Here is a 57,671-nt window from a genome sequence, read left to right as displayed (position 1 = left end):
GCGGGCCTTTAGTTAAGAAACATTGGAAATTTCCATGATAATTCAAACGTTAAATAAAATTCCCTTCTGGCAGAAAGTGCTGGCAGGTTTTGCGCTGGGGATCCTGGCCGGCGTAGCCCTGGGTGAATCGGCCACCCTGTTCAAGCCCCTTGGCGATCTCTTTATTGCCGCCATTAAGATGCTGGTTGCGCCGCTGGTACTGTGCGCCATTGTGGTCAGCATCACCTCCCTTGGCAGCTCATCCAACCTTAAACGCCTGAGTTTCAAAACCCTGGCGCTGTTTATGCTGACCGGCACCCTCGCCTCGCTGATCGGTCTGGCGGTCGGCAGCAGCTTTGATATGGGTGGCAGCATGCAGCTGGCCAGTTCAGAAGTGCGCGAGCGGGTTGTACCCGGCTTTGCCCAAGTGCTGCTGGATATGATCCCGGTGAACCCATTTGCCTCGCTGACCAACGGCAAAGTACTGCAAATCATTGTATTTGCGGCCTTGGTGGGTATTGCCATCAACGCAGTGGGCGAGAAAGCCGAGCCACTGAAAAAGGTATTTGATGCCGGTGCCGAGGTGATGTTCCAGCTGACCCGTATGGTGCTGAAACTCACTCCAATCGGTGTATTTGGCCTGATGGCCTGGGTCGTGGGCGAATATGGCCTCTCAACCCTGCTGCCGCTGGGTAAATTCATTATCGCCATCTACGTGGCAGCGCTTATCCACATAGTGTTTGTGTACGGCGGCCTGGTGAAGTTTGCTGCCCGCTTAAGCCCGCTGCAGTTTTTCCGTAAGGCCATGCCAGCGCAGCTGGTTGCCTTCAGCACGGCGTCAAGCTTCGGCACCCTGCCGGTCACCACCAAGTGCGCCGAGTCCATGGGCGTATCCAAGCGCTACAGCGCCTTTGTGCTGCCGATGGGCGCCACCATGAATATGGACGGCTGCGGCGGTATTTATCCGGCGATTGCGGCAATTTTCATTGCGCAGATTTACGGTATTCCGCTGGATATGACCGACTACATGCTGATTGCCGTGACAGCGACTGTGGCCTCGGTGGGGACTGCTGGCGTTCCCGGCAGCGCCATGGTGATGCTGACCGTGACTTTGGGGGTGATTGGTCTGCCCCTGGAAGGCATCGCCTTTATCGCCGCCATCGACCGGGTGATTGATATGATACGTACCTGCACCAACGTCACCGGCGATATGATGACCGCCGTGGTGGTGGGTAACTCGGAAGGCGAACTCGACCGCGAGCGCTTTTATAAAGCAGAAGAAGACAAAATCGTCGCCGATAATGCCTGAGCCCATTCACACAGCTATGCCTGAGTGCACGCCCGGCAATAAACGGGGTTGTTAACATCAAAGGCCATTCCTTCCGGGATGGCCTTTTTGTTTACCTTGGTTGGCAAAGCACCTACACTGACCCTAGTGTTATCAATAATAACAAGCCCTTGCCATGACCAAGCTTTTTCTGTTTCCGATTATTCTGTGCCTGCTTTGGACGGCGTTTTTGCGCTTTAATGGCATCCCACTGACCAAGGGCAAGACGGGTTATATCTACATCATTGCCATCAGCAGCACCTTAATCGTTCTGATGGCATTGCTGCTTTGGCTGACCCGGGTTCAATGAGACCCGACAAAGCAGCCCACAGCTAAAATAAAAAAAGCGCCCAACGGCGCTTTTTTCGATATCAGCAGACTAACCCAGCACAGCCAGCAGAATACCGGCCGCCACCGCGCTGCCAAGCACCCCGGCCACATTGGGCCCCATGGCATGCATCAGCAGGTAATTATGCGGATTGGCTTCAAGCCCCACCTTGTTCGCCACCCGCGCAGCCATTGGCACGGCAGACACCCCGGCAGCGCCAATCAGTGGATTCACCTTGCCGCCACTGAGTTTGCACAAAAGCTTGGCCATCAGCACCCCAGCCGCAGTGCCAATGGAAAACGCCACGGCGCCAAGCACCAGAATGCCCAGAGTCTCGACCCGCAGGAACTGCTCGGCCGACAGTTTGGAGCCCACCGCCAGCCCGAGGAAGATGGTGACTATGTTAATCAGCTCGTTCTGAGCGGTGTTGGACAGACGGTCAACCACGCCGGATTCACGCATCAGGTTGCCAAGGCAGAACATGCCCACCAAAGGCGTTGCCGCAGGCAAAAACAGGATTGTCAGCCCCAGCACCATCAGCGGAAACAGCACCTTTTCCATCTTGCTCACTTCCCGCAGCTGCTCCATCTTGATGGCACGCTCTTCCTTGGTGGTGAGCGCCCGCATGATGGGCGGCTGGATAATGGGCACCAGCGCCATGTAGGAGTAAGCGGCCACCGCAATGGCACCCAACAGCTCTGGGGCCAGTTTGGTAGAGAGGAAGATGGCCGTTGGTCCATCGGCGCCGCCAATAATGGCAATGGCCGCAGCATCCTTCATGGAAAACTCAAAGCCGGGCACCAGGTTGAGCCCAATCGCCCCCAGCAGGGTGGCAAAAATGCCGAACTGAGCCGCCGCCCCCAGCAGCAGGGTCTTGGGGTTGGCAATAAGGGCGCCAAAGTCAGTCAGCGCCCCGACGCCGAGGAAAATCAGCAGCGGGAAGATGCCGGTTTCCAGCCCCACGTGGTAGAGGTAATAGAGTAAGCCCCCTTCGTCGGTAAATCCGGCGTTGGGGATATTGGCAAGCACAGCGCCAAAACCAATCGGCAGCAGCAGTAAGGGCTCAAATCCCTTGCCAATGGCGAGATACAGCAGCACCAGCCCTACCGCCATCATCAGCAGTTGCCCCAGTGTAAAGTGGGCAATACCTGTTTCGGCCCAAAAAGCCATCAATCCTTCCATGATGCCTCCTTAGGCCAACGACAACAGCTGAGCGCCAACGGCAACCGAGTCGCCTTCTTTCACCCACAGACGGGCAATAACCCCATCGGCCTGGGCGCGGATTTCGGTTTCCATCTTCATGGCTTCGAGAATGATCACCACATCCCCAGCCTTCACAGTATCGCCAGGCGACACGTGAATTTTGAAGATATTCCCAGACAGGGGCGCGCTCATTTCCAGTTTGATTTCGTGGCTTACAGGCGCAGCCGCTGCGACGGCTGGGGTAACTGCTGCGCTGGACTGACTTGCTCCCTGTGGCTGGATTTGACTGATTTCACCGCCAGCGGCAACTTCAACCACATAGGTTTGACCATCCACCTTCACCGTATAGGTTTCCGGCCCAGAGGCTGCCCTGGCAGGGGCAGAGACGGCCTGAGCCACTGCCACTGGAGCGGGTTCAAAGGCATCGGCATTGCCACGGTTTTTCAGGAACTGCAGCCCAATCTGCGGAAACAGCGCATAGGTGAGCACGTCATCGTCGAGATCTTCACTGAGCTTAATGCTGTCGGCAGCAGCCTTTTGCGCCAGTTCGGAGCGAAGCCGCTCCATCTCTGGGGTCAGCAAATCGGCGGGACGACAGGTAACGGGCTCGGCACCTTTAAGCACCCGCTGCTGCAGCTCGGCGTTCACCGGCGCCGGGGTGGCACCGTACTCGCCCTTAAGCACCCCCTCGGTTTCCTTGGTGAGCGACTTGTAGCGCTCGCCGGTGAGCACGTTGATCACCGCCTGGGTACCCACAATCTGAGAGGTCGGTGTCACCAACGGCAGGAAGCCCAGGTCTTCTCGCACTCTGGGGATTTCATCGAGCACCAAATCGAGTTTATCGCTGGCGCCCTGCTCTTTTAGCTGGCTCTCCATATTGGTGAGCATGCCACCAGGCACCTGGGCGCGCAGAATACGGGAATCAATGCCCTGCAGCGCACCTTCGAATTTGGCGTACTTTTTACGCACCTCGCGGAAATAGGCGGCAATCTCTTCCAGCAGCGCCATATCCAATCCGGTTGAGCGCTCAGTGTCTTCCACCATGGCAACCAGGGTCTCGGTGGCGCTGTGGCCGTAGGTCTGGCTCATGGAAGAAATCGCGGTATCCAGCACATCAATACCGGCCTCAATCGCCTTTTGATAGGTGGCGGTCGAAAGCCCGGTGGTGGCGTGGCTGTGCATGGCCACCATCAGCCCGGTTTGCGACTTAAGCCTGCTCACCAGCTCGAAGGCTTCCATGGGGCGCAGCAGACCGGCCATGTCTTTGATACAGAGCGAATCGCAGCCCAGATCTTCGAGGCGCTTGGCCATATCCACCCAGGTGTCCAGGTTATGTACCGGGCTGGTAGTGTAGGAGATGGTGCCCTGGGCATGGGCACCCACCTGCTTCACGGCGCGCACCGCCTCTTGCAGGTTACGCACATCGTTCATGGCATCGAATACCCGAAACACGTCCATGCCGTTGTCGTGGGCGCGCTCTACGAATCTGTGCACCAGATCGTCGGCATAGTGGCGATAACCCAGCAGATTCTGCCCGCGCAGCAACATCTGCATCGGGGTGTTGGGCATGGCTTGCTTGAGCAGTCGCAGCCGCTCCCAGGGGTCCTCCCCCAAATAGCGGATACAGGCATCGAACGTCGCGCCGCCCCAGGTCTCCAGTGACCAATAGCCCACCTGATCCAATTTGGCAGCGATGGGCAACATGTCTTCAATTCGTAAACGGGTAGCTAGCAGGGATTGGTGCGCATCGCGCAGCACCACATCGGTAAGGGCCAAGGCTTTGGTCATGAACGTCCCTCCTGGGCTCGATATTGTTGTACGGCAGAGGTGATGGCAGCCACCAGACGCGGATCCAGCCCTTGGGGCTTGGATGAAATACTGGGCGCCTCTGGCCTGTTGGCTGTGTCAGTGGCTTTGGGTGCATAACGATTGGCAATCAACTTAAGCCCAAGGATCAAAATCCCCAGAAACAAGTACACCAGCACCATGCCCAGCACCATGATCCACAGGGCCTCGCCCATTTGATCCATAACTGATGTCATGACTTCCCCTCAAAGGTTTGTTGGCTCTTCTCGCATAAAAATGCGCACATTTACATATTTCATTCAGCGTTATCGACGCCAAAATGTAACAGGCGGCAAAAATAGCACCCCGAAAGATAACCTTTTATTAACGATGAAGGCAACGCCTTGTAAATTGGTCTTACCAATATTTATTGATTAAGCAGGATGACTTTGAGCAATTCTCAAAAATATAGCCGTGAAATCACATAAAGGAGAATTTGATAGCGATGAATTCGCAAAAGCAATATTGGCAACGGCTAAGGCAGACACAGCGTTTATTGACCGGGACAATCGGCCTGCTTAAATCAAAGTGCGGGGGATTTATGCAATACGGGATGCAGCAAGTTGCTGAAAAAGAAAAAGCCCCTGAATTATCAGGGGCTTTCAATATGGCGCGCATGGAAGGAGTCGAACCTCCGACCGCCTGGTTCGTAGCCAGGTACTCTATCCAGCTGAGCTACATGCGCAAATTTTGTGACTCTTAAGGGCTAGCTTAAAGAGTATAGTAAAGAATGGCGGAGAAGGAGGGATTCGAACCCTCGATGGGATATAAAGCCCATACTCCCTTAGCAGGGGAGCGCCTTCGGCCACTCGGCCACCTCTCCGCGAATTTGGCGCGCATGGAAGGAGTCGAACCTCCGACCGCCTGGTTCGTAGCCAGGTACTCTATCCAGCTGAGCTACATGCGCATTGAATTCGTTCAATCTTTAAAGACTTTTGGCGCGCATGGAAGGAGTCGAACCTCCGACCGCCTGGTTCGTAGCCAGGTACTCTATCCAGCTGAGCTACATGCGCGTTTCAAAAAGTCTGTCGCAGTAATCGGTTTGCCTGAAATGGCGCGCATGGAAGGAGTCGAACCTCCGACCGCCTGGTTCGTAGCCAGGTACTCTATCCAGCTGAGCTACATGCGCGTTGAAAAATCAGGTAAACAGAAGAAAGAAGTGGCGCGCATGGAAGGAGTCGAACCTCCGACCGCCTGGTTCGTAGCCAGGTACTCTATCCAGCTGAGCTACATGCGCGAATTGTTTTCTTTACTGCTAAAAACGAAGAAAGTTGGCGCGCATGGAAGGAGTCGAACCTCCGACCGCCTGGTTCGTAGCCAGGTACTCTATCCAGCTGAGCTACATGCGCACACTTTAATCGCTTAGAAAAATGGCGGAGAAGGAGGGATTCGAACCCTCGATGGGATATAAAGCCCATACTCCCTTAGCAGGGGAGCGCCTTCGGCCACTCGGCCACCTCTCCGTCTTTTCTTGGCGCACATATTACTGTTTGAAGAAAATAAGTCAAACCCTTTTTCCCAAAGCAGATCTGATTGCCCTGTTTTTAATCACATGCCTGAAAGCCAAGCACAATCAGCATTTGCGCGCCGTCACAAGTTGCCATTCTTAAGTCGCAGCCAATAAAAAAGCCAGCTCTTGGCTGACTCTTCTATTGTCCGTCCCGGACGCCCCTCAAGGAGCATGAAAACCGGCTTAGTAGTTGCCACCCTCAGGTGAGCCCGTTTTCTCAGATTGAATACGCTGGTAGATCTCTTCGCGGTGAACAGACACTTCTTTAGGTGCATTCACACCAATGCGCACCTGATTTCCCTTTACACCCAGCACTGTCACCGTGACTTCGTCACCGATCATCAGTGTTTCGCCAACACGACGTGTCAAAATCAGCATTCGCTTGCTCCTTTAGTCCCATTCCATACGCCAGGACTGACGCCTGGACATTGCTCTATTATAAAGTCAGCTTAGTACAAATTATAGTATTGAATACCAAAACTCTTGGATATTCATACTTTATTGAGGCCAAATGCCCTGTGCAAACTTCTTACGGCTTGCTGAAGGTGCGCCTCATCGATCATCACCGACAGTTTGATTTCCGACATGGATGTCAACTTAACACGGATGTTCTCGGCTTCCAAAAGCTCGTTAACCCGCATCGCCACTTCAGCCATGGCTGGCTTGCCGGTACTGATAAGTGACACCTTGGCTAAACTGGGCTCAAAATGCACCTCGCCCAACGCATGAACCACGGCCAACTTATCAACTTCGGCCAATACTGACTCGATAGCCCCCTGGCTTAAGGTAAAGGCCAATGCCCTGTCGGCGCGGGCCTGCACCACCAGATCGGTATCTATGCCAGCGGCGCAAAGCGCCTGAAACAGCGCGACTTCCGCCTGAGGGTTTTCCAGCACCCCAGCTACAGAGACTAGCCCCTGAGCGCGCGACACTGCAATACCTACAATGCCGGATACCGTGTGATCCGGCTCATCAAACCGGATTAAAGTACCACTGCCGGGCTCAAAACTCGACAATACCCTCAGCACCACCCCATGACGACGGGCACAGGCCACGCTGTCAGGGTGCAGCACCTTGGCGCCCTGACGCGCCATTTCATACATGGCTTCAAAGCTGATGCTGTCGAGCTTCTGGGCATTGGGGTCGATGTTGGGGTCTGTGGTAAACACGCCGCACACATCGGTAAAGATTTGGCACTCGGCCGCGTTGAGTGCAGCAGCAACAGCAACGGCAGTGGTATCTGAGCCGCCGCGTCCAAGGGTAGTCACCTCACCTGCGGCGTCCACCCCCTGAAATCCGGCTATCACGGGCACAACGCCGTCATCCAGCAGCTGAGTCAGCAGCTCAGTATCAACAGATTCAATACTGGCACGGCCGAATTGACTGTTGGTACGCACCTTTACCTGACTGCCAAGCAAAGAGCGGGCGTTAACGCCACGCCGATGCAGCGCCATCGCCATCAGGGCAATGCTTACCTGCTCGCCGGCGGTAACCAGCATGTCCAGCTCCCGTGCGGGCGCTACTGTGTCAACGTTGGCCGCCATGGCGTAAAGGCGGTTGGTTTCCCCTGCCATGGCTGAGAGCACCAGAACCTGACGCTCACCACTGAAATGGGCCCGGGCAATGGCATCGGCCACTGCATCAATGCGCTCGAAGGAACCCACAGAGGTTCCTCCGAACTTTTTCACATAAATGTTTGTCACAAAAAGCCTGCTACTGCTCAGCCCCCGATGGGATTAAAGGCGTTCGGTCAGCCAAGGCAACACAGATGCCAGCGCGCCATCGAGCTTGGCAGGCTCGCTGCCACCGGCCTGGGCCATGTCAGGACGTCCGCCGCCCTTACCGCCCACCTGAGCGGCCACCATGGCGACCAGCTCTCCAGCCTTGACCTTACCGGTCAGATCCTGAGTCACACCGGCAATCAGATTCACCTTATCGCCAGCGCCAATGGCCAGCACCACAACGCCGGACTTAAGCTTCTGCTTAAGCTCGTCCTGCAAACCTCGCAGAGCGCCGGCTTCGACGCCTTCGAGACGCTTAACCAGTACCTTAACACCATTGATTTCCTGGGCGTCACCGGCAAGGTCGGCACTGGCAGCAGCTGCCAGCTTGTCTTTGAGCTGGGCGTTTTCTTTCTCAAGCTGACGGGCTTTGTCGAGCTGGGCCTTGAGCTTGGCAACGACGGAAGCAACATCGCCTTTAAGCAGTGCGGCGGCTTCTTCGAGTTCTGACTGCTGCTCAGCAACATAGGCCATGGCAGCGGCGCCGGTCACGGCTTCGATACGGCGGATACCTGCAGCGATCCCCCCTTCAGAGGTGATCTTAAACAGACCAATATCACCGGTACGGCCAACGTGGGTACCACCACAAAGCTCGATAGAAAAGTCGCCCATGGTCACAACGCGCACCTTGGAGTCGTACTTCTCACCAAAGAGCGCCATGGCACCTTTAGCCTTGGCTTCTTCGATATCCATCTCGGCGAAATTCAGCTCGTGGTTACGACGAATCTGGGTATTCACCAGATCTTCAACCGCTTTGAGCTCTTCACGCTTAACGCCTTCGAAGTGGGAGAAGTCGAAACGCAGACGCTCTGGGTCAACCAAAGAGCCTTTCTGGGTTACGTGGGTACCCAGCACCTGACGCAGCGCAGCGTGCAGCAGGTGAGTCACAGAGTGGTTAAGTTCGGTGCGGTGACGCAGCTTTTTATCCACCATGGCTTTGAGGCTATCGCCAACCTTGATACTGCCAAGCGCCAGCTGGCCCTTATGACCAATGCCCTGACCAAACTTCTGAGTATCAACAACCGTGAATTCAACACCCTCAGCCAGCAGTTGACCTTTGTCACCAACCTGACCACCGGACTCAGCGTAGAATGGGGTGTTATCGAGCACCACAACCAGATCGGCACCGGCTTGGGCAGCTTCGACAGATTCGCCATCACGGTACAGGGCAACGACTTTGCTCTCAGTGGCAAGCTCGGTGTAACCACAAAAATCGGTGGCAGTATCGATTTTCAGTGCGGCGTTATAGTCGGCGCTGAACTGACCTGCGGCCTGAGCGCGGCTGCGCTGCTCGGCCATGGCGGCATTAAAGCCTTCTTCGTCTACCTTGAGGTTACGCTCACGGCAAACGTCGGCAGTCAAATCCACCGGGAAGCCGTAGGTGTCATAGAGTTTAAATACGGTATCGCCATCCAGAGTGTCGCCTTTCAGCTCAGCCAATGCGGCATCGAGCATACCCAGACCACGCTCGAGGGTACGGGCAAACTGCTCTTCTTCAGCCTTGAGGGCCTTTTCCACGATGGCCTGAGTGGCAGCCAGATCTTTGGCGGCATCGCCCATGGCATCAATCAGGGTTGGTACCAACTTGTAGAAGAAGGTGTCAGTGGCGCCCAGCTTGTTTCCGTGGCGCACAGCACGACGGATGATACGGCGCAGCACATAGCCACGGCCTTCGTTGGATGGCATCACGCCATCGGCAACCAGGAAGGCACAGGAGCGAATGTGGTCGGCAATAACGCGAAGGGATTTGTTTTCCAAATCAGTCACACCGATGATTTCGGCAGTCTTGGCAATCAGCTTCTGGAAAATATCGATTTCGTAGTTTGAGTGCACGCCCTGCATGATGGCAGAGATACGCTCGATACCCATACCTGTATCCACGGCAGGCTTTGGCAGCGGGTCCAGGGTACCGTCGGACTGACGGTTGTACTGCATGAATACGATGTTCCAGATCTCGATAAAACGGTCGCCATCTTCTTCAGGGCTGCCAGGACGGCCACCCCAAATGTGCGCGCCGTGATCGTAGAAGATTTCAGTACAGGGGCCACAAGGACCGGTATCGCCCATCTGCCAGAAGTTGTCTGATGCGAATGGCGCGCCCTTGTTATCACCGATACGGATGATGTTTTCGGCAGGAACACCAATTTGCTTGTTCCAAATATCGAATGCTTCGTCATCGGTGTGGTACACGGTAACGCACAGCTTCTCTTTCGGCAGTTTCAGGGTACCGGTGAGGAATTCCCAGGCGAAGCGGATGGCGTCTTCTTTGAAGTAATCACCAAAGCTGAAGTTGCCCAGCATTTCGAAGAAGGTGTGGTGACGGGCGGTGTAACCCACGTTGTCCAGGTCGTTATGCTTACCACCGGCGCGAACGCAGCGCTGTGCGGTCGCGGCGCGAACGTAGCTGCGCTTTTCCATGCCAAGGAAACAGTCTTTGAACTGGTTCATACCGGCGTTGGTGAACAGCAGTGTTGGATCATTACCGGGAACCAGAGAGCTGCTGTCTACTACCTGGTGACCCTGCTGCCTGAAATACTCGAGAAAAGCACTGCGAAGCGCGGCTGTGGTTTGATACATGAAAACGTCCTGAGTTGGATAAGCCTGATACGACAAGCCGCAGCCACTTCCACGGGCTGCCGACAAAAATTTGGGGCTCATTATAACCTCAAGAGTTTCGAATAAGATAGCGCACAGGCCGCGAAATCCGGGTCAATCGGGGTAGGAGTTTGGGGTCTCAATCACTCGGGAAACAAAGTCAGCGGGCAAGGCTGACTAAAATAAAAAAGACCGCCTCGGGTGCGGTCTTTAATCCATATCGTAAGGGTCAAAATCCAACGCGTGGGATATTTCATCGAAACTGAATCCCTGCCCCGCAAGGTAGCGGATGCGTTTCGCCCTGTCTTTGGCATCGACAGGTTTGGTGGCACCAAACTTTTTCAGCGCCTTTGCCCTGGCTTGGGCATACCAATCCACATCACAGCCTTCGAGGTTGGTTTGGATAACCTCTTTATCCAATCCCTTGGCTATCATGGCCTGACGCGCTCGGGCAGCGCCATGGCCTTTCAGTACTGACGAGCGGACAACTGATGCACCATAGCGACTGTCATTCAGGTAGCCTTTGGCTTCACACTCATCCAGTACTCGCTCAATCTCGAGGGCCTCATGCCCCTTGGCGAGCAGTTTAAGCTTGAGTTCGTTACGGCTGTGATCACGCCTGGCAAGGGATGCCAGTGCGTGATTCATCAGTTCCTGACTCAGAACACTTCTCCGGTTTCGAAGTCGATGTTTTCATCGCCTTCGGCGCTGGTCGCTTCAGCAGAGCTGGTGTGAGACAGCAGCAGATCGCGCAGTGACTTTTCAATCTCGGCAGCGATTTCACCGTTTTCGGCCAGGAACTTGGTCGCGTTGGCACGGCCCTGACCAATCTTGTCGCCCTTGTAGCTGTACCAGGCACCGGATTTCTCAATCAGTTTGTGCAGTACACCCAGGTCAACCAGCTCACCGGTACGGTTAATGCCCTGGCCGTAAAGGATCTGGAAGTCAGCCTGACGGAAAGGTGCAGCAATCTTGTTCTTAACCACTTTCACGCGGGTTTCGTTACCCACCACTTCGTCGCCTTCTTTAATGGCACCGGTACGGCGGATATCCAAACGCACGGATGCGTAGAATTTCAGGGCGTTACCACCGGTAGTGGTTTCTGGGTTACCGAACATCACACCAATCTTCATACGGATTTGGTTGATGAAAATCAGCAGGGTGTTGGACTGCTTGAGGTTACCGGCAAGCTTACGCATCGCCTGACTCATCATACGGGCCGCAAGGCCTACGTGAGAGTCACCGATTTCACCTTCGATTTCCGCTTTAGGAACCAGTGCAGCAACCGAGTCGACGATGATAACGTCTACGGCGCCACTGCGGGTCAGCGCATCACAGATTTCCAGCGCCTGTTCACCCGTGTCTGGCTGAGAACACAGCAGGTTGTCGATATCTACGCCGAGCTTACGGGCATATACAGGGTCGAGGGCGTGTTCAGCATCGATAAAGGCGCACACTTTGCCTGCACGCTGAGCCGCAGCAATCACTTCCAGAGTCAGGGTAGTTTTACCTGATGATTCAGGACCATAGATTTCTACAATACGGCCCATTGGCAGACCGCCGGCACCCAACGCCACGTCCAGAGACAGCGAGCCGGTGGAGATGGTTTCCACATCCATGGAGCGGTCTTCACCCAGCTTCATGATGGAGCCTTTACCAAACTGCTTTTCAATTTGGCCAAGAACGGCGGCAAGTGCTTTCTCTTTATTTGGATCGATTTTCATTGTTCCCTCTCACACACAGCTGGCGCTGTGAAGACGCAACGGTTAATGCGGTTCAGGCAAAAGCCCTGTGTATTTGTACATATTGAAAGCTAGTATACTGTACAATCATACAGTATCAACCCCTGGATGAAATAATTTTCAGCGGCGCAGAAATCCACTGTTTCATCACCTTGAATTGAAAAGGATCACTTTAGCGAAAAACTTGGTAGACTGGGCGCCCATAGGCTTTACCCGCGGCTTGACCAGACAAGCCCCATCGCAATAACAGAGTGGCAATGAACAGCACAGACCTGCTTGATCTCGAAAAACACACCCCAATGATGCGTCAGTATCTGACCATGAAGGCAGCGCACCCCGACATGCTGCTGTTTTATCGTATGGGCGACTTTTATGAACTCTTTTACGATGATGCCAAGCGTGCCTCGGAAATGCTGGCCATTTCACTGACTGCCCGCGGCAAGAGCGGCGGCGATCCTATCCCCATGGCGGGTATCCCCTATCATGCGGTGGAAGGCTATCTGGCCAAGTTGGTGCAATTGGGTCAGTCGGTTGCCATTTGTGAGCAAATAGGCGACCCGGCCACCTCAAAAGGCCCGGTAGAACGTAAAGTGGTACGCGTCGTCACGCCGGGTACGCTTACCGATGAAGCGCTGCTGCAGGAGCGCCAGGATAATCTGCTGGCTGCGGTTTACCAGGGCAAGGTGGGTTATGGTTTTGCCACTCTGGATGTGGCATCCGGCCGCTTTGTCATTGCTGAATTACCAAGCCGTGAAGCGCTTGAGGCCGAGCTTCAGCGCACCTGTCCGGCAGAGCTTTTATACAGCGAAGACTTTGCCGATATGGCGCTGATTAATCATATCAAGGGCAAGCGCCGCCGCCCCGAGTGGGAGTTTGACTACGATACCTGCATCAAGCTGCTGCTTGAGCAGTTTGGTACCCGCGATCTGCGTGGCTTTGGCATTACCGACGCCCGCCTGTCGCTGCAGGCCGCAGGCTGTCTGATGCAATACGTTAAAGACACTCAGCGCACCGCCCTGCCCCATATCAATTCCATCGCGCGCTTCAATCAGGGCGATAGCATCATTCTGGATGCGGCCACCCGCCGCAATCTGGAACTGACCATCAGCCTGTCGGGCTCGCGGGAAAACACCCTTGCCAGCGTGCTGGATAACACAGTCACCGCCATGGGCAGTCGGATGCTGCAGCGCTGGATCCACCAGCCACTGCGCTGCCACGATACCATTCGTGGTCGCCAGCAGGCAGTGCAGGAATTGCTGGAAACCGGACTCTACGACGATCTTCGTGCAGAACTTAAAGCCCTTGGCGATATCGAGCGTATTCTGGCGCGTCTGGCGCTGCGAAGCGCCCGCCCGCGGGACTTCGCCCGGTTAAGAGATGCCCTCGGAATTTTGCCGCTTATCCGCGAGCGCGTGCAGCGCTGTGAGTCGCGCCATCTGAAGTCACTCAATATTCTTCTGGGTGACTTCCCCGAGGAATATGAACTGCTTAGCCGCGCAATTGTGGATAATCCGCCGGTACTTATCCGTGATGGCGGCGTCATTCGCGAAGGCTACCACAGTGAACTGGATGAGTGGCGCAAACTCAGCGATGGCGGCATCGACTATCTGGAGCAGATGGAGCTGCGTGAAAAAGAGCGAACCGGCATCGCCACGCTCAAGGTTGGCTTCAACCGGGTTCACGGCTACTACATCGAAGTCAGCCGAGCGCAATCAGCCCTGGTGCCTCTTGCTTATCAGCGTCGCCAGACGTTGAAAAACACCGAGCGCTACATCACTCCTGAGCTTAAAGAGTACGAAGAGAAGGTGCTCTCCAGCCAGGGCAAGGCACTGGCGCTTGAAAAGCAGCTGTGGGAAGAGCTGTTTGATTTGATATTGCCCAAGCTTCAGGAATTGCAGGACTTTGCCCGCGCCGCCTCTGAGCTCGATGTGCTGGCAAACTTTGCCGATAGAGCCGATATCTTCAACTATCACTGCCCGGAACTCAGCGACACCACCGGGATCCTGATTGAAGCAGGTCGTCACCCCGTGGTTGAGCGGGTCAGCCAAAGCCCCTTCATCCCGAACCCAGTAGAGTTGTCCAGCCAGCGCCGTATGTTGATTGTGACCGGCCCCAACATGGGCGGTAAATCCACTTATATGCGTCAGGTCGCGCTCATTACCCTGATGGCGCATATCGGCAGTTTTGTACCTGCGGAACGTGCACTGATTGGTCCGGTGGACAGAATTTTCACCCGCATTGGTGCCAGTGATGACCTGGCGTCCGGGCGCTCGACCTTTATGGTGGAGATGACGGAAACTGCCAACATCCTGCACAACGCCACGGCAAACAGCCTGGTGTTGATGGATGAGATTGGCCGCGGTACCTCCACCTATGATGGGATGTCACTGGCTTGGTCAGCGGCGGAATACCTGGCACAGAAACTTGGCGCCATGACCTTGTTCGCGACCCACTATTTTGAGCTGACCCAGCTGCCAGAATTGCTGCCCGGGGTGCACAACGTGCATCTGGATGCCATTGAGCATGAAGATACCATCGCCTTTATGCACGCCGTTCAGGAGGGCGCTGCCAGCAAGAGTTATGGTCTGCAGGTGGCGGCACTTGCCGGGGTTCCGGCAAATGTCATCAAGGCCGCTAAACATAAGCTGCATCAACTGGAAAGCCGCGACCATCAGTCAGGCAACCCAGCGCAGCAAAGCTTGCCACTGTCAGCCGCCCTGCCTGAGCCTTCTGCTGTGGAAGCAAGGCTCGAGCGAATTGTTGCCGACGACTTGACCCCAAGGGCCGCACTTGAGCTGATTTATGAACTGAAGCGCTTGATGTAAGTGGCGAGTGTAAATAGCAGCGCTAATTAAGACACATTAAAAAACGCCTCGTTTCTATTGAAAACAGAGGCGTTTTTTTATGGCGTGAATAGGGAACGTCAGTTTCTGAACAAAGCCTCTACTGACAGCCCCTGGGCACTCAAAATATCCCGCAGGCGTTTCAGGGCTTCTACCTGAATTTGCCGCACCCGTTCACGGGTCAGGCCAATTTCAGCGCCTACGTCTTCCAGGGTTGAGGGCTCATAGCCAAGTAATCCAAAACGGCGTGCCAGCACTTCGCGCTGCTTGGTGTTGAGCTCATTGAGCCAGTTCACTACTGAGTTGGAGATGTCTTCATCCTGAACCTTATAGTCAGGGCCTACTGAGTCATCATCCGGCAATACATCCAGCAGCGCCTTGTCGTTGTCACCGCCAAGGGGAATGTCGACCGAAGTAATTTTCTCGTTCAGTTTCAACATCCGACTGACTTCGACGCTGGGCAAATCCAGTTTGGCGGCAATTTCTTCCGCTGTGGGTTCGTGATCCAGCTTGTGCGCCAGCTCCCTTGCGGTGCGCAGATACACATTGAGCTCTTTTACCACGTGAATCGGCAGACGTATGGTACGGGTCTGATTCATGATGGCGCGCTCAATGGTCTGACGGATCCACCAGGTCGCATAGGTAGAGAAACGGAAGCCCCGTTCAGGGTCAAACTTTTCGACGGCCCGGATCAGGCCAAGGTTACCTTCTTCGATAAGATCAAGCAGAGCCAAACCGCGATTGTTGTAGCGACGCGCTATTTTCACTACCAAACGGAGGTTGCTTTCAATCATACGATTGCGAGATTTCTCGCAGCCGCGAAGTGCTTTGCGGGAGTAATAGACTTCTTCTTCCGCAGTGAGCAGTGGGGAAAAGCCTATCTCGCTCAGATAGAGCTGAGTGGCATCGAGATTGCGTTGTAAATCGTCCTGAACCTGTTGTTCCAGTTCCAGGTCTTGAACCAGATTGACTTCTTCACCTTCCGCATTGGCATCGAATCCTGGCTCCTTTCCGGAAAAATCTACAAGCTCTTCGGCAACAAGGGTATTGTTTTTCAAGCTCATAATATACTCTCCCAAACCCGAATATGTTAATGAATCTAATACACTTTTTTATCCTCCAAATGCCACAATTGGCTGCCGTAAAGTTACTGCTTCGGCAAATATTTCAGTGGGTTAACCGACACACCGTGCAAACGGATCTCGAAGTGGAGCATCACGTGCTGAGCATCGGTATTTCCCATTTTCGCAACTGTCTGTCCAGCACTGACCTGTTGCTTCTCTTTCACCAGGATCTTATCGAGATGAGCGTAAGCACTGAGAAAATCTTCACTGTGCTTGATAATCACGAGATTGCCATATCCACGAAGCGCGTTACCGGCGTAAACCACTCTGCCTTCTGCCGCGGCTCTGATGGGGTCGCCCCGTCGCCCTGCAATTTTAATCCCTTTACTTCCCTGCTCTCTGGCAGAAAAGGTTCCAACCAAGCGACCCTTGGCAGGCCATAACCAGCGACTGACTTCTTCAGGCAAACCTTCAGGTGTCGTAGCATTACGGTTAGCTTTTTGTTGTGAACTTGTTACAGCGTAATCAGCTTTATTTTTCGGATCAAGTGTTTTTTTTGACGCCCCTGTAGCAGCATTGCTACCAGAAGATGCTACCGTAACAGATTGTTTATTATTGATTTTGCCATTTGACACCGCTGTCGTAGGTTGATTTTTGACACCGCTTTTAGCGGTTGAACCTTTTGTAACAGAGGTTTTAGAGGTGAGCTTGAGGACCTGCCCAGGAAAGATGGTATACGGTTTATTTAGTTGATTAATCTTGGCAATTTCCTGGAAGTCACGTCCCGCCCCCCAGGCGATCGAGTACAGGGTGTCACCTTTTTTGACCCGATAAGTGGAACTGGTCAGACTTCCTTTGGGATAGGCAGGTTTTTTTTTGGATGTCGCACTTTCGACTGGCGCAGGTTGGTGAGATTGCAGGCTGCAACCTCCAAACAGTAACAAACATAGGCACATCAGTGTCAGTCTGGCCATGGCGAGCTGCTCTTTTCCTTGATTAAGCCAACACGCCATTAACCAGTGGCACAAACTTCACGGCTTCAATGATTTCCGAGCTGAAGTCCTGTCCCTGGCGGCGTATCGCCATCAGCTGCTGGGAGTCATCCCCAACCGGGATAACCAATAAGCCACCTTCGGCCAACTGCTCAAGCAGCGCGCTGGGTACCGAAGACGCGGCCGCTGTGACCATGATGGCATCGAAGGGGCCACGGTTGGGCCAACCCTGCCAACCATCACCGTATTTAAAAGACACATTGTGCAAATCGAGCCGCTTGAGCCGTTGCCGGGCCTGAATTTGCAGCGCCTTGATGCGCTCTATGGTGCAAAGCTCAGGTACCAGCTGCGCCAAAATGGCGGCCTGATAACCCGAGCCTGTGCCCACTTCCAACATCCGCTGCGGCCTGGCCTGCATCACAAGCTCGGTCATGCGGGCCACAATATAGGGCTGAGAAATGGTTTGCCCCTGACCTATTGGCAAGGCGGTGTTTTCATAGGCCTTATGCGCCAATGCCGCGTCGAGAAACAATTCTCTTGGGGTATTGGCAATGGCCTGCAATACGGCTGAGTCGCGGATCCCCGCTTCATACAGCTTTTTTGCCAGATTCATGGCCACCGTCGAGCCGGTCGGGTTCATATCTTTTCTATCCAGTTTGCCAGTGCGTTAAGTTGACTGTGAGCGGTTAAATCCACGGTTAATGGCGTGATGGACACATAGCCGTCGGCCACGGCGCCAAAGTCAGTGCCTTCGCTGGCATCAAGCTCTTCACCCGGCGGCCCGAGCCAGAAGATTTCACGTCCGGCCGGATCGGCGGTCCGTACCACGCCTTCGGCCCTGTGACGCGCTCCCAGGCGAGTAACCTTGATGCCCTTGATTTGCTCAAGGGGCAAATCGGGTACATTCACATTGAGTATTTGATCAGCAGGCAAAGGGTGTGCCTTGAGCCCCTGCACAATGCGCAGCGCTATTTGCGCAGCGGCATCATAGTGCTGCGGGTTTCGGGCAGACAAAGACACCGCAATCGCCGGCAGCCCCTGAAACCGCCCTTCCATGGCCGCAGCCACAGTGCCGGAATAGAGGGTGTCATCCCCCATATTGGCCCCGGCATTAATCCCCGAGACCACAAGCTGCGGCTCTTCGGTGCAAATCTCCCGAATGGCAATGTGCACACAATCCGATGGCGTACCGTTAACCGCGATATAGCCGTTGTCTAACCTATTAATTCTCAATGGATTAGTCAAGGTTAACGAGTTGCTGGCGGCGGAGCAGTTGCGATCCGGTGCCACTACATCCACATGGGCAATGGCCTTTAAGGCCTCGGCGAGCGCCTTGATGCCCGGGGCATGCACCCCGTCATCGTTACTCACCAACAGGCGCATTAGCGGCCTCCTGTGCCTGACGTTCGGCCACCGCGCGGCGCCACTCCAGCTCTTTCACGTCGCTGTACTCACAAAGCTCTCGCAGCACACTGGTAGCAAAGGCGCCAGCCGGCAAGCAGAAATCCAGAGTCAGGGTATCGCCGTCCAGTTTAAAGCTCAGCTGTTCAGGGCGCAGCAGCAGCGCGCGGCGCTCCTGGGTCAGGCCTTCTTTTTCAAGGCCGTTGCGCTCAAGCTCGTAAGCCGCGAGCACCGACGCTTCAAACTCGGCGGCGTCGCCCTTGGCGAGCATCTCACCGCGGCCCCACAGGGGCGCCGACAGTTGAATATCTTTCTCAGCCAGACGGCCTTTGAGCGTCTCATCCCAAGTTTCGGCCACAAAGAAGCTGCGGCTGCCAGAAAGCATCACACAGTCCCCCTCAAGCAACCCCAAACCGGAAGCATCTTGCCTTGCCAAACGGGCGCTGACCACCTGATTAAAGAGCTCAGAGCGCACCGCCGACAGATACAGGCTGCGCTTATTTCTGTCTTTCACCTTGCGGCCTTCAAACATCTGTCGCGCCTTAACCAGATTGCCACCATCATGGCCGAAACGCTGCTCACCGAAATAGTTGGGCACGCCGCCAGAGCGCACCTGCTCGAGGCGGGTAACCAGTTCCTGTGGGTCGGAAACGTTGCGCAGCACCAAAGTAAAACGATTGCCTGAAAGTGCGCCTGTGCGCAGCTTTTTGCCATGGCGGGCAAACGACAACACCTGCATCTGCTCATTGCTCATTGCGGCCCAGTCCGGGGTATCCTTGCCGGGAATGCGCACCCCAAACCACTGCTCGGTAATGGCATTTTTGTCTTTTTGACCGGCAAAGGTCACTTCCTTGGGATGCACCTTGGCAAATTTGGAAATCATCTCCGCCACCTGCGCCGTGTTCAGGCCATCTTTGCGGATATGCAGCAAGTGATGCTCGCCTTCACCATCGGGCAGGAATGGCAGGATTTCTTTCACCTGAAAGTCGCTGTTGTGGGTGCGGATATCGGCGCTTACAGCCGGCTTGCCGTAAAGAAAAGTCAGCTCAGTCATTTCACATTCTCCATCAACACCACAGCTTCCACGGCGATGCCTTCTTTGCGACCGGTGAAGCCAAGCTTCTCGGTGGTGGTCGCTTTTACGTTGATATTATCAAGCTCAGTTTGCAGATCGTCCGCCAGTACCGCGCGCATGGCCTCAATGTGAGGCAGCATTTTCGGCGCCTGGGCGATGATGGTCACATCCAGGTTGCCAATAGCAAAGCCGCGCTCCCGGGCAAGCTTAAAGCAGTGGCGTAACAGCCCCCGGCTGTCGGCGCCTTCATAGGCGGCGTCGGTGTCGGGAAAGTGCTTGCCTATGTCACCGAGCGCCATGGCGCCCAGGATGGCATCACTGATGGCATGCAGCACGACATCACCATCGGAGTGGGCAATAAGCCCGGTCTCATAAGGCACTTCAACGCCGCAGAGAATGAGTGGACGGTCGGCGCCAAACTTGTGCACATCAAAACCGTGGCCAATCCTGATTTTCATCGAAATTCCTTAATTGTGTTGCTGCTGGGCCTGCAGAAAAAGCCCTGCCAGCTGTAAATCGTCCGGATGGGTGACCTTGATATTGTCGGCCCGGCCACTGACAAGCCCCGGATGCACTCCGGCCCATTCCATCGCCGACGCTTCGTCGGTTACGGCAACGCTGGCGTCCAGCGCTTGCTTAAGATTCAGTTTAAGGCTCGCGGCGGGAAACAGCTGCGGCGTTAGTGCATGCCACAGGGCTTCACGGCACACGGTGGTCTCTATGCTGCCATCCTTTGCCGCCCGCTTCATGGTGTCCCGTACCGGCATGGCAAGTATCGCCCCCTGAGGGAAACGTTGCCGACTTTCAAGCAATGCATCTATGTCGCCATGGGTTAAACAGGGTCTGGCCGCATCGTGCACCAGTGCCCAGGCATTGCTGTTATCCGGCAAGGCAGACAGAGCGGCCAATACCGAGTCGGCGCGCTCTTTGCCGCCCAAAACCCGGGTGAGCTTGGGGTGGCGCGCCTCCGCTAAACTGTCAAACCAGCTGTCGTCTGCCGCCACTGCAACTATGACTTTATCAATCGCGGGGTGAGACAGCAGCCTTGCCAGGGTGTGGGCTAAAATCGGTTTATCCAGCAATGGCAGATACTGCTTGGGAATAGTGGCGCCCATGCGGCTGCCAATACCGGCGGCGGGCACTATGGCCACGATATTTCCACCGGAGGGTATTTGGGAATTCATTGACTGTCCTGTGGCTGTTCCTGCGCTTGGGTGCCGCGACCATCGCTGCCCACAACCCGGAAGAAGGTTTCGCCTTTCTCAATCAACCCCAATTCGTTGCGGGCGCGTTCTTCCAGCGCCTCGGTGCCGCTTTTCAGATCCAGAATTTCCTCTTTAAGCACATCGTTGCGCTCCTGCAGTTCAGCATTGGTTTGCTGACGCATCTGGATTTTATCTTTGAGACTGAAGTATTCGGTCAGGCTATTATCGCCAAACCATAGCCGGTACTGGAGCAGCACCAGCAAGGCAAAGAGAACCAGAACGAATCGCTTCATGGATGAATTGAGGTGATTGGGTGAATTTGGGGAGATATTACAACAAAAAAGGCCACCTTGGGGGTGGCCTTTTGCGCATTCAATCAAATTTTATCAGGCGATTAGCCCTTGGCGTTGATTTCGGTCAGACCGCGGTATGGCGCTTTCTCACCCAGTTGCTCTTCGATACGCAGCAGCTGGTTGTACTTGGCAACACGGTCAGAGCGGCACAGTGAACCTGTCTTGATTTGACCGGCAGCAGTACCTACGGCCAGATCGGCAATGGTCGCATCTTCGGTTTCACCGGAACGGTGAGAGATAACGGCGGTGTAACCGGCTTCTTTGGCCATGCGGATAGCAGCCAGAGTTTCGGTCAGAGAACCAATCTGGTTGAACTTGATCAGGATTGAGTTGGCAATGCCCTGCTCAATACCGCGGCTCAGGATCTTGGTATTGGTTACGAACAGGTCGTCACCTACCAGCTGTACCTTGTCGCCGAGGATTTGGGTCTGGTATGCCCAACCTTCCCAATCAGACTCGTCCAGACCGTCTTCGATAGATACGATTGGGTACTGCTCGGTCAGTGACTTAAGGAAGTCAGAGAAACCGTTTGAGCTGAATACTTTGCCTTCGCCAGACAGGTCATACTGACCATCTTTGTAGAACTCAGAGGCGGCGCAGTCCAGTGCCAGAGTCACGTCGGTGCCGAGCTTATAACCGGCAGCTTCAACGGCTTCTTTGATAACAGCCAGAGCGTCGGCGTTGGAAGCCAGGTTTGGCGCAAAACCACCTTCATCACCCACGGCAGTGTTCAGACCTTTGGCCTTCAGCACTTTCTTCAGGTTGTGGAAGATTTCGGCGCCCATACGCAGGGCTTCACGGAAGCTCTTGGCGCTCACTGGCTGAACCATGAACTCCTGGATATCCACGTTGTTGTCAGCGTGCTCACCACCGTTAAGGATGTTCATCATAGGCACAGGCATGCTGTACTGACCTGGGGTGCCGTTCAGCTCAGCGATGTGAGCGTACAGTGGGATACCTTTCGCAGCGGCAGCGGCTTTGGCAGCGGCCAGAGACACAGCCAGAATGGCGTTGGCGCCCAGCTTGTCTTTGTTCTCGGTACCGTCCAGAGCAATCATGATGCCGTCCAGCTCGGCCTGAGCGGTGGCGTCTTTACCGAGCAGGGCTTCACGGATAGGACCATTTACGTTGTCAACGGCCTTCAGAACACCTTTACCCAGGTAACGGGCTTTGTCGCCGTCACGCAGTTCCAGCGCTTCGCGGCTACCGGTAGAAGCACCGGATGGCGCAGCCGCCATACCAACAAAGCCACCTTCCAGGTGTACTTCGGCTTCCACAGTTGGGTTGCCGCGTGAATCCATGATTTCACGACCGATCACTTTGATAATCTTAGCCATAATGTCCTCGATTTAGTCTTGAATTAAAGGTTAAGTTGAAAAGAAAAAACCCATACCCATCTCAGCGCTACATTGAGCTCATGTACCAAATTGAATGCACCCTGATATGGGTATCTGATTTTTTCTGTTTGTCCATCGCACACAGGCAGGATTTACCCGTGCTTATTTTTGCGCCAACCCCAGAGTAAAAAGCCGGCGCTGCCATCACAGCGCCGGCTTGTATTTATCAGCTCAGGTTGCGTTTTTGATGCGCTCTGGCTGCTGCCACAAAACCTTCGAACAGCGGATGGCCGTCACGGGGTGTGGAAGTAAACTCTGGGTGGAACTGACCAGCCACAAACCAAGGGTGGTTCGGCAGCTCAATCATTTCAACCAGCTTGCGGTCAGAAGACAGGCCACTGAATACCAGGCCGGCTTTCTCAAGCTGTTTCACGTAGTTGTTGTTCACTTCAAAACGGTGACGATGACGCTCGATACAGCTTTCTGAGCCATAAGCCTCGGCAGCCTTGGTACCGGCCTTGAGGTGACACAGCTGAGCACCAAGGCGCATGGTGCCGCCCAGATCGGACGCTTCGTCGCGCTGCTCAATATTACCTTCTTCGTCGATCCATTCTGTGATCAGACCCACAACCGGATGCGGAGTTTGCTTGTTGAACTCGGTTGAGTGCGCGTTTTCAAGGCCAGCCACGTTACGGGCGAACTCGATAAGCGCCACCTGCATACCCAGACAAATACCGAAGTAAGGCAGGTCGTTTTCACGGGCATACTTGGCGGCCAGGATTTTACCTTCCACGCCACGCTCGCCGAAGCCGCCAGGCACCAGAATACCATCCAGGCCAGCCAGGGCTTCTTCGCCTTTGGCTTCTACACTTTGAGAGTCAACGTACTTGATGTTAACAGTCACGCGATTCTTCAGACCCGCGTGCTTGAGCGCCTCGTTCACGGACTTGTAAGCGTCAGGCAGCTCGATGTACTTACCCACCATACCAATGGTGATTTCACCGTTGGGGTTGGCTTCCTGATAAATCACGTTCTCCCACTCAGACAGATCGGCTTCTTTGCATTCCAGGTGGAAACGCTTGCAAACCAGGTCATCCAGGCCCTGAGAGGTCAGCAGTGCCGGGATCTTGTAGATGGAGTCAACGTCTTTCAGAGAGATAACGGCGCGCTCTTCCACGTTACAGAACAGGGAGATCTTGGCACGCTCGTTGGCAGGAATGGCGCGGTCACCGCGGCAAACCAGAATATCCGGCGCAATACCGATAGAACGCAGTTCTTTTACCGAGTGCTGAGTTGGCTTGGTTTTCACTTCACCGGCCGCACCGAGGAATGGCACCAGAGTCAGGTGCATGAACATGGAACGGTCACGGCCCAGTTCAACGCCCAGCTGACGGATAGACTCGAGGAACGGCAGGGATTCGATATCACCCACGGTACCGCCAATCTCAACGATGGCCACGTCATGGCCTTCGCCGCCTTCCAGCACCTTGGCCTTGATGGCGTTGGTGATGTGTGGAATCACCTGAATGGTGGCGCCCAGATAGTCACCACGGCGCTCTTTACGCAGAACCTCTTCGTAAATACGACCGGTGGTGAAGTTGTTACGGCGGTTCATCTTGGTACGGATGAAACGCTCATAGTGACCCAGGTCCAGATCCGTCTCTGCGCCGTCCTCAGTCACAAACACTTCACCGTGTTGTGTCGGGCTCATGGTACCTGGGTCAACGTTGATGTAAGGATCCAGCTTCATGATGGTCACGTTGAGGCCCCGTGCCTCAAGAATGGCTGCCAATGATGCTGCTGCAATGCCTTTGCCCAGCGACGAAACCACGCCGCCAGTCACGAAGATATACCTTGTCGTCATGCTGAACCTGAGAAAATATGAGTGTGAAAATATGTGCTTGTAAGAAAGCACCAGGACGGGGCGACAGTATATCAAAGCCCTGTGCTTTCGACAAACCTCAACGGGGAGATTTTTCCTGCTCTTTTACCTGATCCCAGAAGCCATCAAGCTCGGCGAGGGAATAATCAGTCAATTGTCTGCCTCCCTGGGATGCCAGCGCCTCCACGCCGCGAAAACGGCGTTCAAACTTTTGATTGGCCTGGCGCAGCGCCTGCTCGGGCTCGACGCCCAGATGGCGCGCCATGTTCACCACAGCAAACAAGAGGTCGCCCATCTCGCTGGCAACCCGCTCCGGGTCAGGATTATCCACCTGCACTTCGGCCAGTACTTCGGCAATTTCTTCTTCCACCTTGGCCACCACCGGCGGCAACTCGCCCCAGTCAAAGCCCACCCGGGCAACCCGTTTCTGGATTTTGGCGGCGCGGCTTAGGGCCGGCAGGCCTACCGGCACATCATCGAGCACCGAGTGCTTGTCTTTAGCTTTGCGTTCAGCGGCCTTAATAGCTTCCCAGTTATCTTTCACTTCTTTACTGGAGTTCACTTCTATATCGCCAAACACATGGGGATGGCGGGAGGTGAGCTTGGCACAGATGCGCCGGACGACTTCATCGAAGTCAAACAGCCCCTGCTCTTTACCAAGCTGGCAGTAGAACACCACCTGAAACAAAAGGTCCCCCAGCTCATCCGGCAACTCATCAAGATCCATCCGCTCAATGGTGTCGGCCACTTCGTAGGCCTCTTCCAGAGTAAAAGGCACTATGGTTTCGAACCGCTGCGCCTTGTCCCAGGGGCAGCCATGCTCCGGGTCGCGCAATTTGGCCATAATGGCCAGCAGCGGATTGATGTCGGCATTGAATTCTGAGCCCATTTGCTTTCCCTTCTACATATGCATTCTGCGCAGCTATGGTTTTAAAACACGTTAAAAACAAAGGCTGCGACGCAGCCCTTGTTTGAAAGGTTTAATATTCACCTACTTACAGGCGTCAAATCACAGGCATTAGAGGCGGCGAGCCTCTATCACCCCATCGACCTGACCTAACTTCGACAGCACCCTGGAGAGGCCATCAACGTTATAAAGCTCAAGCTCAAGCTCAATGGCCGCGGTCTGGTTTTTGATATCCGATGAGCTGCTCATGGCAAGCACATTGGATTTCTCCGCCGCCAGCACCGAGGTTAAATCCCGCAGCAAACCGGTTCTGTCATGGGCCAGCACCCGCAGACGGATTTTGTAACCGCCGGAGTAATTCTCGCCCCAGACCACATCCACCACCCGCTCGGGATGAGCGCGCATCAGCTCTTTCACCTGCTCGCAGTCGGCGCGGTGCACCGAAATACCTCGGCCCTTGGTGATAAAGCCAAAGATTTCATCACCGGGCACAGGGCGGCAGCACTGGGCGATATGGCTTAGAAGGTTACCCACGCCATTCACTTCAATCTGATCCCGGGTCTTGGCAATCGGCTTGTGCTGGCCTTTTTTAACCAGCTCATCCACCGCCTCTTCATCGGAAATCTCGTGCACCCGCATCCGACTCTGGATGTGATTCACCACCTGATTAAGACGCACATCGCCACCACCAATGGCCGCCAGCAGGTCGTCCATATTGGTCATGTTAAAGCGCTCAATGGCGCTGCCAACATCTTTCAGGGTCAGTCCAACACGGCTGAGCTCGGCTTCCAGCATCTCGCGGCCAGCGGCCAGGTTTTTGTCCCTGTCCTGCTGCTTGAACCAATGCTGGATTTTGCTGCGGGCGCGGGAGGTCTTGATGTAACCCAGGTTGGGATTGAGCCAATCACGCTTGGGATTGGGGTGCTTGGAGGTGATGATTTCAATCCGCTCACCGGTTTCCACCTGATAAGTGAAAGGCACGATGCGGCCATCCACCTTGGCGCCAATACACTTGTGGCCCACCTGAGAGTGAATGTAATAGGCAAAGTCGAGCACGGTACTGCCGGCGGGCAAGTCCACCACCTCGCCTGACGGGGTAAACACATACACCCGGTCCTCGAACACCTGGCTGCGAATTTCTTCCACCAGGTTGCCGCTTTCCACCACGTCTTCCTGCCACTGCAGAATTTTACGCAGCCAGTTAATTTTCTCTTCGTAGCCGCTTTGTTTGCCTGCATGGCCCTCTTTGTATTTCCAGTGGGCCGCCACGCCAAGCTCGGCGTCCTGATGCATATCTTCGGTACGAATTTGAATTTCAACGGTTTTACCCTCAGGCCCCACCACCACTGTGTGAATGGACTGGTAACCGTTGGGCTTGGGATTGGCGACATAGTCGTCAAACTCCCGCGGAATATGATGGTAAAGAGTGTGCACCACACCCAGGGCGCCGTAGCAGTCCTGCAAACGGTCGGTAACGATTCGCACGGCGCGCACATCAAACAGCTCATCAAACTTGAGGTGCTTGCCCTTCATCTTGCGCCAGATGGAGTAGATGTGTTTGGGGCGGCCGTATACCTTGGCGCGAATATGCTCTTCGTCGAGCTTGGCCTGCAGGTCGTTTACAAACTGCTCTATGTAGGTTTCGCGATCGATGCGCTTACCATCAAGCTGTTTGGCAATTTCTTTATAGGTTTCAGGATGCAGATAGCGGAAGGAAATGTCCTCAAGCTCCCACTTGAGCTGACCTATGCCCAAACGGTTTGCCAGCGGCGCATAAATATCGGCGATTTCACGGGCCAGCAGCACCCGGGTTTCTTCATCGGCGTTTTTCACCGCCCGCAGCAAACACACCCGCTCGGCAAGCTTGATGACCACGGCGCGCACATCTTCCACCATGGCCAGCAGCATCTTGCGGATGTTGTCGATTTGCACTTCGGCGGAGCGCGACTGCTCACCGAGTTTGAGGCTGCCGATGGCGTTCATGGTTACCACGCTGGCAACCAGATTCCCCAGCTTGTCACCGAACTTTTCGATGAGTTTTTCCTGTGGCAGCAGCCCGGCTTCCTGCACCGAAAACAGCACCGCCGCCTGCAGGGTTTCGAGATCCATGTTCAGCGGCGCCAGGATTTCAATCATCTCCCGGGCACGGAACATCAGCGCCTGATGGGCTTTCACATCCTTGACCGGTATGGCTTGCACGCTGCGCAGCAGCTCAAGCAGGACCTCGGCGTCCTGTGGTTCCTCCACATAGCGGGCAACCCAGTCTTCGAGGTTGAAATCGACATCGGTGAAGTGTGCTTCGCGGACTGACACCATAGGTTTAAGGATCCCTCTTCACTGCTATTTTCACAGCGGCTAAAACAGCTAAAGCCTTTATCTTCAGGATTGCTGCGAACTTGTCAAACCATAGCAGGCCAATTGGCCATTAAATTTGCTACATCACGCAAAATCTACCGATTATTTTACAAGTTCGAAAAGTGCCATGCCTTCACTGTGGTGAGTCTGGGGGAACATATCCACCAGCCCCAAACGACTCAAACGATAACCAGCCTCTTTCAGCAGCGCGGCATCCCGGCCCAGGCTGGCTGGATTACAGGAGACATAAAGCACGCTGGCAGGCTTCATCTTTTTAAGCCACTTTAAGCTTTCGTAGGCGCCGGCGCGGGCAGGGTCAAGCAGCAGCTTGTCGATTTTGCCAAGCCAGGGCTCGGCGGCTAAATCGGCGCTCAAGTCGGCGCAGTAAAACGCCACATTTTCCAGGCCATTTTTAGCGGCATTGCTGCGGGCACGTTCCACCATTTCGGCAACGCCTTCCACCCCAATCACGTCGGCGCCGCGCTTTGCCAGCGGCAAACTGAAATTGCCCACACCGCAAAAGAGGTCCAGTACCCGCTCACCGGGCTGAATATCAAGCCAGTCAATGGCCTGAGTGACCATGGCCTGATTCACCTCGCCATTGACCTGGATAAAGTTACCGGGAGCGAACTCAAGCTCAATATCATCGCTCAGCTGATACGCCGGCAGCGCGCTGTCTGTGGACATGAATTCAAGCTCGCCTTCGTTACCCTGCAGCAGCAGCGCTATCTGCTTGTCATCGGCAAAGGCCTGCAACAGCTTTTTATCGCTCTGAGCCAGCGCCGCCGTGATACGAAGCACCGCATAAATGCCACGCTCGGTTTCCAGCAGCTCCAGATGCCCAAGGCGCTGCTTGCCCTTCAAGCGGTTAAGCAGCTCGGAGAAAGGGGCAATCAAATCGGACAAAGGCTTAGCCAGCACGGCGCAGTGTTCAATGCCGACCACGGCTTTGCTAGCCTCTTCACGAAAGCCAAGCGACAGGCGCTGATTGTCTTTACCGAGCAGAGTAGCCAGACGCGCCCGGCGACGATAATGCCAGCCTTCGGCCACTATGGGAGCTTCAGTGATGGTCACGGCTTCGCCAAGACCACGGCCAAGAATGTCAGCCAGGGCGGCAGATTTGTACTCACGCTGGGATGCAAGCGACAGATGCTGCAAATCACAGCCACCGCAGCGGCCATACCAGGGGCAATCCGCAGCCTGACGCGACTCGCTCGGCTCAATCACCTTAATCAGGCGGGCGTGGGCATAGTTTTTCTTCTGGTCGGTAAGCTGCACTTCAACGGTTTCACCCGCCAGCGCGCCCGGAATAAAGACTACCTTGCCCTGATATTCGGAAATTCCTGCCCCCAAATGATCGAGCCTTTGCACCTTGAGTGCTATCTTTTGGGAAAGCTTTTTCGCGTTACTGGGCTTTGCTTTGAAAAACTGTGCCATTGTGGTCTCACACAAGAAAAATCTGTTAAGACGGCCGGGTTTCTGGCAGTCTTAGAACATTCAAACTCAAAGGAAAACAGGGATAACCCAGCACATGAATACCGCGCACAATATGACAAAATACAGTCTGCGGTCCTGGGTATTGGTGTTGGCGCTCGCGCCCACGATCCTCGTTGGTATTCTTTTGGGCAGCTACTTTACCATAAACCGCTTCTATGATCTCGAAGACACGCTCAAAGAGATGGGCAGCAACATCATCGAACCGCTGGCCATTTCTGCAGAGCAAAGTCTGTCGACCAACAATCGCGAAATTACCAAGGTGCTGCTGGCCCGGGCGCAGCTGAATAAGTCGACCCTGGTCAAGTCCATTGCGATTTTCGACATTAATAATCAACTGTTTGTCACCTCCCATTATCACAAAGACTTTGAAGTAATGCGCTACAAAGAGGCGCTGGACAGTCTTAAGGAAACCCAATTTGAGCATGAGGGCGATACCCTCATAGTGCGCACGCCTATTTTCGCCATTAACAGCAAAGCCCCCAGCGGCGTCGATCGCAGCGACGATGGCAGCGGCCGTTTCAACGATGCTGTGGTGATGCCCGACAACTCCAACGCCACCCTGCTGGGTTATGTCTCTTTGATGCTCAATAAAGAGAAGGCGCTGCTGGAGCAGCACAGGGCAGCGGTTGCCGCCTTTATTATCGTGCTGATTGGGGTGCAGCTGAACCTGCTGTTTACCTTCCGTCTGGTGAAAAACGTCACCCAACCTATCACCGACATGGTGAAACTGGTGGGCAAAATTCGCGAAGGAAAGCTCGACGCCAGGCTCGAAGGCAACCTTATCGGCGAGCTGGATTTGCTCAACCGCGGTATTAACGCCATGGCTTCGTCGCTGTCGGAATACCACGACGAGATGCAGCAAAACATCGACCAGGCCACCTCGGATTTACGTGAAACCCTGGAGCAGATTGAAATCCAGAACATCGCTCTGGACAGAGCCAAGAAGGACGCCCAGGAGGCCAGCCGCATTAAGTCTGAGTTTTTGGCAAACATGTCCCACGAACTCAGAACCCCGCTCAACGGGGTGATTGGTTTTGCCAGACAATTGCTGAAGACACCGCTGCACTCAAGCCAGATGGAATACATCAAGACCATCGAGCGCAGCGCCACCAGTTTGCTGCAAATCATCAACGATATCCTCGACTTCTCCAAGCTTGAAGCCAACAAGATGGTGCTGGAGAGCATGCCTTTTGGGCTGCGCTCATCGCTGGAAGACACCATCAACCTGCTGGCGGGCAGTGCCCATGCCAAGGGGCTTGAGTTTGTGGTGGATGTGGACTCTCAGGTACCCGAAAACTTAAGTGGCGATGTGATGCGGCTGTCGCAAATCACCACCAACCTGGTGGGCAACGCCATCAAGTTTACCGAACAGGGCAGCGTGCACCTGAAAATCGGCCTGTTGTCCCAGGAAGAGAACAACATTACCCTGCGCTGTGAAGTCACCGACACAGGCATAGGCATTGACCCCGAACAGCAGGAACTGCTGTTCCAGGCTTTCGGTCAGGCCGACTCATCGATTTCGCGCCGTTATGGCGGCACCGGGTTAGGCCTTGTGATCACCAAGCGTTTGGTGGTGCAGATGATGGGCGGCCGCATCGGGTTTCATTCCGAGGTGGGCAAAGGGTCAAGTTTCTGGTTTACCGTGCCGCTGCAACTGAGCCCCTTCCCGGCGCACGACACTCTGCCGCTGGAAAAACTCATTGGCCATTCGGTGCTGTTGTTCGAGCCACGTAAACTCACCCGTGAATCCATCTCCCGCAAGCTCAAGGACTGGCACATGATGGTGACCCTGGCGAGCAGCGAAGATGAACTTGAGCAGCACCTTGGCGACAGACACTATGATGCCATCTTGCTGTCGGGCCAAAGCTGCGAAACCTGCGAAGATCTGCAGCGTCATCTGGCCAAGGTAAAAGATCACACCGGCTCTTTACTGTTGCTGAACGACTGCCTCGACCCAGAGGTCTACACCCAGGAAATGGAGCCCTTTGTCGACCTGGTGCTGCAGTTGCCAGTGAGCGAGCTTAAGCTGGCGCAAAACCTGATTTTCCCGCCGGTGAAGCGCGATGTGGCGCCCAAGCCGCAAATTACCAAGACGCCGACCACCCGCCATCCGTTGAACGTGCTGGCGGTGGACGATAACCTCGCCAACCTGAAACTGATTGATACGCTGCTTAAAGAACTGGTTGCCAACGTGGTGGCCGTCAGCAGTGGCGATCAGGCGGTTGCCCTGGCCAAGAGTCGCGCCTTTGATTTGATTTTTATGGACATTCAAATGCCAGGCACCGATGGCATTACGGCAACAAGGCTTATCCGTCAGGACTCGTTGAATCGCAATACCCCGATTATTGCCGTGACCGCCCATGCGATTAACGAAGAGCGCGAACGCATTCAGGCCAGCGGCATGGATGGCTACCTGCCAAAACCCATCGACGAAGCTGCCCTTAAAGGGGTGATTGCCCGTTGGCTGACCCGTCCCAAGTTCACCCACTTCGACAGCAACACCCTCAACTGGGAGCTGTGTTTAAGCCAGGCCAACCAAAAAGAAGACCTCGCCATCGACATGTTGAAGATGATGTTGGAATCTCTGCCCGGCACAGTAAACGATATCGAACTTGCCATGGCCCGCAGCGACAACGAAGCCATGCTTTACACGGTACACAAACTCCACGGCGCCAGCTGCTATTGCGGCGTGCCCACCACCCAGAAACTCTGCCAACAAATCGAGTCTGCGCTCAAGCGCGGCGCCGAGGTGGCAGATGTCGAACCGGAAATCCTTGAGTTACTTGATGAGCTGACTAAGGTAGAATCGGCGGCAACCCAAGTTATTTCCCAGATGTCAGCGGAAGTTCCCAATGAGCTCTAAACCCGGATTTTTCAAGCGCCTCAAGGCCTTGTCCCTGCCTCAAAAGCAACTGTTTGCCGTGGCCCTGTGCCAGCGCATGTACCCCAACTACCAACTGTTCTCCGAGGTATGCGAGTTTGGCGACCCCAAGGTGCTGGATACCGTACTGAACCTGCTGTGGCAGTCTCTGTACGACCGCAAGCTGAAGCTTAACCTTGAGCTGCACCTCGACCGCCTGGAAGAAGTGACGCCTGAGCCTGAGCAATTTGACGTTTATGGCGCCTACCCTGCCATGGATGCAGCGGTGGCTCTGGTGAGTCTGCTCAGCGGCATCGAGAGCAAAATCGAAGAAGACATCACTAATATCAGTAAATTGTCTTCGGCAACTGTGGCCAACTATATCGAAGCCATCAGTGATGTAGAGCTGGACGATGAGGCGCTGGACGACTTTGTATTCGCCCACGAAGCCATGGTAGCCGAGCGCGAACTGCAGGCGTCACTGCTGGATCTGGTTGAAGATAACCCGGATATGTCGGCCGACTTTATCAAGGCGCTCAGAAAGGAAATTGTCAGCAGCGGCGTATCCAACATCGGGATCAGCGTGCAGGATACCGCGCAGGCCTGAAAGGGTTAATCGATGAAAACCTTGCTCTATCAGGGATATGTACTCACCAACAGCGACGGCAAGACCAACAGCTGGAAGCTCACCATAGGTGACGAGGTGCGTATTGGCTCCCTGTTTGAGCTCAGGCGTCAGGTGGCGTTTTTTCAGGAGCTGGGGATATTGCCGCCAGTAAAGGAATACGCCAGCGGCGATGCCGGATTCAAGCCCAGGGGCAAACCAGGCGAAAAGCCCCGCAAGGCCGCAGGCAGCCACAGACTAAAGCGATAACAGGCCAATTGACCTGAGGCGATAAACTGCAGGCTCAGGCGCAGTTGCTGCCAATCGCACCAACTCACTTAACTCACGTCCTCAGCCTGCGGCGCTTTCTTGCTTTCTTGTTTGCTTCCTTGGCTGCCCGCTTTCGCAACGTCCTCATGCCCCCAATATCCCGCAAACGCCAGCTGCAGGTCGGTCTTGTGACTTTGGCTTGAAGCGCGCTCTAATCCACCGCATCAGTCATCGAAAACAGGCCATCGGCACGGGATTTCATAAAGTCGATAAAGGCTTTGACCTTGGCGGGCTGCTGCTGGCGCTGATGACACAGAATCGAGATCCGCCGCCGCTCGCCAACCCAATCACCAAGTACTGGGACCAGCGCGCCCGATTGCAGCTCCTGCTTGAAAAAGAGTTCCGGCCCATAAAGAATGCCACCATCGTCCACACAGGCGCTGATAGCGCCCTGTAAGTCGGTCAGGGTGAGACTCGCCGGGCCATCATAATAAAACGCCTCCCCCTGGGGGTGACGCAGTGACCAGTTATACAGTGGCCACACCTTAATGATGTCATGGCTTGCCAGCGCACTGGGATGCTGAGGCTTGCCCCGGGCCTCAATGTAGGCAGGTGACGCAACCAGCCGATAATCCAAGGTGCCCAGCGGCACAGCCACCCAGGATGAGTCCGGCTGAATGCCGCCAACAATGGCAATGTCGATCCCCTTATCGATAAGATCCACTACCTCGTTTTTCTGGGTAATGTGCAGTCGAATGCCCGGATAAGTGCGACGAAACTCGTTGATGGTCTTCATAAAGATCATCGAGACAATGGAAATGGGCGCGGCAATCCTCAACGTGCCTTCCAGCAAATCTTCACCGCCGCCATACAAGGTATCCACGGCGCTCACCAGTGCCCGATAACGCTCGTACAACGCCATGCCCTCTTCGGTGAGGCGGATTTTGCGGGTACTACGCATCAGCAGCTGACGACCGCGGCTTTGCTCGAGGCGGGATAACTTGCGGCTCACGGTAGCCACCGGCATGTCGAGGCGCATCGCCAGTGCCGACAGGCTGCCGGCATCCACCAACTGCACAAACAGATAAATCAGCTCAAGTTCGCTGCCGGGATGCTCTCTCATCACCCGCACTCCTTTGTTACTGCGACCAACTGCCAATGGTCAGGCCGCTTTATCATATGCTAATTTGCCCCTTACGCGTGATCCCCCTACCGAATTTGTGACCCCAAGAGGCCTGTATGTCGCAACTGCTTTTGCCGCTCCTCGCCGTGATTGCCATTATGGCAGCCGGCGCCCTGTGCAATCGCATCCTGCCAAGGCCGGTGGAAGGGGTGCTGAATCAATACGTGTACTTTGTGGCATTTCCGGCCATTTTATTCATAAGCCTGGCCGCCACGCCCTTCGATGACATCATGAACCCAGGCTTTGTGCTTGGTTATCTCGGCGCGATGGCGCTGACCTACTTCAGCGTGTATCGAATCTATTGCCGCGCCGAAGGAAAAGCGCGTCCCGCCGCTATCCGTGCGCTGGCAGCCACCTTCGGCAACACCGCCTTTATTGGCATTCCGGTATTAATGGCGCTCTACCCAGGTAATAACACCGCCATGATGGCCGCTGCAGTGGCGAGCCTGTTATCGGTGCTGATGTTTGCCGTCACCGTGGTGCAGCTAAGGCTGGTGCACGAGTCACTGCCGCCCATTCAGCGCCTGTGGCTGATGGCCAAAGTAGTGGGCAAAAATCCCATTGTACTTGGCAGCGCATTAGGGGTTTTGGCCTCGTATCTTGAGCTCATATTGCCAGCTTCAGTCGAAACCCTGGTGAGGATTGTCGGCCAAAGCTCCAGCCCCTGCGCCCTGTTTGCAATCGGCATAGCCCTGGCCCGCTCACTCAAAGAGCCACCACTGGCAGCAAAAGATTTACCCTTCTGGCCCATCAACCTGGCAAAACTGGCTATCCAGCCGCTGCTGGCGCTTGGTCTGCTGGCCATGCTGGGGGTGTCGTCAGAGCTTCTGATCATGGGCGTGCTGCTGGCCGCCATGCCAACGGCCGCCAGTGTGTATTTGCTGGCCTACCGCGACCAAACCTTGGATAAACAAACCGCCCGCGGCATAGTAACAGGTACAGTGTTAACCCTGCTCAGCCTGCCGATGTTGGCAAGCGGACTTAAATTCATCGTTTAATCAAAACGATAAAAAATATTTTCATCGGGATGTTTGCAAAGATTTACTGTACAAAAAATCAGTATATACTGTTTATCAATACAGTGGTTTGGTGACGTATCACACAGGATTGCCATCATGCTTTGTCAGCTCAGCATCAATAATTTTGCCATCGTCAGATTTCTGGAACTGGATTTCCGCCCCGGCATGACCAGCATTACCGGCGAGACCGGTGCCGGTAAGTCCATCGCCATCGATGCCCTTGGTCTGTGTTTGGGTAACAGGGCCGATGCCGCCGCCGTGCGCCCGGGCGCTTCAAAAACCGAAGTCAGTGCCCGCTTCTCACTGGACGATGTGCCTTTAGCCCGCCGCTGGCTGGAAGATAACGATCTTGAGCTGGAAGATGAATGCATCCTCAGACGCACCATTACCGCCGATGGCCGCTCCCGCGCTTACATCAACGGTAATCCGGTGCCCTTATCACAGTTAAAGGCCCTCGGTCAGTATTTAGTGGGTATTCATGGTCAGCATGCCCACCACGCGCTGCTGAAAAATGAGCACCAATTACAACTGCTCGACAGCTATGCCAACCACCGCATGTTGCAGGAATCGGTCGCCAGTGCCTATCAGCGCTGCCGTCAGGTTGAATCCGAACTCAGACAACTCGAGCAAAGCCAGCAAGAGCGCATCGCCCGTAAGCAGTTGCTGCAATATCAGGTTGAAGAGCTGGATGAGTTTGCCCTCGCCGAAGGTGAGTTCGAACAAATCGAGGCCGAGCACAAACGCCTGGCCAATGGCACAGCGCTGATTGAGGACTGCCAGCACACCTTATCGCTTCTGAGTGAATCCGATGAAGGCAATATAGAGTCACTGCTGAACCGGGCATTGTCACTGGCAGCCACCCTGGAGTCCCTCGACCCAAGCCTGGCGCCCATCGGCAATATGCTTAATGATGCCTTTATTCAGGTACAGGAAAGCAGCAGCGAGCTTGGCCGCTACCTGTCCAACCTTGAGCTGGACCCAGAGCACTTTGCCGCGCTGGAAGAACGTTTGTCCAAGGCCATGACCCTGGCGCGTAAGCACCATGTGGCAGCCGACAAGCTGGCGGCGCATCATCAGGAGCTGGCGCAGGAACTTGCCGGGTTAGATTCAGATGAAGCCCAGCTCGATGAGCTGAAACAGCAGGTGATCACCAGCCGCGAGGCTTATCTCAATCACGCCCAAAAACTGAGCCAGAGCCGCAGCCGTTACGCCAAAGAGCTCGACAAGCTGGTGACAGCTTCTATTCAGGAGCTGAATATGCCCAAGGGCAAGTTCACCATTGAAGTCAGTTTCAACGACAAGATGCTAAGCCCCAGCGGCAGTGACAGTGTCGAGTTTCTGGTAACCACCAACCCCGGCCAGCCGTTATCGCCGCTGGCCAAGGTCGCCTCCGGTGGTGAGCTCAGCCGCATTGGATTGGGTATTCAGGTGATCACCGCCAAGAAGGTGTCCACACCGACACTGATTTTCGACGAAGTGGATGTAGGGATCTCCGGCCCCACCGCCGCCGTTGTGGGTCGCATGCTGCGTTCACTGGGCGAAGCAACTCAGGTGTTTTGTGTCACGCACCTGCCGCAGGTTGCAGGTAACGGCCATCAACATATGTTCGTCAACAAAACCAGCAAGGGCGGGCAAACCGAGACCTCCATGCAACCGCTGGACAAAGAGCAGCGGGTGCAGGAATTGGCAAGGTTGCTGGGTGGCGACACCATCACCAGTAACACGCTGGCCAATGCCCGCGAGTTGCTGCAAGGGGCGTAACCGCAAAATGCCACTTATTACACCATAAAAGTCAGATGGTTAGCTAAAAAGCCCTTTCTATTGTCAAGCCCCGGTGACAGTCGTTCATCCGGGGCTTGTTGTCAGAACTGATCTACATCAACACCCGCCAGGAATGTGCCCTCTAAGCTGATGCCATTGTGTTTTCAACGGGACAAGCGATGGACGCCATCAGTCAAAATCTCGGTAACGCCTACCGTGCGCAGTTACCCACCCTGGGGCAAAGCCTGTGTGAAGTGCTGACATTTTTCGGACTCGAACGCATCTACGGTGTCGGCGGCGACTTTGTTGCCAACCTTATCAATGCGCTGGACCCAAGCATCAGCGTGCAGCCTTCGAGCAATGAAATGCACGCGGGTTTTAGCGCCTGTGCCCAGGCCGAGTTAACCGGCCTTGGCGCCTGCCTGACCACCTACACCGTCGGCAGCCTGCCTTGTGTGTCGGCAGCAGCCCTTGCCCGCACCGAAGGCCTGCCGGTGATTTTTCTGTCCGGTGCACCAGGAGAAGGCGAAATCCACGGTCAGGCACTGCATCATATGGTGCATCCCGCCTGTGGCTGGCATACCGATGTTAATGCCGCGCTCAATGCATTTAAGGCGCTTGGGATCAGAGCCGAGCGGCTTCAGGGACAGCGTCATCAGGGGCAACCCAATGTGGCCGCAGCACGCTTTTTTGAGCTGGTAAGTGATGCCGTGCAAACCCGTCAGCCGGTATATATTGAAGTGCCACGGGATCTGGTGAATATGCCTACCCAAACACTCAGGCTTCCCTCCTCCCTGCAAGCGCTCAGCGCATATACCCGTCTTGGTCTGGAAGGCTCTGAGCTTATTGCAAGCGACATCACCGAGCGGCTAATTCGAGCCCGTGCGCCTTTGCTTTACCTGGGTGAGCGGCTCAGAATGAACCCTGCACTACTGACCCGGGTGGTGGCCTTTTGCCAGCGATTGGGGCTGCCTTACGCCACCAGTTGGTTCGCTAAGGGCATGGTAGATGAATCCCATCCCCTGTGCCTTGGCGCCTACAATGGCGTATTCAGCGCCTGCCGCGGGCAGGAATACATAGACCGCCACGCAGACTATGTATTGGAGCTTGGCACCGCGATTTATGACTCAGATACCAACAATGCCTTTGCCAGTGGCACCCACGCCATAGACATGCACCCCAATAAAACTGTGCTTAAAGGCACGGCTCGCAGTGAACTGGATTTATTGGCGGTAATCGATGAGCTGGAACGAGCGAAACTTCCAGTGCGAAATCTTGGGCTGGCAGGATTGTTGCCACCAGCCGAGCTTACTGAAGAAAGCAGCCCTGGAGAAGCAAGGCTCAGTTACGCCAACCTCGCAGACACCATCAACTATTTTCAGCGCAGCGCCGGCCAGGACCTGATTTTGGTGCCTGAAGTGGGCAATGCCCTTTTTGCCGCCTTTGCCCTTGAAGCCAGAAGCTCAGATCTGGGCAGAAGCTTTCTTGCCAATCCCTGGTACGCCGCCATGGGCACCAGCCTGCCCTACGCACGGGCCATTGCCGATGAACTTGCCGTTAAAAACAGTCGTCAACCTATTCTGCTCATCACCGGTGACGGCGGCTTTAACTTTCAGTGTAATGAGCTGATAAACCTTCAAAAACAGCGCGCAAACCTCATCATTCTCTACATGCGCAATAACCTGTTTCATTTGGGTAAAGCAGGCGATGCCCCCATCTATCACTGCAACGATGAAAACTTCAGTCCAGCGAGTTTGATAGCAGCCTATGGCGGACATTATCACCAGTGCGACAGCAGCGGCCGACTGGTCGATTTGCTGCACACCTGCTGCCTTGGCGGACTGCATCTGATAGAAATCCCGACCGCCACCTGCAACGAAAGCCTAAGCCCCATCGCCGTGAAGTTGAACACCTACATAGGGTTTAAGAATGGTGCGCCAGACGCCGTTGCCGCCTGGCATTCACTCTGTGGCAAATCTGAGGTCGCAGTCGCGAGTGAGGTGTGAAATTCAAGAGGTTAGTGACGTTTTACAGGGCGGCTCAGATGCCCCAGGCAAGTATCCTGTAAGCCATTCATAGCATCGGCGGGTTACTCAGCTCACTACGACAAAGGGCGCCTAAGCGCCCTTTATTTTGTACTGAAGTTAGCTGTGCCAGCTGACAGGCTCAGGCGAAAAAGTATGCCAGCCCATGGAGGCACGCCAGGGCAAACAGCCCGGCCAGTACATCATCAGCCATGATCCCAAGCCCGCCATGTACCCTGGCATCCAGCACCCGAATAGGCCAGGGCTTAAGGATATCGAAAATGCGAAACAGCACAAAACCCACCAGCAGCCAGACAATACCGGCAGGCGCAGCAATCATGGTGATAAGCAGCCCTGCCACTTCGTCCCAGACGATAGCGCCGTGGTCGTGCACCCCCATGTCTTTGGAGGCGCGGTCACAAATATACACCCCGGCAACCACGGCAATCACAGTGGCCAGCAAATACCACACCAGCGGCAGCGGACTTAGCAGCAGGTAAAGCGGTATAGCCGCCAGAGTGCCAAAGGTGCCGGGGGCTTTTTTGGCCAAACCACTGCCAAAGCCCAACGCAAGAAAATGCCACGGATTGGTTAAAGACAGGCGCTTTAACGCCTCATCATCACTGAAAAACGCCATCAAAAATGCTCAAAACCTTTGTTTACTGGCGTGAAGGGTTCGCCATTCAAGGTCAGTTTAAGGCCGCCACTGGCGCCAATCTGCCCAATACGCACAAACTTCACACCGGCATGGGCCAGTGCAATTTCCAGCGCGCCGCGCTGCGCCTCAGGCACAGTAAAGAGAAGTTCGTAATCTTCACCACCGGTGAGCGCGTAACCCAGCGCCTGCTCCAGTGGTACCGAGTCTTTCATCGCCTGCGACAACGGCAACTTATCGACCTCGATATTAGCACCTACATTGGATGCCTTGAGAATGTGGGCGATATCCGACACCAAGCCATCGGACAGGTCGATGGCACTGGACGCCAAACCGCGCAGCGATTGCCCCGCCAGCACCCTTGGGGTTGGCCGGTAATGACGCTCCATCAGATATTCTTTGTGCTCAGGGCGGCTTTGCTGTCGGTTCCGCAACAAATCGAGCCCGAGGGCAGAGTCGCCCAGGGTACCGGTTACATAAATCCAGTCGCCGCTGCGGGCACCATAGCGGGTCAGTGCCTTACCTTCGGGCACCTGGCCATTGACGGTAATGGCAATCACCTTAACCGGACTTTGGGTGGTGTCACCGCCAATCAGTGCAATGCCATAGTATTCGGCGGCTTCGAACAGGCCTTCACTGAAGGCTGCAAGCCAGGCTTCGTCCACAGAGGGCAAGCTCAGCCCCAGGGTGAACCAGGCAGGTTCGGCGCCCATGGCTGCCAGATCGGAAAGATTAACCGCCAGCGCTTTATACCCCAGCGCCCAGGCAGGCATGTCGGCAAAGAAGTGCACCCCTTCAACCAGGGTGTCGCAGGAAACGGCAATATGCTTGTGTTCGGCGGGCTGCACCAAGGCGCAGTCATCACCAATGCCATGCTTAACGTCCCGTCTGACCGGGCCACGGCCGCAAAAGTACTGATCGATGAGTTGGAATTCTTTCACTGTATTTCCGGCGTCTGAGTCAGACTTCCGGCCCATAGAAAAAATGAACACCCGAAAATGAAAAACGGCACCCTGGGGGCACCGTCTTTCATTTAGTTGCGCGCAACCAGCTTATCCAGGATACCGTTAACGAACTTGTGTCCGTCTTCGGCTCCGAAGGATTTGGCCAGCTCGATGGCTTCGTTAATCACCACCTTGTATGGCACATCCTTACGGAAGGTCAGCTCGTAGGCTGCCAATCTGAGGATGGCTTTCTCCACCGGAGAAACTTCCTCTAAAGGACGGTCAAGCAAAGGGGTTAACAGCTCGTCGAGTTGACCAGTTTTGGTCGCAGCGCCAGCAAACAACTCCCGGAAGTAAGCAACATCGACACCGTCCAGCTCTTGTTCGGTAAGGAACTCGTGCTCGACATCGGCAACGTTATTGCCGCTCAGTTGCCAGGAATAGATGGCTTGGACCGCCAGGCGACGGGCCTTACGGCGCTCTGAAGGCTTCATGTTTTTTCCTACTGTTACAGCTCTTTATCAATGGCGCTCAGCACATTGACCATTTCCAACAGACCCAGAGCCGCTTCGCCGCCCTTGTTGCCTGCCTTGGTACCTGAGCGCTCGATGGCTTGCTCGATGGTATCAGTGGTCAATACACCGAAAGATACTGGGGTGTTGAACTCCAGGGAAACCTGGGCCAGCCCCTTGTTGCACTCGCCGGCAACAAAATCAAAGTGAGGGGTACCGCCACGGATCACGGCGCCCAGCGCAATGATGCCGTCAAACTTGCCGGAAGCGGCAACTTTTTTAGCGGCCAAAGGCAGCTCGAAGGCACCTGGAACGCGTACAACAGTGATGTTGTCTTCGCTCACCTGACCGAAACGCTTGAGGGTATCGATGGCGCCTGACAGCAGGCTCTCGACCACGAAACTGTTGAAGCGTGATACCACAATGGCCACTTTGGCAGATTTGGCTTCGATTTGACCTTCTAAAATGTGCATTCTCTCACCTGGTTAAGCTATGGCACCCGGCTTGGTGCAGTGTGCCCGGACAGAGCCGGGGCAAAAGTGGCGCATATCATACCACAGGCTTTTGCCCCAATCCCTATGCTATTTAAATGAATTCGTGTTTTTTATCTCACTCGCCGGCGACGTACTCAGTCACTTCAAGGCCAAAGCCCGACAGTGAATGGTACTTCTTGGGAGAGCTTAAAAGACGCATCTTGTGCACCCCGAGGGACGACAAAATCTGCGAGCCCACACCCACACGACGGGAAGTACCAACCCACTTGGCCGGGGCGGCTGCTTCACCTTTGTCTTCGGCTTCAAAGGCTTTCACCTTGGCCAGGATGTCACTGTCGTGCTCGCGGTTACCGAGGATAACCAGCACGCCACCTTCGCTACCGATACGGGCCATGGCTTTCTCGAGCGGCCAGGAGCGTTCCTGATCCCGCTCTGAATGCAGGATATCGTTGAAGGTGTTGGTCAGGTGCACCCGCACCAGCACATTATCATCCACCTCACCTTTAACCAGCGCATAGTGCAGCTGATTGTCGATGGTGTCGCGGAAGGTATGCATCACAAACTCACCAAAACGGGTCGGCAGTTTGCAGCTTGCTTCACGTACGACTGTGGTTTCTGTGTTGTTGCGGTACTCAATCAGGTCGGCAATGGTGCCAATCTTGATACCGTGTTTTTCGGAGAACTTTTCCAGATCCGGACGACGGGCCATGGTGCCGTCTTCATTGAGGATTTCAACAATTACGCCGGAGGGCTCAAGACCGGCCAAGCGTGCCAAGTCGCAGCCCGCTTCGGTGTGGCCTGCGCGGGTCAGCACGCCGCCTTCCTGGGCCATCAAGGGGAAGATGTGGCCAGGCTGCACCAAATCAGCGGCCTTGGCATCTTTGGCCACGGCGGCCTGGATGGTTACGGCGCGGTCATGGGCGCTGATCCCTGTGGTCACGCCCTTGGCGGCCTCGATGGATACGGTAAAGTTGGTGGTAAACTGGGCGTTGTTGTTGCTCACCATCAGCGGCAGATTCAGCTGCTGGCAACGGGCACGGGTCATGGTCTGACAAATCAGGCCACGGCCATAGGTGGCCATAAAGTTGATAGCTTCCGGGGTCACCAGTTCGGCGGCCATAATCAGGTCGCCTTCGTTTTCCCTGTCTTCATCGTCCATCAGGATCACCATTTTGCCCTGACGAATGTCTTCGATGATTTCTTCGATACTGTGTAGCGCCATTGTAAGACCTTTATTTTCTTTTAAGAGTGTTGTGAATTTTAGCGGCCTGCGGGCCAAAAAACAGGGCCAGGCGCACAAAGCGGTGCTTTGACTGACCGGCGCATCAGCCCTCAGCGCATAAAACCGCTGCGGGCAAGCAAGTCCAGGGTTACACCACCGGACGCGGTTTCTTCGCCGCGTAGCATCAAGCGCTCGAGGTAGCGGGCAATCTGATCCACTTCGAGATTCACCTTATCGCCCACCGCCAAATCAATGAGGGTGGTTTCACCGGCGGTGTGGGGCACTATGGTGAGACGAAAACGGCTGCCGTCTACCTCGTTTACGGTGAGGCTCACCCCATCTATGGTAATCGAACCCTTATGGGCTATGTAGCGAGCAAGCTCGGCGGGGGCTTCGAGCCAAAACTCGATGGCTTTACCAAGCTGGCTGCGGCTGACCACGACCGCGCGGCCATCGACGTGACCGCTGACCAGATGTCCGCCAAGGCGGGTGGTCGGGGTAACCGCCTTTTCCAGGTTCACCGCCTGGCCGGGGCGATACTCGCCAAAGCCGGTCAGCTTAACGGTTTCGGCTGACACATCAGCCACATAACCATCGGCAAGGCATTCCACTACGGTCAGACACACGCCGTTGGTGGCAATACTATCGCCAAGACGCACATCGGATAAATCCAGCTTGCCACTTGCTACCGTCAGGCGAATATCATCGCCCTTGCGATCGATTCGTCTTAAATGGCCTACGGCTTCAATGATCCCGGTAAACATAAATCCTCTTTAGGCTCGATGCAGCAGCTGCTGACACTCAGGCCACAGTGAAGGTAAAGCGCCAATCCTGGCCCAGTTTGCGCTCATCAATAAGCTTAAGACCCGGCAACTCAGCCATGGTCTGATAATCGGGCAGCTGCAGCATATCGCGGCCATGGCTGCCAAGGAGTTTGGGGGCCTGATACAGCACCAGCTCATCACAAAGCCCGGCGGCGATAAAGGCGCCGGCGAGGGTGCCGCCGGCTTCCACCAGCACCCGGTTGCAGTTTTCACCCAGGTGATTCAAGAGTGCGGCAAGGTCGATACGGCCATCACCGCCCGGCAAGGTCAAACAGGTGACAAAGTCCGGCAGTGAATGCAAAAATTGGGCATCGTAGGGCTCGGCCGATACCAGCAAAATCGGGCCAGCAATACCAAAGAGTTTGGCATCGGCGCTCATGCGCCGCTGGCTGTCGAGCACAACGCGAATGGGCTGGATAAGCTCGGCTGCCGATAAGGAAGCGCCGAGGCTACCAAGCTCGCCATGGCGAACATTGAGGCTGGGGTCATCCAGCAGCACAGTATCTATGCCGGTGATCAGAGCACAGGACATGGCGCGCAGCCTTTGCACGTCGCGGCGCGCCTCTGGCCCTGTGATCCATTTGGACTCACCGCTTGAGAGCGCGGTTTTACCATCGAGGCTTGCACCCACTTTTACGCTAACGAACGGGCGGCCACGCTCCATTCGCGACAAAAAGCCCGGGTTCAGTGCCCGCGCCTCGGCTTCCATCAAGCCGTGGGCCACCTCGATACCGGCGTCCTGAAGCAGCTTAAGCCCCCTGCCCGCCACCTGCGGGTTCGGGTCGGTCATGGCGACAACAACACGCCTTAAACCATTATCAATCAGCGCCTTGGCGCAGGGCGGCGTGCGGCCATAATGGCTGCAGGGCTCGAGGGTGACATAGGCTGTGGCGCCGCGGGCGCGGTCACCGGCTTGTCTCAGTGCATGCACTTCGGCGTGGGGGCCACCAGCGCGGATATGCCAGCCTTCACCGACAATCTCACCGGCGTCATTCACTATCACGCAACCGACATTGGGATTGGGGCGAGTGGTGTACTGGCCACGTTTGGCCAACATGATGGCGCGGGCCATCATGGCATGGTCATGTGCGGAAAACTGGCTTGTGACGGATGTGCTCATGGATGGTCGCCGCGCTGCTGCTTTTTCTGAAACCCTGATGATTGCTGATGTGTTTATTTCTGCAGTCTGGCGATGGCTTCACCAAACTCAGATACGTCTTCAAAGGCGCGGTAAACAGAGGCAAAGCGGATATAGGCCACTTTATCCAGTTCAATCAGGCTGTCCATCATCAGGTTGCCAATCATCTCTGAGGGGATTTCCCGCTCGCCGGTGGCGCGCAGGGTCGACTTAATCTTGTTCATCGCCTGATCAATCTGATCGATGGACACAGGGCGTTTTTCCACAGCTTTGAGCATGCCGCTGCGCAGCTTTTCATCATCGAATGGCTGACGGGTGCCATCACGTTTGATGACCCTTGGCATCACCAATTCGGCGCCTTCAAAGGTGGTAAAACGCTCGTGGCATTCGGTGCACTCCCGCCGACGCCTTACCTGATGCCCTTCTCCCACCAGACGGGAGTCGATCACCTTGGTGTCGGTTGCGTTGCAAAATGGACAGTGCATGGGGCCTCCTGGCGCGCTGATTGAAGGGCAAATTGAACAGCAATACAAATAAAAATGGCCGCTATCGCAGCGGCCATTGAGTTTATCCTATTCAGGTTAAAAGGTTAACCGTAAACAGGGAAACGAGCGCACAGTTCCAGCACCTGACCTTTAACGCGTTCGATAACGGCGTCATCGTTGGCGTTGTCCAGCACGTCACAGATCCAGTGAGTCAGCTCACGGGCTTCGGCTTCTTTGAAACCGCGGCGGGTGATGGCTGGGGTACCGATACGGATACCTGAAGTCACGAATGGAGAACGTGGGTCGTTTGGCACTGAGTTTTTGTTCACAGTGATGTTGGCACGGCCCAGAGCAGCATCGGCTTCTTTACCGGTCAGCTCGCGACCAATCAGGTCAACCAGCATCAGGTGGTTGTCGGTGCCGCCGGATACGATTTTGTAACCGCGCTCGAGGAACACTTCCACCATGGCCTTGGCGTTAACCACAACCTGCTGCTGGTACACTTTGAATTCTGGCTCCAGCGCTTCTTTGAAGGCTACCGCTTTACCGGCGATAACGTGCATCAGCGGGCCGCCCTGACCACCTGGGAATACCGCTGAGTTCAGCTTCTTGTACAGGTCTTCGTCGTTGGCAGCAGACAGGATGATACCGCCACGAGGACCGGCCAGGGTCTTGTGGGTGGTAGAGGTCACTACGTGAGCGTGTGGAACCGGGTTTGGATACACGCCAGCGGCAATCAGACCGGCCACGTGGGCCATGTCTACAAACAGGTAAGCGCCAATCTTGTCGGCGATTTCGCGCATGCGGGCCCAGTCAACGATGCCAGAGTAGGCAGAGAAGCCGCCAATCATCATCTTTGGCTTGTGCTCAACGGCCAGACGTTCCATTTCGTCGTAGTCAATCTTGCCGGACTCATCAATACCGTAAGGGATGATGTTGTACAGCTTGCCAGAGAAGTTAACCGGTGAGCCGTGGGTCAGGTGACCACCGTGGGCCAGGTTCATGCCCAGTACAGTGTCGCCTGGCTGCAGCAGGGTCATGTACACGGCGCTGTTGGCCTGAGAGCCGGAGTGTGGCTGTACGTTGGCGAAAGTGGCACCGAACAATTCTTTGGCGCGCTCGATGGCCAGGCTTTCCACGATGTCGACATACTCGCAACCACCATAGTAACGCTTGCCAGGATAACCTTCGGCGTACTTGTTGGTCAGCTGTGAGCCCTGAGCCTGCATCACGCGGGGAGAGGTGTAGTTCTCAGAGGCGATAAGCTCGATATGCTCTTCCTGACGACGGGTTTCGTCTTCAATCGCCTTGAACAGCTCGGGATCATAGTCGGCAATATTCATGGTCTTCTTCAGCATTGGTCACTCCAGCTGGCAAATCTTATAGGTAGGGTTGCGCGGTATTCTACTCTGCAATCGATCACAATCCCAGCCGCAATATGATGAAAATCCGTCTCGGTACGGATGACTGTGTTTCATCATCAAAACAACCCGCAGCGGGATGGGATTTCACATCGCCATCTGGAGAATAACGCCCCAACTTGGTAAACTTCGGCCAATTTTCAGCGCTTAATTCTATTTGTAAATCGCAGAGAGACGACATGGCTCAGTTTGTTTACAGCATGCTGCGGGTTGGCAAGATAGTGCCGCCCAAGAAGCAAATCCTTAAAGACATCTCCCTAAGCTTCTTCCCCGGCGCCAAGATTGGTGTTCTGGGTCTGAACGGCTCGGGTAAATCCACCCTGCTGCGCATCATGGCCGGTATCGACACCGAAATCGAAGGTGAAGCCCGCCCCATGCCCGGTCTCAAGATTGGTTACCTGCCCCAGGAGCCACAGCTTGACCCGAACCAGACAGTGCGTGAAGCCATCGAAGAAGCCGTTGGCGAAGCCAAGCGCGCCCTGACCCGTCTCGATGAAGTGTACGCTGCCTATGCCGAGCCGGACGCCGACTTCGACGCCCTGGCCAAGGAGCAGGGCGAGCTGGAAGCCATCATTCAGGCTCAGGATGCCCATAACCTGGATAACATCCTCGAGCGCGCCGCCAACGCCCTGCGTCTGCCGGAGTGGGATGCCAAGATTGAAGTGCTGTCGGGTGGTGAGCGCCGCCGTGTAGCCATCTGCCGCCTGCTGCTCGAAAAACCCGAAATGCTGCTGCTTGACGAACCCACCAACCACCTGGACGCCGAGTCTGTGGCCTGGCTTGAGCACTTCCTGCAGGAATACTCAGGCACAGTCGTGGCCATTACCCACGACCGTTACTTCCTCGACAATGCCGCCGGCTGGATTCTGGAACTCGACCGCGGCGAAGGTATCCCCTGGCAGGGCAACTACTCCAGCTGGCTGGAGCAGAAAGACGCCCGTCTGAAGCAGGAAGCCGCCACCGAGAGCGCCCGTCAAAAGACCATCTCCAAGGAACTTGAGTGGGTGCGTCAGGGTGCCAAGGGCCGTCAGTCCAAGGGCAAGGCCCGTATGAACCGCTTTGAAGAGCTGAACAGCTCCGATTACCAGCGCCGCAACGAGACCAACGAGCTGTTTATTCCGCCCGGACCACGTCTCGGCGACAAGGTAATTGAGGTGCGTAACCTCACCAAGAGCTACGGCGATCGCATCCTTATCGACAACCTGTCTTTCAGCGTACCCAAGGGCGCCATTGTGGGCATTATCGGTGCCAACGGTGCCGGTAAATCGACCCTGTTCCGCATGCTGAGCAGCGCCGAGCAGCCAGACAGCGGCGAAATTGACATCGGTGAAACCGTGAAAATCGCCTCGGTTGAGCAGTTCCGTGATTCCATGAACAACAAGGCCACCATCTGGGAAGAAATTTCCGGCGGTCAGGACATCATGCGCATCAACAACATGGAAATCCCAAGCCGTGCCTATGTGGGCCGCTTTAACTTCCGTGGTGCGGATCAGCAAAAAATCATCGGTACCCTCTCCGGTGGTGAGCGTAACCGTGTGCACCTGGCCAAACTGCTGCAGGCAGGCGGCAACGTGCTGCTGCTCGACGAACCTACCAACGATCTGGACGTGGAAACCTTGCGTGCCCTCGAGGAAGCCCTGCTGGAATTCCCCGGCTGCGCCATGGTGATTTCGCACGACCGTTGGTTCCTCGACCGTATCTGTACCCACATCCTCGACTACCGCGATGAGGGTCAGGTGAACTTCTACGAAGGTAACTACACCGAGTACTCTACCTGGCTGAAGAACACCTATGGCACCGATGTGGTTGAGCCGCATCGCCTCAAGTACAAGCGCATGACCAAATAAGCCTGGCTTAAATCGCATGGCTTGAACCATCAAGGAGGCCTTTGGGCCTCCTTTTTATTTAGCGCAATAAAATCAATGCGATAGCCTTTTATCTATGGCATCGTTTTTACATCGTTTCTTTCTCTATCCCCTGCCCTTGGTATTTCCGATAGGTATAATCAGTCCAAAATCCAGTTCCCGAATGTATAAGAGGTCTGCTGTGCGTGCGTCGGTATTCAAGCTTTTGCTGCTTCCTTTAGCGCTTGGCGCTCCCCTGCTCTCCTTACCTGCCTCCGCTCAGGTGAAGGTTGAGCCCCAGAACAAGACGGCACCGACCCTTGTCGATAACGGCCCATTCAACGACGGCCCCTATGTTATCGATAATGCCAGCGGCAGTGCCGATGCACTGTGGATTTGTCAGCGCGAGCTGAAAAAGACCGCAGGCACAGGCCAACTGACTCGCCCCAGCCACTGTGGTGATTTACCGCAGCCGCTTATTCATGCGCCCTATGCCATCGACCCGGACAAGTACGGCAAGGTCAACACCCTGGTCGCCCTGAGTGATGTGCACGGCCAGTTCGACGTGCTGATTAGCCTGCTTCGGGCCCATAAGGTGATTGACGAGCACAATCGCTGGGCACTGGGTGAAGGCCATCTGGTGATGACCGGCGATATGTTTGACCGTGGTCATCAGATAAATGAAGTACTGTGGTTTATGTACGGTCTGGATAAGCAGGCCCGCGATGCCGGTGGCATGATGCACCTGCTGATGGGCAACCATGAGCAAATGGTACTGCAGGGTGACTTGCGCTATGTGAACGCACGCTATCAGCTCAGCAGCGAGCTGATTGGCCGCAGCTACGATGCGCTTTACGGCCAGGACACCGAAATCGGCAAATGGCTTCGCAGCAAAAACACCGTCGCCATAGTCAACGACATGTTGTTTATGCACGGCGGCATCAGCCCCGAGTGGCTGGAGCGCGGCCTGACCATCAGCCAGGCCAACGACCTGTACCGTAAGCACATCGACGATGAGCGCGCCGATCTGAAAGCAAATCCACTGCTTAACTTTTTGTTTTTCAAAGGCGGCCCCACCTGGTATCGCGGCTACTTCAAAGATGAGCTGAGTTCGGCGCAAATAGACGCCCTGCTGAAACACTTTGGCGTTAAGCACATAGTGGTGGGTCACACCTCACAGGAACGGGTACTTGGGCTGTATGACAACCGCATCATTGCCATAGATTCATCCATCAAACTGGGTAAGTCCGGTGAACTTTTGTGGGTGGAAGACGGCAAGCTGCTGCGGGGTAAGTTTGACGGCAGCCGCAGCGAGCTTGTCAGCGACTGATAGCTTTTTAAAACCACGTCTATAATTCAGAGAAACTGACCAAGCCAATCTGAGTTATGCCATTGAGAATAGTGCTATTGTTTGCGCTGCTTTTCCTGCCCCTGAGCGGGCAGGGAGAGTATGGCAGAACCCTGACTCTGGTCGCCACCGACCTGCCCCCCTTCTATTCCGACACCCTGGTCGACAAAGGCCCGGTAGCCCATCTGGTTATGCAGGCGCTGGCACGGCGCGGCTACAGGGTTGAGCTGAAGTTCTATCCCTTTATCCGCGCCACCGCACTCATTAAAGCAGGTAAAGCCGATGCCATTATTGGTCTGTGGTATCGACGCGAGCGGGAGGCATGGGCGGAATACTCAGCCCCCTTGCAGTCGGTTGAAATTGGCTTTCTTGCCAGAAAAGATGCCCAAATCGCCTTTGCGGAGCTTGGCGAACTTAAAGGCCGACTGATTGGGATCAGCCGCGGCTATGCCAACCCGCCCGCCATTGCCGCCAACGGCCTTCGTACCGAAGAGGCCGACTCGGATGAAACCAATCTGCGCAAATTACTGCTGGGGCGGGTGGACATGATAGTGATCAGCCGCCATGTGGCGACCTACCTGATTGAGCACGGCTCCGCGGAATACCGGGGCCAGTTTGAGTTTGTGGGCGATGTGCTCGCCACCGAAGTGTTTCATTTGGGGGTGGCCAAAAATCGCGATGCGCCAGAGCTGCTTGTTAAGGACTTTAATCAGGCCATTGAAGAAATGCAAAAGGATGGCTCGATGGCCGCCATCCTTTCCAAATTAACCACTGAGCTCAATTAAACCCAGGGCTGAGCAGAGGTCAGCGCGGCCGTTCTTCATCCAGCTTACGTGCCTTGGGCGAGGCGAAACTGTCATGCTCCGGCACACACTCAAACACCTTTTTGGCATACACCCGCACACCCACGGCGGCCATGGCACTGTTTACCAAGGGGCTGCCGGCAAGCGCCAGCATCTCTTTTTGAGTGTCGGCCTCCGGCCAGGTAAAGCTGTAGACCCCCAGCCCGGCGTTGGTGTCGAGAAAGCACTTGAAGGTTGCTACCTCATCGCGGGTTTCGGCCCCCGCGCCCAGGCTGATGGCGCCAAGCAGCGCCAATGACAAAATATTAGTTCGCATAGTAGTAAATCTTCTCAGTCACCATGCCGCCACCAATGCACTTCTCATCGCCGGGTGGACAGCCGTCACAATGCTCGTTGTTGTTCTCACAGCGGGTTTTCACCATATATTCCGGCGCCTTTCCAATACCAATCAGGTACATGGCATCGCCTTCGGGCACCACCAGCTGCGGGGTGTCGGGAACACTCTCACCCATCTCAATGTAGGTTTGGGTATAGGAGCGGATCCCCTTATGTAAATCAAAGCCATAGAGGTAGCCCTTACCCGATACCAAACATTGATTGGTGTCGGCAGCCGCCGCTTCGCCCGGTACATAAGAGGTGAAAAATACCCGTCCTTTCACGATAGAGGCCGCCGCCAGGGTCTTCTCACCATTTCGGGTAAAGTTGTAGTACCAGCCACGCTTACGGCCAAAGGCGATGTGTTGAGCCTTGGTCTCGGGCGGTGCCGAGGTCACATCATACAAATCCGTGATCCGCAGCGGCTGCGGCGGTGTTCTGTCAGAGGATGAACTGTCAAACGAGCGCACGCCTATGTTTCTGTCCTGCAGGGTAAAGAACATGTCTTCACGTTTGGTATCCTGAGGAGCCGGACGCAGACCACTGCCCACCACAACCGCATCATAAGGAACCAGTTGGGTGCTGGTAACCGTTGAAGTGCTGCCGTTTTCGGTGGTGCTGTACTCTACCGTGCTGTTAAATGCCGTCTGCGCCACAACCGGGCCGGCAAAGAAGCGTCGGTCAGTCACCTCCGTGGCGCCGCCAAGCGCCGCAAACTTGAACGCTGTCCAGCGCTTGTTGCTGTCTTTGGGATCGGCGCCAGGCAAATCCATACGCCAGACGTTACCGCCTGTGTCGGTGGCATAGATGCGGTCGGTCAGACCATCGTTGTTCGCATCGAGGATGGCGACTTCGTTGGGAATGCTGTCGCGAATGCCCGGCATCACCGTCATATTGCCACTGCTGTTGGGGCCAAAGGCGTGCACCAATGCGCCAGTTGCCGCATCAACAATAAATACTCCGGTGCCGAGGCTGTCCGCAGTCCCTACTTCGGTCACATCTTTATTGGATGGGGAATAGCCCGCGCCAAAGATAAGCACAGGCGAGGTTTCACGGCCGGGAATAAAGGTCACCACGGGCTTGGACCAGCTCTGGCCCATCAAATCCATGCCGGTGCTGGCGCCGTCAATACGCCACATCAGGCTGGGGGAATCCGGATCTGTGATGTCCATGCCATAGTAGGCGTTGCCGCCGCGGCGCAAGCCAAAGAACAGCCAGGCACGTTCAACGCCGCTGCTGTTGGTTTTCACCCAAGCCACCGGCGAGCCATCAATACCATAGATGGAGTGCACGCCCGAGGCCTGGTTTTCCCGCAGAGTAGCGAGTTTAGGCAACATTTCCCACGGCATAAAAGCCCAGGACTCGGATACCTTGGAGTCTTCATCCTTGAACATGTGCAGCACACCATGGTTGGTGCCCACTATGACCCGGATATCGGCCTTTGAGTTGGTGCCAAAGTTAATTGCCAGAGGCTTGGAGTGGAGCGGATCGCCCATGATGTCGGCACGCATTTCGCTGACCTTGTTGTCATCATCATCATCGTCAACATCCACGCCCTTGGCCCAATTAAGCAGGTTTTCCACTTCGCCTTCGACCACCCCAAGGTGGGCAGCGAGCTCACTGTTGCCACCGGCCTTACTGCGGGCATTGGTGACATTCAGTGGCTTCATGCCATTGAGATTGGAAATCAGGTTCCGTTTGCTGGAGTCCATGCGCTGCAGCATACCGGCGGCGCCGCCAATACGTACGTCATTACCATCGCCCTGGCTGCAGTCGGTGGCGTTGCTCCAATGGGAACAGGCGCCTTTTTTGATATTGCCGTCGCTGTCTATCACGCTGTTATTGTTGGCATCGACAATATCGCCGCTGCTGGTCACCTTGAACTTTTTCAGGTTACCTGACCAGCGCGGGCCACGATTGGGCAAGAACATAGAATAGTAAACCGAATCAAAGGTCTGGATACGGTTAAAGTTGTTACTTGCGACCGAAGGCGCGGTAAAACTGGCGTTCTTTTCAAGAATGTTTTTAAACACCTGCATCAGGGATTTTTGCAGGTCGTCCACATCGGTAGCGTCATAGTATTTTCCGCCGCCTTTTTCAGCCGTCTTACGCAGCAGCTCTGCGGCCGCTGCCGCTCCCTGACTAAAGCCCACAGTGTAGGTGGAGACGCTTTGCACTCCATCCATGCTGGGATTCACATCGTGGGTATTCATCCAGGAGGAGAGCGAACTCAGGTAACTCACAGGCCATGAAGTATATTTATCAACGCCACCAGTCAGGTCGTCGATATCCGTATCTGCTGCAGCATCGCGGGTCGGTTCACCGTCGGTAACATAAACAATGTAGGCCCGATTTTGGCATTTCTTAAAAGGCGAGATGTAGGCACCATTTGGTTTAATGATACTGGTATCCCTTCCCGGCGACTGCGTGGGATCGTCATCACCAAATTCCACCGATAACCCACCAAAGTATCGGTAAGCTTCATAAAGGGTTTCACATAGGGGCGTCCAGGTTGTTCCGCTGGTGGGTATGGTTCGGATGAGGTCCTTTTTGGTGGTGACAGTCGACGGGGTCGGTTTAATCCCAGCAACAATACGGCCACCTTCGCGCCCAGAGTTAGTATTGTTTCGATTAAAGATTGCCAAGCCGAAATCCACCCCGGGGGTAGTCAGCAATACATTGGTTACCGCCTCTTTGGCGATATCGATACGGGTACGGGTGACCTTGGTCTTGGAGCCGTGGTACCAGTCGAGATATTCCTTGGTATAAACGGTAACAACCTGCCCGGTACCAAAACCGGTTTTCAGGGCCTTTGCATAGGCTTGGTTTTTTTTCGTTTGGGTACTGCCGCTGTCCACCCAGGAATATAACTGAGCCCCCTTGCGGTTACCTTCTCCATCTACCGGCAAACCCTGAGCGTGTACGCCACGGTTATTGTAAGCCTTCTCCTGAATGTCTTCGTAGCAATCCACGGTACGAATGGTCGTGCCGTCTCCCCGAGGAAACTCAACCCAGCTACCGGTTTGACCGCTGTAGGCGTAGGTGCGCCAAAAGCCGGTAAAAATGCCGTATTCTTTAAGAAAATCATAGGATTTGGCACAGGCGTTTTTATTGTTTGTGAAATAGCGTTTTTCGTTGGCATCACTGGGATTGGGCGGAGTTTCCGAGGCATCCAGTGTGTAATAAAGTCGCTCAGAACTGCCAACGCTGTTGTCGGAGTCAGTAAATGATGGATTGGCGTTTTTCACCTCGGTATCCATACTGCCGGAGTTATCGAAGATCACCAAAACCTGAGGACGCTGATCGTTTCGGCCTGAGGATTCATAAACATACAAGGAGGTATCATCAGCCCTCAGCAACCCGGATGACAGGCCGGCACAGAGCGCCAGAGTAAATCCCCCCAGTTGCTTTGACAGCTTTTGTAGAGAACCAAAACCAGCAATCCGAGGCCTGGCTGCTGGCAATAAGCGTGAATCAAACCGCTTCGAAAACTCGTTACTCATGACAATTTCCGATGTTTAAACCAAAAGAAAAAACAAACCACACACATCCAACGTGGTCCGACATCAGGCGCATTGAGCAGAGCGTTTGATATTAGAAGTTTTCTTCTCTACAAAAATGCGATTCCGGATGATTTTCAACCGACAACACAACAATCAGAACGAGTGTCCAACAAAAGTATCAACCAGCACAACTTTTTATCATGTGATAAATTTATACCTATAAATTACATGAGGTTAGACAACCATTGATTTTGTTTTACGGAATAGCATACAAAGAATTGGCCAACATCTTATTTACGCACTTTTCAGCACGCAGAACCGTATAGTGTCGATACAGATCTCGGCGATTGATTTGACGGGGGATATTTTGTATGCAATTCCAAACGCCCGCTATCCAGTCCCAAAGAGGTTGGATGCCAAGGCGCTGTCGTTCACGGGCGGGTTAAAGTACAATGACCGGCAAAACAAGGAGTTTGGAGTAAAAGGACATTCAATGAGTCGATTGCTGTATTTACTGCTCATCATAGGTTGTTTCGGTATCGGTGCCTTACTGTCGCCGTTGGCGCATCCTTCTGAGCTCCCCAAAAAGATACGGCTGGCGGCCGAAGACAGTTGGCCACCTTTTGCAGATGCACAGGGCATGGGCCTGTCGCACCGCCTGGTGCAGCGTGCCTTTGCCAGCGAATCCATTGAGGTCGAATCCCTGGTGGTGCCTTATAATCGTGGCCTGATCCTCACCGAGCAGGGCAAGGTGAATGCCGTATTCAATGTGGCCCGCCAGCAGAGCACCGAAACCCGCTTTTTATTTGGCGCAGAGCCACTGTTTCTGGCATCGGCCTCTTTCTATCAGCTCAAAGAAAAACCGCCTATCGCAGCCGACAAATGGTCGCTGCCGCCCGGCAGCCGCATTGGTATAGTGCGCGGCTACGAGTACGGCGATGAGTTTGACCGTCTGCCCAATATTGAGCTCAAGGTGGCGGACAACCAATATCAGCTGCTGAATCTGCTGCTTACCCACAAACTGGATGCGGTAGTAATGTACGACAAGGTAGCGGGCGAATTTTTACACACCACAGGTGTAGCAACCGAGGTGTATCCCGTGTTCAGCAACCACACCAGCGAACTCTTTCTCGCCTTCGATAAAGGCGCAGCAGAATCGGCGGCGCTGGCACAGGCGCTGGATAGAGGCCTGAAGCGCTTGAAACTATCCGGTGAGTACCAAAAACTGCTGGCCGATATCGGCAGTACCAGCCGCAGGGATTGAGAATTTTACCGTCGCCGCTAAACTTGGCCTCCAGCGACCTTATAGCACCTTAATCGAGAACCCCATGTCACATCCGGGCTTTGCCAGCGCCGCTGAACATCAGTTCGCGGTTCAGATTTACTACGAAGACACCGACTTTTCCGGCGTGGTCTACCATGCCAATTTCATCAAATACTTCGAGCGCGCCCGCGAGCACGTTATTGGCGCCGGGGCACTCAAACAACTGTGGCTGGAACAGGGTATAGGCTTTGCCGTGTATCGCTGCGATATGGTCTGCAATGAAGGGGTGGAATTTGCCGACGTGGTGGAAGTACGCAGCAAGGTGGTGATTGAAAGCAAATACCGCACCCTGTGGCAACAGGAGATCTGGCGCGAGGGCAGCAGCCGTCCGGCGGTCAGTGGCTATATCGAGATGGTGTGTCTGAATCAGGCGCGCCAGCTTACACCTATGCCGGCAAGCCTTATCGAAAGCTTACAGGGCTGAGCCTTGCTGCTTTAAGCGTCGCTGATTTCCGTTCTCTGATTTAACCATCGTGGATTTTGAACATGTCAGCTCAAAGGAGCCGATAAGAGGCAAGAGGATAAAGAGGCGCTCAGGCCTCTTTGGCAATCCCCAGTCGGCGCAGATCCATTTCAAGCTCCAGAGCCCGCATGGGTTTGGCAAAAAAATCACCCTGAATGTTATCCGCGCCAAGCTCCCGCACCATGGCGCGCATGGCTTCGGTTTCAATCCCTTCCACTGTCACCTCAAACCCCAGCCCTTTGGCAAGCTGGATGCTGGTTGCCATTATGCTGCGGTTTCTCGGTTCGGTGAGGATCCCCTCAAGGAAGGCCTTGTCGATTTTCACTTCATCGGCGGGCAGATCTTTCAAATAAGCCAGCGAAGAGTGACCGGTGCCAAAGTCATCAATGGCCACCTTCACCCCCAGGCTTCGCAGCTTGTGGATATTGTCGGTGGCCTTGGCGGGGTTGGACATCAGGGTGCTTTCGGTAATTTCAAGCGCCAGTACATCGCCGGGCAGTTGATAGCGCGCCAGCGCACTCGCCACCACAGATGGCAAACTGCCCTCCTGCAAATCTTCAACCGACAGATTTACCGCCACCCGGATCTGAATTCCTTCCGAGCGCCACTGCACCTGCTGCTTGAGCACCTGCTCCAGCGCCCAGGCACTGACCAAATCTATCATGCCGGCGTACTCTGCCAGCGGAATAAACTCACCGGGGGAGATGAGACCAAGCTCCGGGTGTTCCCAGCGCATCAGCGCCTCAACCTGCTCGCAGCCGCCCTGATGCAGTGATTCCTTGGGCTGATACACCAGATACAGTTGATGCTGTGCCAGCGCCTTGGGCAGGCTGTTGATGATGGAGAGCTCGCGGCGCTGACTGATGTCATCATCCAGCTCATAGGCGGCCAGCATTTCTTTTTGATTGCGGGCGCGTTTGAGCGCCAAATCCACCCGCCTGAGCATTTGACTCACGTCGGCATGGTGTTCATCCAGCTGCACATAACCCATTTGCAGCCTGACCGACACCGGGGTTTCCTGAATGCTGAACGGCTGCTGCAACAGCTGTTTCATCTCCAGCAGCGCCTTATCATCCAGCGGCTGGTCGAAAAACAGTAAAAACTCATCGCCGTTCATGCGGGCAATTTGCCTTGGCTTTTTCGGCATCAGCCGCAAACGGTCGGCAAAGGCGTGCAGCAATTTGTCGCCAAACACGAAGCCGAACAGGTCGTTTACGTAACGAAAGCGATATAAATCAATCAGTACCAGAGTACCGGCGGTCACCGGCATGGCGTGGGTCATGGCCCGTTTAAAGCCAACCCTGTTGGGTAACCCTGTCAGCTTGTCCTTGCCACTGTGGCTTGGGGCATACAGCAGCAAATGCTGAATCGCTT

At 55.0% G+C, this 57,671-nt stretch carries 48 protein-coding genes and 8 tRNA genes (1 of these 56 cut by a window edge); 14 read left to right on the top strand and 42 right to left on the bottom strand.

Annotated elements, in window-relative coordinates:
- Positions 1-34: 34 nt before the first annotated feature.
- Together STH12_RS02980 and STH12_RS21390 are read left to right on the top strand one after the other, a co-directional pair.
- Positions 35-1,288 carry a dicarboxylate/amino acid:cation symporter gene (locus STH12_RS02980; protein WP_126166180.1) on the top strand — a complete coding sequence of 418 codons (1,254 nt, stop codon included), beginning with the start codon at positions 35-37 and terminating at the stop codon, positions 1,286-1,288.
- A gap of 154 nt (positions 1,289-1,442) precedes the next feature.
- Positions 1,443-1,616 (top strand): hypothetical protein, encoded by a 174-nt coding sequence (locus STH12_RS21390; RefSeq protein WP_164551129.1) that lies wholly within the window; start codon positions 1,443-1,445, stop codon positions 1,614-1,616.
- Between the two features lie 69 nt (positions 1,617-1,685).
- On the opposite strand, the gene STH12_RS02975 is transcribed toward STH12_RS21390, so the two are convergent.
- From STH12_RS02975 to recA, 16 genes are all read right to left on the bottom strand, one after another.
- On the bottom strand, positions 1,686-2,816 hold the full coding sequence (locus tag STH12_RS02975) for a sodium ion-translocating decarboxylase subunit beta (RefSeq protein WP_126166179.1): 1,131 nt from the start codon (positions 2,814-2,816) through the stop codon (positions 1,686-1,688).
- Between the two features lie 9 nt (positions 2,817-2,825).
- Positions 2,826-4,625 (bottom strand): sodium-extruding oxaloacetate decarboxylase subunit alpha, encoded by a 1,800-nt coding sequence (oadA, locus tag STH12_RS02970; protein ID WP_126166178.1) that lies wholly within the window; start codon positions 4,623-4,625, stop codon positions 2,826-2,828.
- Positions 4,622-4,879, bottom strand: a complete 258-nt coding sequence (locus STH12_RS02965; RefSeq protein WP_237158723.1) for an OadG family protein — start codon at positions 4,877-4,879, stop codon at positions 4,622-4,624. The genes oadA and STH12_RS02965 overlap by 4 nt, the downstream gene beginning before the upstream one ends.
- 411 nt (positions 4,880-5,290) lie before the next feature.
- Positions 5,291-5,367 (bottom strand) — tRNA-Arg (locus tag STH12_RS02960).
- Between the two features lie 46 nt (positions 5,368-5,413).
- Positions 5,414-5,505, bottom strand: a tRNA-Ser gene (locus STH12_RS02955).
- A gap of 7 nt (positions 5,506-5,512) precedes the next feature.
- Positions 5,513-5,589: transfer RNA gene (locus STH12_RS02950), tRNA-Arg, on the bottom strand.
- Positions 5,590-5,618: 29 nt separating this feature from the next.
- A tRNA-Arg gene (locus STH12_RS02945) sits at positions 5,619-5,695 on the bottom strand.
- 39 nt (positions 5,696-5,734) lie between these two features.
- Positions 5,735-5,811, bottom strand: a tRNA-Arg gene (locus tag STH12_RS02940).
- A gap of 31 nt (positions 5,812-5,842) precedes the next feature.
- Positions 5,843-5,919: transfer RNA gene (locus STH12_RS02935), tRNA-Arg, on the bottom strand.
- 35 nt (positions 5,920-5,954) lie between these two features.
- Positions 5,955-6,031 (bottom strand) — tRNA-Arg (locus STH12_RS02930).
- 22 nt (positions 6,032-6,053) lie between these two features.
- Positions 6,054-6,145: transfer RNA gene (locus tag STH12_RS02925), tRNA-Ser, on the bottom strand.
- Between the two features lie 230 nt (positions 6,146-6,375).
- Positions 6,376-6,570 (bottom strand): carbon storage regulator CsrA, encoded by a 195-nt coding sequence (gene csrA, locus STH12_RS02920; protein WP_011759166.1) that lies wholly within the window; start codon positions 6,568-6,570, stop codon positions 6,376-6,378.
- 113 nt (positions 6,571-6,683) lie between these two features.
- The gene (locus STH12_RS02915) at positions 6,684-7,895 is read right to left on the bottom strand and encodes an aspartate kinase (protein ID WP_126166177.1); all 1,212 of its coding nucleotides are present in this window, start codon (positions 7,893-7,895) and stop codon (positions 6,684-6,686) included.
- A 33-nt stretch (positions 7,896-7,928) separates the two neighbouring features.
- Positions 7,929-10,550 carry an alanine--tRNA ligase gene (gene alaS, locus STH12_RS02910; RefSeq protein ID WP_126169394.1) on the bottom strand — a complete coding sequence of 874 codons (2,622 nt, stop codon included), beginning with the start codon at positions 10,548-10,550 and terminating at the stop codon, positions 7,929-7,931.
- Positions 10,551-10,778: 228 nt separating this feature from the next.
- A complete protein-coding gene (locus STH12_RS02905; RefSeq protein WP_237158721.1) occupies positions 10,779-11,216 on the bottom strand; it encodes a regulatory protein RecX in 438 nt (145 codons plus the stop codon).
- Between the two features lie 11 nt (positions 11,217-11,227).
- Positions 11,228-12,292, bottom strand: coding sequence for a recombinase RecA (gene recA / locus STH12_RS02900; RefSeq protein ID WP_126166176.1), 1,065 nt, complete (start codon positions 12,290-12,292; stop codon positions 11,228-11,230).
- A gap of 275 nt (positions 12,293-12,567) precedes the next feature.
- Between recA and mutS the strand changes: the two genes are divergently transcribed.
- Positions 12,568-15,135 (top strand): DNA mismatch repair protein MutS, encoded by a 2,568-nt coding sequence (gene mutS, locus STH12_RS02895; protein WP_126166175.1) that lies wholly within the window; start codon positions 12,568-12,570, stop codon positions 15,133-15,135.
- A 98-nt stretch (positions 15,136-15,233) separates the two neighbouring features.
- On the opposite strand, the gene rpoS is transcribed toward mutS, so the two are convergent.
- From rpoS to rlmD, 13 genes are all read right to left on the bottom strand, one after another.
- The gene (gene rpoS, locus STH12_RS02890) at positions 15,234-16,217 is read right to left on the bottom strand and encodes an RNA polymerase sigma factor RpoS (protein WP_126166174.1); all 984 of its coding nucleotides are present in this window, start codon (positions 16,215-16,217) and stop codon (positions 15,234-15,236) included.
- Between the two features lie 83 nt (positions 16,218-16,300).
- On the bottom strand, positions 16,301-17,191 hold the full coding sequence (locus STH12_RS02885) for a peptidoglycan DD-metalloendopeptidase family protein (protein WP_126166173.1): 891 nt from the start codon (positions 17,189-17,191) through the stop codon (positions 16,301-16,303).
- Positions 17,192-17,213: 22 nt separating this feature from the next.
- The gene (locus STH12_RS02880) at positions 17,214-17,849 is read right to left on the bottom strand and encodes a protein-L-isoaspartate(D-aspartate) O-methyltransferase (RefSeq protein WP_126166172.1); all 636 of its coding nucleotides are present in this window, start codon (positions 17,847-17,849) and stop codon (positions 17,214-17,216) included.
- Positions 17,846-18,592, bottom strand: a complete 747-nt coding sequence (gene surE, locus STH12_RS02875) for a 5'/3'-nucleotidase SurE (RefSeq protein WP_126166171.1) — start codon at positions 18,590-18,592, stop codon at positions 17,846-17,848. The genes STH12_RS02880 and surE overlap by 4 nt, the downstream gene beginning before the upstream one ends.
- Positions 18,573-19,664, bottom strand: a complete 1,092-nt coding sequence (truD, locus tag STH12_RS02870; protein ID WP_126166170.1) for a tRNA pseudouridine(13) synthase TruD — start codon at positions 19,662-19,664, stop codon at positions 18,573-18,575. The genes surE and truD overlap by 20 nt, the downstream gene beginning before the upstream one ends.
- A complete protein-coding gene (gene ispF, locus STH12_RS02865; protein ID WP_126166169.1) occupies positions 19,661-20,143 on the bottom strand; it encodes a 2-C-methyl-D-erythritol 2,4-cyclodiphosphate synthase in 483 nt (160 codons plus the stop codon). Before ispF ends, truD begins: the two co-directional genes overlap by 4 nt.
- A 9-nt stretch (positions 20,144-20,152) precedes the next feature.
- Positions 20,153-20,869, bottom strand: a complete 717-nt coding sequence (ispD, locus tag STH12_RS02860) for a 2-C-methyl-D-erythritol 4-phosphate cytidylyltransferase (protein ID WP_126166168.1) — start codon at positions 20,867-20,869, stop codon at positions 20,153-20,155.
- On the bottom strand, positions 20,866-21,183 hold the full coding sequence (gene ftsB, locus STH12_RS02855) for a cell division protein FtsB (RefSeq protein ID WP_126166167.1): 318 nt from the start codon (positions 21,181-21,183) through the stop codon (positions 20,866-20,868). The genes ispD and ftsB overlap by 4 nt, the downstream gene beginning before the upstream one ends.
- 101 nt (positions 21,184-21,284) lie before the next feature.
- Positions 21,285-22,580 carry a phosphopyruvate hydratase gene (eno, locus tag STH12_RS02850; RefSeq protein WP_011759152.1) on the bottom strand — a complete coding sequence of 432 codons (1,296 nt, stop codon included), beginning with the start codon at positions 22,578-22,580 and terminating at the stop codon, positions 21,285-21,287.
- 226 nt (positions 22,581-22,806) lie between these two features.
- A complete protein-coding gene (locus tag STH12_RS02845) occupies positions 22,807-24,444 on the bottom strand; it encodes a CTP synthase (RefSeq protein ID WP_126166166.1) in 1,638 nt (545 codons plus the stop codon).
- 97 nt (positions 24,445-24,541) lie between these two features.
- Positions 24,542-25,351 (bottom strand): nucleoside triphosphate pyrophosphohydrolase, encoded by an 810-nt coding sequence (gene mazG, locus STH12_RS02840; RefSeq protein ID WP_126166165.1) that lies wholly within the window; start codon positions 25,349-25,351, stop codon positions 24,542-24,544.
- A 129-nt stretch (positions 25,352-25,480) separates the two neighbouring features.
- Positions 25,481-27,685, bottom strand: coding sequence for a GTP diphosphokinase (gene relA, locus STH12_RS02835; protein WP_126166164.1), 2,205 nt, complete (start codon positions 27,683-27,685; stop codon positions 25,481-25,483).
- 141 nt (positions 27,686-27,826) lie between these two features.
- On the bottom strand, positions 27,827-29,161 hold the full coding sequence (gene rlmD / locus STH12_RS02830; protein ID WP_126166163.1) for a 23S rRNA (uracil(1939)-C(5))-methyltransferase RlmD: 1,335 nt from the start codon (positions 29,159-29,161) through the stop codon (positions 27,827-27,829).
- Positions 29,162-29,255: 94 nt separating this feature from the next.
- Here rlmD and barA point away from each other — a divergent pair, with 94 nt between their 5' ends.
- Genes barA through STH12_RS02815 form a run of 3 tightly spaced genes read left to right on the top strand, consistent with a single transcriptional unit; the run spans position 29,256 to position 32,955 of the window.
- A complete protein-coding gene (gene barA, locus STH12_RS02825) occupies positions 29,256-32,084 on the top strand; it encodes a two-component sensor histidine kinase BarA (protein WP_126166162.1) in 2,829 nt (942 codons plus the stop codon).
- On the top strand, positions 32,074-32,688 hold the full coding sequence (locus STH12_RS02820) for a YjaG family protein (protein ID WP_126166161.1): 615 nt from the start codon (positions 32,074-32,076) through the stop codon (positions 32,686-32,688). Before barA ends, STH12_RS02820 begins: the two co-directional genes overlap by 11 nt.
- A gap of 12 nt (positions 32,689-32,700) precedes the next feature.
- Complete coding sequence (locus tag STH12_RS02815) at positions 32,701-32,955, top strand: DUF3319 domain-containing protein (RefSeq protein WP_126166160.1); 255 nt, start codon at positions 32,701-32,703, stop codon at positions 32,953-32,955.
- Between the two features lie 211 nt (positions 32,956-33,166).
- Here the strand turns inward: STH12_RS02815 and STH12_RS02810 are convergent, their stop codons facing one another.
- On the bottom strand, positions 33,167-34,078 hold the full coding sequence (locus tag STH12_RS02810) for a LysR family transcriptional regulator (protein WP_126166159.1): 912 nt from the start codon (positions 34,076-34,078) through the stop codon (positions 33,167-33,169).
- Positions 34,079-34,194: 116 nt separating this feature from the next.
- Here STH12_RS02810 and STH12_RS02805 point away from each other — a divergent pair, with 116 nt between their 5' ends.
- From STH12_RS02805 to STH12_RS02795, 3 genes are all read left to right on the top strand, one after another.
- Positions 34,195-35,136, top strand: coding sequence for an AEC family transporter (locus STH12_RS02805; RefSeq protein ID WP_126166158.1), 942 nt, complete (start codon positions 34,195-34,197; stop codon positions 35,134-35,136).
- A 117-nt stretch (positions 35,137-35,253) separates the two neighbouring features.
- Entirely contained in the window at positions 35,254-36,918 is a 1,665-nt protein-coding gene (gene recN / locus STH12_RS02800) for a DNA repair protein RecN (protein ID WP_126166157.1), read from the top strand.
- 179 nt (positions 36,919-37,097) lie between these two features.
- On the top strand, positions 37,098-38,924 hold the full coding sequence (locus STH12_RS02795; protein ID WP_126166156.1) for a thiamine pyrophosphate-binding protein: 1,827 nt from the start codon (positions 37,098-37,100) through the stop codon (positions 38,922-38,924).
- A gap of 160 nt (positions 38,925-39,084) precedes the next feature.
- Here STH12_RS02795 and STH12_RS02790 read toward each other — a convergent pair whose 3' ends face one another.
- From STH12_RS02790 to glyA, 9 genes are all read right to left on the bottom strand, one after another.
- Positions 39,085-39,579: a phosphatidylglycerophosphatase A family protein gene (locus STH12_RS02790; RefSeq protein ID WP_126166155.1), complete on the bottom strand. Its 495-nt coding sequence runs from the start codon at positions 39,577-39,579 to the stop codon at positions 39,085-39,087.
- On the bottom strand, positions 39,579-40,538 hold the full coding sequence (gene thiL, locus STH12_RS02785; protein ID WP_126166154.1) for a thiamine-phosphate kinase: 960 nt from the start codon (positions 40,536-40,538) through the stop codon (positions 39,579-39,581). The genes STH12_RS02790 and thiL overlap by 1 nt, the downstream gene beginning before the upstream one ends.
- A gap of 92 nt (positions 40,539-40,630) precedes the next feature.
- On the bottom strand, positions 40,631-41,035 hold the full coding sequence (gene nusB, locus STH12_RS02780; protein ID WP_126166153.1) for a transcription antitermination factor NusB: 405 nt from the start codon (positions 41,033-41,035) through the stop codon (positions 40,631-40,633).
- A 14-nt stretch (positions 41,036-41,049) separates the two neighbouring features.
- Positions 41,050-41,526, bottom strand: coding sequence for a 6,7-dimethyl-8-ribityllumazine synthase (gene ribH / locus STH12_RS02775; RefSeq protein WP_126166152.1), 477 nt, complete (start codon positions 41,524-41,526; stop codon positions 41,050-41,052).
- Positions 41,527-41,662: 136 nt separating this feature from the next.
- Positions 41,663-42,769: a bifunctional 3,4-dihydroxy-2-butanone-4-phosphate synthase/GTP cyclohydrolase II gene (gene ribBA, locus STH12_RS02770; protein ID WP_126166151.1), complete on the bottom strand. Its 1,107-nt coding sequence runs from the start codon at positions 42,767-42,769 to the stop codon at positions 41,663-41,665.
- Between the two features lie 110 nt (positions 42,770-42,879).
- Entirely contained in the window at positions 42,880-43,533 is a 654-nt protein-coding gene (locus STH12_RS02765; RefSeq protein WP_126166150.1) for a riboflavin synthase, read from the bottom strand.
- A gap of 37 nt (positions 43,534-43,570) precedes the next feature.
- Complete coding sequence (ribD, locus tag STH12_RS02760) at positions 43,571-44,713, bottom strand: bifunctional diaminohydroxyphosphoribosylaminopyrimidine deaminase/5-amino-6-(5-phosphoribosylamino)uracil reductase RibD (protein WP_126166149.1); 1,143 nt, start codon at positions 44,711-44,713, stop codon at positions 43,571-43,573.
- A gap of 53 nt (positions 44,714-44,766) precedes the next feature.
- Entirely contained in the window at positions 44,767-45,216 is a 450-nt protein-coding gene (nrdR, locus tag STH12_RS02755; protein ID WP_126166148.1) for a transcriptional regulator NrdR, read from the bottom strand.
- A 104-nt stretch (positions 45,217-45,320) separates the two neighbouring features.
- Positions 45,321-46,574 carry a serine hydroxymethyltransferase gene (gene glyA / locus STH12_RS02750; RefSeq protein WP_126166147.1) on the bottom strand — a complete coding sequence of 418 codons (1,254 nt, stop codon included), beginning with the start codon at positions 46,572-46,574 and terminating at the stop codon, positions 45,321-45,323.
- A 242-nt stretch (positions 46,575-46,816) separates the two neighbouring features.
- Between glyA and ettA the strand changes: the two genes are divergently transcribed.
- The 3 genes from ettA to STH12_RS02735 all read left to right on the top strand — a co-directional run bounded on the left by ettA (position 46,817) and on the right by STH12_RS02735 (position 50,614).
- Positions 46,817-48,484 carry an energy-dependent translational throttle protein EttA gene (gene ettA, locus STH12_RS02745; protein ID WP_126166146.1) on the top strand — a complete coding sequence of 556 codons (1,668 nt, stop codon included), beginning with the start codon at positions 46,817-46,819 and terminating at the stop codon, positions 48,482-48,484.
- A 181-nt stretch (positions 48,485-48,665) separates the two neighbouring features.
- A complete protein-coding gene (locus tag STH12_RS02740; RefSeq protein ID WP_126166145.1) occupies positions 48,666-49,811 on the top strand; it encodes a metallophosphoesterase in 1,146 nt (381 codons plus the stop codon).
- Positions 49,812-49,867: 56 nt separating this feature from the next.
- Positions 49,868-50,614, top strand: coding sequence for a substrate-binding periplasmic protein (locus tag STH12_RS02735; protein ID WP_126166144.1), 747 nt, complete (start codon positions 49,868-49,870; stop codon positions 50,612-50,614).
- A gap of 19 nt (positions 50,615-50,633) precedes the next feature.
- On the opposite strand, the gene STH12_RS02730 is transcribed toward STH12_RS02735, so the two are convergent.
- Positions 50,634-50,948 (bottom strand): TapY2 family type IVa secretion system protein, encoded by a 315-nt coding sequence (locus STH12_RS02730; protein WP_126166143.1) that lies wholly within the window; start codon positions 50,946-50,948, stop codon positions 50,634-50,636.
- Complete coding sequence (locus STH12_RS02725) at positions 50,938-54,510, bottom strand: pilus assembly protein (RefSeq protein ID WP_126166142.1); 3,573 nt, start codon at positions 54,508-54,510, stop codon at positions 50,938-50,940. Before STH12_RS02725 ends, STH12_RS02730 begins: the two co-directional genes overlap by 11 nt.
- 493 nt (positions 54,511-55,003) lie before the next feature.
- Here STH12_RS02725 and STH12_RS02720 point away from each other — a divergent pair, with 493 nt between their 5' ends.
- On the top strand, positions 55,004-55,774 hold the full coding sequence (locus STH12_RS02720) for a substrate-binding periplasmic protein (RefSeq protein ID WP_126166141.1): 771 nt from the start codon (positions 55,004-55,006) through the stop codon (positions 55,772-55,774).
- Between the two features lie 64 nt (positions 55,775-55,838).
- The gene (locus tag STH12_RS02715; protein ID WP_126166140.1) at positions 55,839-56,258 is read left to right on the top strand and encodes a thioesterase family protein; all 420 of its coding nucleotides are present in this window, start codon (positions 55,839-55,841) and stop codon (positions 56,256-56,258) included.
- A gap of 109 nt (positions 56,259-56,367) precedes the next feature.
- On the opposite strand, the gene STH12_RS02710 is transcribed toward STH12_RS02715, so the two are convergent.
- Positions 56,368-57,671: the 3' portion of a putative bifunctional diguanylate cyclase/phosphodiesterase gene (locus tag STH12_RS02710; protein WP_126166139.1), read on the bottom strand. It continues 181 nt past the right edge of the window; only the last 1,304 of its 1,485 coding nucleotides appear in the window; the start codon falls outside the window, past its right edge — the gene reads right to left on this strand; the stop codon is at positions 56,368-56,370.

It is taken from the genome of Shewanella khirikhana, from assembly GCF_003957745.1.
Lineage (GTDB): Bacteria > Pseudomonadota > Gammaproteobacteria > Enterobacterales > Shewanellaceae > Shewanella > Shewanella khirikhana.
This window is presented reverse-complemented; position numbering and strand designations above follow the sequence as displayed.

Excerpts from the sequence above, each read along its gene's own strand:
- STH12_RS02805 (WP_126166158.1), top strand. The coding sequence starts at position 34,195 with ATGTCGCAACTGCTTTTGCCGCTCCTCGCCGTGATTGCCATTATGGCA.
- barA (WP_126166162.1), top strand. The coding sequence starts at position 29,256 with ATGAATACCGCGCACAATATGACAAAATACAGTCTGCGGTCCTGGGTA.
- ispF (WP_126166169.1), bottom strand. The coding sequence starts at position 20,143 with ATGAAAATCAGGATTGGCCACGGTTTTGATGTGCACAAGTTTGGCGCC.
- oadA (WP_126166178.1), bottom strand. The coding sequence starts at position 4,625 with ATGACCAAAGCCTTGGCCCTTACCGATGTGGTGCTGCGCGATGCGCAC.
- STH12_RS02725 (WP_126166142.1), bottom strand. The coding sequence starts at position 54,510 with ATGAGTAACGAGTTTTCGAAGCGGTTTGATTCACGCTTATTGCCAGCA.
- recN (WP_126166157.1), top strand. The coding sequence starts at position 35,254 with ATGCTTTGTCAGCTCAGCATCAATAATTTTGCCATCGTCAGATTTCTG.
- STH12_RS02885 (WP_126166173.1), bottom strand. The coding sequence starts at position 17,191 with ATGGCCAGACTGACACTGATGTGCCTATGTTTGTTACTGTTTGGAGGT.
- ribBA (WP_126166151.1), bottom strand. The coding sequence starts at position 42,769 with ATGGCGCTACACAGTATCGAAGAAATCATCGAAGACATTCGTCAGGGC.
- alaS (WP_126169394.1), bottom strand. The coding sequence starts at position 10,550 with ATGTATCAAACCACAGCCGCGCTTCGCAGTGCTTTTCTCGAGTATTTC.
- STH12_RS02820 (WP_126166161.1), top strand. The coding sequence starts at position 32,074 with ATGAGCTCTAAACCCGGATTTTTCAAGCGCCTCAAGGCCTTGTCCCTG.
- rlmD (WP_126166163.1), bottom strand. The coding sequence starts at position 29,161 with ATGGCACAGTTTTTCAAAGCAAAGCCCAGTAACGCGAAAAAGCTTTCC.
- STH12_RS02975 (WP_126166179.1), bottom strand. The coding sequence starts at position 2,816 with ATGGAAGGATTGATGGCTTTTTGGGCCGAAACAGGTATTGCCCACTTT.
- nusB (WP_126166153.1), bottom strand. The coding sequence starts at position 41,035 with ATGAAGCCTTCAGAGCGCCGTAAGGCCCGTCGCCTGGCGGTCCAAGCC.
- ribD (WP_126166149.1), bottom strand. The coding sequence starts at position 44,713 with ATGAGCACATCCGTCACAAGCCAGTTTTCCGCACATGACCATGCCATG.
- STH12_RS02810 (WP_126166159.1), bottom strand. The coding sequence starts at position 34,078 with ATGAGAGAGCATCCCGGCAGCGAACTTGAGCTGATTTATCTGTTTGTG.
- STH12_RS02740 (WP_126166145.1), top strand. The coding sequence starts at position 48,666 with ATGTATAAGAGGTCTGCTGTGCGTGCGTCGGTATTCAAGCTTTTGCTG.
- rpoS (WP_126166174.1), bottom strand. The coding sequence starts at position 16,217 with ATGAGCTTGAAAAACAATACCCTTGTTGCCGAAGAGCTTGTAGATTTT.
- surE (WP_126166171.1), bottom strand. The coding sequence starts at position 18,592 with ATGCGCCTGTTGGTGAGTAACGATGACGGGGTGCATGCCCCGGGCATC.
- truD (WP_126166170.1), bottom strand. The coding sequence starts at position 19,664 with ATGACTGAGCTGACTTTTCTTTACGGCAAGCCGGCTGTAAGCGCCGAT.
- mutS (WP_126166175.1), top strand. The coding sequence starts at position 12,568 with ATGAACAGCACAGACCTGCTTGATCTCGAAAAACACACCCCAATGATG.
- STH12_RS02795 (WP_126166156.1), top strand. The coding sequence starts at position 37,098 with ATGGACGCCATCAGTCAAAATCTCGGTAACGCCTACCGTGCGCAGTTA.
- ribH (WP_126166152.1), bottom strand. The coding sequence starts at position 41,526 with ATGCACATTTTAGAAGGTCAAATCGAAGCCAAATCTGCCAAAGTGGCC.
- STH12_RS02965 (WP_237158723.1), bottom strand. The coding sequence starts at position 4,879 with ATGACATCAGTTATGGATCAAATGGGCGAGGCCCTGTGGATCATGGTG.
- eno (WP_011759152.1), bottom strand. The coding sequence starts at position 22,580 with ATGGCTAAGATTATCAAAGTGATCGGTCGTGAAATCATGGATTCACGC.
- recA (WP_126166176.1), bottom strand. The coding sequence starts at position 12,292 with ATGAAAATCGATCCAAATAAAGAGAAAGCACTTGCCGCCGTTCTTGGC.
- glyA (WP_126166147.1), bottom strand. The coding sequence starts at position 46,574 with ATGCTGAAGAAGACCATGAATATTGCCGACTATGATCCCGAGCTGTTC.
- STH12_RS02720 (WP_126166141.1), top strand. The coding sequence starts at position 55,004 with ATGAGTCGATTGCTGTATTTACTGCTCATCATAGGTTGTTTCGGTATC.
- STH12_RS02730 (WP_126166143.1), bottom strand. The coding sequence starts at position 50,948 with ATGCGAACTAATATTTTGTCATTGGCGCTGCTTGGCGCCATCAGCCTG.
- STH12_RS02905 (WP_237158721.1), bottom strand. The coding sequence starts at position 11,216 with ATGAATCACGCACTGGCATCCCTTGCCAGGCGTGATCACAGCCGTAAC.
- relA (WP_126166164.1), bottom strand. The coding sequence starts at position 27,685 with ATGGTGTCAGTCCGCGAAGCACACTTCACCGATGTCGATTTCAACCTC.
- STH12_RS21390 (WP_164551129.1), top strand. The coding sequence starts at position 1,443 with ATGACCAAGCTTTTTCTGTTTCCGATTATTCTGTGCCTGCTTTGGACG.
- ettA (WP_126166146.1), top strand. The coding sequence starts at position 46,817 with ATGGCTCAGTTTGTTTACAGCATGCTGCGGGTTGGCAAGATAGTGCCG.
- STH12_RS02815 (WP_126166160.1), top strand. The coding sequence starts at position 32,701 with ATGAAAACCTTGCTCTATCAGGGATATGTACTCACCAACAGCGACGGC.
- ispD (WP_126166168.1), bottom strand. The coding sequence starts at position 20,869 with ATGAATTCCCAAATACCCTCCGGTGGAAATATCGTGGCCATAGTGCCC.
- csrA (WP_011759166.1), bottom strand. The coding sequence starts at position 6,570 with ATGCTGATTTTGACACGTCGTGTTGGCGAAACACTGATGATCGGTGAC.
- STH12_RS02715 (WP_126166140.1), top strand. The coding sequence starts at position 55,839 with ATGTCACATCCGGGCTTTGCCAGCGCCGCTGAACATCAGTTCGCGGTT.
- STH12_RS02980 (WP_126166180.1), top strand. The coding sequence starts at position 35 with ATGATAATTCAAACGTTAAATAAAATTCCCTTCTGGCAGAAAGTGCTG.
- STH12_RS02765 (WP_126166150.1), bottom strand. The coding sequence starts at position 43,533 with ATGTTTACCGGGATCATTGAAGCCGTAGGCCATTTAAGACGAATCGAT.
- ftsB (WP_126166167.1), bottom strand. The coding sequence starts at position 21,183 with ATGAAGCGATTCGTTCTGGTTCTCTTTGCCTTGCTGGTGCTGCTCCAG.
- STH12_RS02880 (WP_126166172.1), bottom strand. The coding sequence starts at position 17,849 with ATGAACCCGACCGGCTCGACGGTGGCCATGAATCTGGCAAAAAAGCTG.
- mazG (WP_126166165.1), bottom strand. The coding sequence starts at position 25,351 with ATGGGCTCAGAATTCAATGCCGACATCAATCCGCTGCTGGCCATTATG.
- STH12_RS02790 (WP_126166155.1), bottom strand. The coding sequence starts at position 39,579 with ATGGCGTTTTTCAGTGATGATGAGGCGTTAAAGCGCCTGTCTTTAACC.
- STH12_RS02845 (WP_126166166.1), bottom strand. The coding sequence starts at position 24,444 with ATGACGACAAGGTATATCTTCGTGACTGGCGGCGTGGTTTCGTCGCTG.
- STH12_RS02735 (WP_126166144.1), top strand. The coding sequence starts at position 49,868 with ATGCCATTGAGAATAGTGCTATTGTTTGCGCTGCTTTTCCTGCCCCTG.
- nrdR (WP_126166148.1), bottom strand. The coding sequence starts at position 45,216 with ATGCACTGTCCATTTTGCAACGCAACCGACACCAAGGTGATCGACTCC.